Annotated in this window: 51 protein-coding genes and 1 riboswitch (1 of these 52 only partly in view); of the genes, 17 read left to right on the top strand and 34 right to left on the bottom strand. The window is 50.3% G+C overall.

Going from position 1 to position 57,671, the window contains the following annotated elements:
- Positions 1-822, top strand: the final stretch of a protein-coding gene (locus ACYZZ0_RS08705) for an ATP-binding protein (protein ID WP_461536224.1). 2,448 nt of this gene lie to the left of the window's left edge; 822 of the gene's 3,270 nt are visible here — the last part of the coding sequence; its start codon lies off the left edge, out of view; the stop codon is at positions 820-822.
- 75 nt (positions 823-897) lie between these two features.
- Here the strand turns inward: ACYZZ0_RS08705 and ACYZZ0_RS08710 are convergent, their stop codons facing one another.
- On the bottom strand, positions 898-1,332 hold the full coding sequence (locus ACYZZ0_RS08710; protein ID WP_461536225.1) for an acyl-CoA thioesterase: 435 nt from the start codon (positions 1,330-1,332) through the stop codon (positions 898-900).
- Between the two features lie 236 nt (positions 1,333-1,568).
- On the bottom strand, positions 1,569-2,276 hold the full coding sequence (locus tag ACYZZ0_RS08715; protein WP_461536226.1) for a hypothetical protein: 708 nt from the start codon (positions 2,274-2,276) through the stop codon (positions 1,569-1,571).
- 208 nt (positions 2,277-2,484) lie between these two features.
- Here ACYZZ0_RS08715 and ACYZZ0_RS08720 point away from each other — a divergent pair, with 208 nt between their 5' ends.
- Genes ACYZZ0_RS08720 through rssA form a run of 3 tightly spaced genes read left to right on the top strand, consistent with a single transcriptional unit; the run spans position 2,485 to position 5,592 of the window.
- Positions 2,485-3,216: a response regulator gene (locus tag ACYZZ0_RS08720; RefSeq protein ID WP_461536227.1), complete on the top strand. Its 732-nt coding sequence runs from the start codon at positions 2,485-2,487 to the stop codon at positions 3,214-3,216.
- 5 nt (positions 3,217-3,221) lie between these two features.
- On the top strand, positions 3,222-4,682 hold the full coding sequence (locus ACYZZ0_RS08725) for an ATP-binding protein (protein WP_461536228.1): 1,461 nt from the start codon (positions 3,222-3,224) through the stop codon (positions 4,680-4,682).
- 46 nt (positions 4,683-4,728) lie between these two features.
- Positions 4,729-5,592: a patatin-like phospholipase RssA gene (rssA, locus tag ACYZZ0_RS08730; protein WP_461536229.1), complete on the top strand. Its 864-nt coding sequence runs from the start codon at positions 4,729-4,731 to the stop codon at positions 5,590-5,592.
- Position 5,593: 1 nt separating this feature from the next.
- Here the strand turns inward: rssA and ACYZZ0_RS08735 are convergent, their stop codons facing one another.
- The 3 genes from ACYZZ0_RS08735 to ACYZZ0_RS08745 form a co-directional block, all read right to left on the bottom strand.
- A complete protein-coding gene (locus ACYZZ0_RS08735; RefSeq protein ID WP_461536230.1) occupies positions 5,594-6,319 on the bottom strand; it encodes an LrgB family protein in 726 nt (241 codons plus the stop codon).
- A complete protein-coding gene (locus ACYZZ0_RS08740; RefSeq protein ID WP_461536231.1) occupies positions 6,316-6,681 on the bottom strand; it encodes a CidA/LrgA family protein in 366 nt (121 codons plus the stop codon). Before ACYZZ0_RS08740 ends, ACYZZ0_RS08735 begins: the two co-directional genes overlap by 4 nt.
- 110 nt (positions 6,682-6,791) lie before the next feature.
- A complete protein-coding gene (locus ACYZZ0_RS08745) occupies positions 6,792-8,060 on the bottom strand; it encodes a multidrug effflux MFS transporter (RefSeq protein WP_461536232.1) in 1,269 nt (422 codons plus the stop codon).
- Positions 8,061-8,175: 115 nt separating this feature from the next.
- Here ACYZZ0_RS08745 and ACYZZ0_RS08750 point away from each other — a divergent pair, with 115 nt between their 5' ends.
- Positions 8,176-9,105 carry a LysR family transcriptional regulator gene (locus ACYZZ0_RS08750; RefSeq protein ID WP_461536233.1) on the top strand — a complete coding sequence of 310 codons (930 nt, stop codon included), beginning with the start codon at positions 8,176-8,178 and terminating at the stop codon, positions 9,103-9,105.
- On the opposite strand, the gene ACYZZ0_RS08755 is transcribed toward ACYZZ0_RS08750, so the two are convergent.
- From ACYZZ0_RS08755 to nrdD, 12 genes are all read right to left on the bottom strand, one after another.
- A complete protein-coding gene (locus ACYZZ0_RS08755) occupies positions 9,090-9,800 on the bottom strand; it encodes a DUF3581 family protein (RefSeq protein ID WP_461536234.1) in 711 nt (236 codons plus the stop codon). The two genes, ACYZZ0_RS08750 and ACYZZ0_RS08755, sit on opposite strands and share 16 nt — an antisense overlap.
- Positions 9,801-10,087: 287 nt before the next feature.
- Entirely contained in the window at positions 10,088-11,059 is a 972-nt protein-coding gene (locus ACYZZ0_RS08760; RefSeq protein WP_461536235.1) for a hypothetical protein, read from the bottom strand.
- A 202-nt stretch (positions 11,060-11,261) separates the two neighbouring features.
- Positions 11,262-12,479, bottom strand: a complete 1,218-nt coding sequence (locus ACYZZ0_RS08765; RefSeq protein WP_461536236.1) for a phenylacetate--CoA ligase family protein — start codon at positions 12,477-12,479, stop codon at positions 11,262-11,264.
- Between the two features lie 14 nt (positions 12,480-12,493).
- Positions 12,494-13,306, bottom strand: coding sequence for an ABC transporter ATP-binding protein (locus ACYZZ0_RS08770; RefSeq protein ID WP_461536237.1), 813 nt, complete (start codon positions 13,304-13,306; stop codon positions 12,494-12,496).
- Between the two features lie 121 nt (positions 13,307-13,427).
- Positions 13,428-14,684: an ABC transporter substrate-binding protein gene (locus ACYZZ0_RS08775; RefSeq protein ID WP_461536238.1), complete on the bottom strand. Its 1,257-nt coding sequence runs from the start codon at positions 14,682-14,684 to the stop codon at positions 13,428-13,430.
- A 105-nt stretch (positions 14,685-14,789) separates the two neighbouring features.
- Positions 14,790-15,863: a branched-chain amino acid ABC transporter permease gene (locus ACYZZ0_RS08780; protein ID WP_461536239.1), complete on the bottom strand. Its 1,074-nt coding sequence runs from the start codon at positions 15,861-15,863 to the stop codon at positions 14,790-14,792.
- 81 nt (positions 15,864-15,944) lie between these two features.
- Positions 15,945-16,838: a branched-chain amino acid ABC transporter permease gene (locus ACYZZ0_RS08785; RefSeq protein WP_461536240.1), complete on the bottom strand. Its 894-nt coding sequence runs from the start codon at positions 16,836-16,838 to the stop codon at positions 15,945-15,947.
- Complete coding sequence (locus tag ACYZZ0_RS08790) at positions 16,835-18,793, bottom strand: AMP-binding protein (RefSeq protein ID WP_461536241.1); 1,959 nt, start codon at positions 18,791-18,793, stop codon at positions 16,835-16,837. The genes ACYZZ0_RS08785 and ACYZZ0_RS08790 overlap by 4 nt, the downstream gene beginning before the upstream one ends.
- Positions 18,793-19,596, bottom strand: a complete 804-nt coding sequence (locus tag ACYZZ0_RS08795; protein WP_461536242.1) for an ABC transporter ATP-binding protein — start codon at positions 19,594-19,596, stop codon at positions 18,793-18,795. Before ACYZZ0_RS08795 ends, ACYZZ0_RS08790 begins: the two co-directional genes overlap by 1 nt.
- Before the next feature lie 488 nt (positions 19,597-20,084).
- Positions 20,085-21,356: an OmpP1/FadL family transporter gene (locus ACYZZ0_RS08800; RefSeq protein ID WP_461536243.1), complete on the bottom strand. Its 1,272-nt coding sequence runs from the start codon at positions 21,354-21,356 to the stop codon at positions 20,085-20,087.
- A 336-nt stretch (positions 21,357-21,692) separates the two neighbouring features.
- A complete protein-coding gene (nrdG, locus tag ACYZZ0_RS08805; protein WP_461536244.1) occupies positions 21,693-22,187 on the bottom strand; it encodes an anaerobic ribonucleoside-triphosphate reductase-activating protein in 495 nt (164 codons plus the stop codon).
- Between the two features lie 67 nt (positions 22,188-22,254).
- Positions 22,255-24,372 carry an anaerobic ribonucleoside-triphosphate reductase gene (gene nrdD / locus ACYZZ0_RS08810; RefSeq protein WP_461536245.1) on the bottom strand — a complete coding sequence of 706 codons (2,118 nt, stop codon included), beginning with the start codon at positions 24,370-24,372 and terminating at the stop codon, positions 22,255-22,257.
- A gap of 551 nt (positions 24,373-24,923) precedes the next feature.
- Here nrdD and ACYZZ0_RS08815 point away from each other — a divergent pair.
- From ACYZZ0_RS08815 to ACYZZ0_RS08825, 3 genes are all read left to right on the top strand, one after another.
- Positions 24,924-25,613, top strand: coding sequence for an HAD family hydrolase (locus tag ACYZZ0_RS08815; RefSeq protein ID WP_461536246.1), 690 nt, complete (start codon positions 24,924-24,926; stop codon positions 25,611-25,613).
- A gap of 108 nt (positions 25,614-25,721) precedes the next feature.
- Entirely contained in the window at positions 25,722-26,537 is an 816-nt protein-coding gene (locus ACYZZ0_RS08820) for a formylglycine-generating enzyme family protein (RefSeq protein ID WP_461536247.1), read from the top strand.
- Positions 26,538-26,558: 21 nt separating this feature from the next.
- A complete protein-coding gene (locus tag ACYZZ0_RS08825; RefSeq protein ID WP_461536248.1) occupies positions 26,559-27,377 on the top strand; it encodes a formylglycine-generating enzyme family protein in 819 nt (272 codons plus the stop codon).
- A 70-nt stretch (positions 27,378-27,447) separates the two neighbouring features.
- Here ACYZZ0_RS08825 and ACYZZ0_RS08830 read toward each other — a convergent pair whose 3' ends face one another.
- Complete coding sequence (locus ACYZZ0_RS08830; protein WP_461536249.1) at positions 27,448-28,110, bottom strand: TetR/AcrR family transcriptional regulator; 663 nt, start codon at positions 28,108-28,110, stop codon at positions 27,448-27,450.
- A 274-nt stretch (positions 28,111-28,384) separates the two neighbouring features.
- On the opposite strand from ACYZZ0_RS08830, the gene ACYZZ0_RS08835 reads away from it, so the two are divergent.
- From ACYZZ0_RS08835 to ACYZZ0_RS08845, 3 genes are all read left to right on the top strand, one after another.
- Entirely contained in the window at positions 28,385-29,356 is a 972-nt protein-coding gene (locus ACYZZ0_RS08835) for an acyl-CoA dehydrogenase family protein (RefSeq protein WP_461536250.1), read from the top strand.
- Between the two features lie 64 nt (positions 29,357-29,420).
- Positions 29,421-29,556, top strand: a riboswitch (TPP riboswitch).
- An 88-nt stretch (positions 29,557-29,644) separates the two neighbouring features.
- Complete coding sequence (locus ACYZZ0_RS08840) at positions 29,645-30,589, top strand: ABC transporter substrate-binding protein (RefSeq protein ID WP_461536251.1); 945 nt, start codon at positions 29,645-29,647, stop codon at positions 30,587-30,589.
- Between the two features lie 412 nt (positions 30,590-31,001).
- Positions 31,002-32,009 (top strand): PaaI family thioesterase, encoded by a 1,008-nt coding sequence (locus ACYZZ0_RS08845; protein WP_461536252.1) that lies wholly within the window; start codon positions 31,002-31,004, stop codon positions 32,007-32,009.
- Between the two features lie 27 nt (positions 32,010-32,036).
- Here ACYZZ0_RS08845 and ACYZZ0_RS08850 read toward each other — a convergent pair whose 3' ends face one another.
- Positions 32,037-32,690: a hypothetical protein gene (locus tag ACYZZ0_RS08850; protein ID WP_461536253.1), complete on the bottom strand. Its 654-nt coding sequence runs from the start codon at positions 32,688-32,690 to the stop codon at positions 32,037-32,039.
- Between the two features lie 1,086 nt (positions 32,691-33,776).
- Here ACYZZ0_RS08850 and ACYZZ0_RS08855 point away from each other — a divergent pair.
- The 5 genes from ACYZZ0_RS08855 to aceK all read left to right on the top strand — a co-directional run bounded on the left by ACYZZ0_RS08855 (position 33,777) and on the right by aceK (position 39,174).
- Complete coding sequence (locus ACYZZ0_RS08855; protein WP_461536254.1) at positions 33,777-34,598, top strand: amino acid ABC transporter substrate-binding protein; 822 nt, start codon at positions 33,777-33,779, stop codon at positions 34,596-34,598.
- A 104-nt stretch (positions 34,599-34,702) separates the two neighbouring features.
- The gene (locus tag ACYZZ0_RS08860; protein ID WP_461536255.1) at positions 34,703-35,386 is read left to right on the top strand and encodes an amino acid ABC transporter permease; all 684 of its coding nucleotides are present in this window, start codon (positions 34,703-34,705) and stop codon (positions 35,384-35,386) included.
- Complete coding sequence (locus tag ACYZZ0_RS08865) at positions 35,386-36,126, top strand: amino acid ABC transporter ATP-binding protein (RefSeq protein WP_461536256.1); 741 nt, start codon at positions 35,386-35,388, stop codon at positions 36,124-36,126. Before ACYZZ0_RS08860 ends, ACYZZ0_RS08865 begins: the two co-directional genes overlap by 1 nt.
- A gap of 246 nt (positions 36,127-36,372) precedes the next feature.
- Positions 36,373-37,305 carry a hypothetical protein gene (locus ACYZZ0_RS08870; RefSeq protein ID WP_461536257.1) on the top strand — a complete coding sequence of 311 codons (933 nt, stop codon included), beginning with the start codon at positions 36,373-36,375 and terminating at the stop codon, positions 37,303-37,305.
- A gap of 105 nt (positions 37,306-37,410) precedes the next feature.
- The gene (gene aceK, locus ACYZZ0_RS08875; protein ID WP_461536258.1) at positions 37,411-39,174 is read left to right on the top strand and encodes a bifunctional isocitrate dehydrogenase kinase/phosphatase; all 1,764 of its coding nucleotides are present in this window, start codon (positions 37,411-37,413) and stop codon (positions 39,172-39,174) included.
- A 61-nt stretch (positions 39,175-39,235) separates the two neighbouring features.
- On the opposite strand, the gene folD is transcribed toward aceK, so the two are convergent.
- The 14 genes from folD to ACYZZ0_RS08945 form a co-directional block, all read right to left on the bottom strand.
- Positions 39,236-40,147: a bifunctional methylenetetrahydrofolate dehydrogenase/methenyltetrahydrofolate cyclohydrolase FolD gene (gene folD / locus ACYZZ0_RS08880; RefSeq protein ID WP_461536259.1), complete on the bottom strand. Its 912-nt coding sequence runs from the start codon at positions 40,145-40,147 to the stop codon at positions 39,236-39,238.
- 210 nt (positions 40,148-40,357) lie between these two features.
- Entirely contained in the window at positions 40,358-41,077 is a 720-nt protein-coding gene (locus ACYZZ0_RS08885; RefSeq protein WP_461536260.1) for an electron transport complex subunit E, read from the bottom strand.
- Positions 41,058-41,789, bottom strand: coding sequence for an electron transport complex subunit RsxG (gene rsxG, locus ACYZZ0_RS08890; protein WP_461536261.1), 732 nt, complete (start codon positions 41,787-41,789; stop codon positions 41,058-41,060). The genes ACYZZ0_RS08885 and rsxG overlap by 20 nt, the downstream gene beginning before the upstream one ends.
- Positions 41,789-42,856, bottom strand: a complete 1,068-nt coding sequence (gene rsxD / locus ACYZZ0_RS08895) for an electron transport complex subunit RsxD (protein ID WP_461536262.1) — start codon at positions 42,854-42,856, stop codon at positions 41,789-41,791. Before rsxD ends, rsxG begins: the two co-directional genes overlap by 1 nt.
- Before the next feature lie 22 nt (positions 42,857-42,878).
- Entirely contained in the window at positions 42,879-45,599 is a 2,721-nt protein-coding gene (rsxC, locus tag ACYZZ0_RS08900) for an electron transport complex subunit RsxC (protein ID WP_461536263.1), read from the bottom strand.
- A complete protein-coding gene (gene rsxB, locus ACYZZ0_RS08905; protein WP_461536264.1) occupies positions 45,596-46,177 on the bottom strand; it encodes an electron transport complex subunit RsxB in 582 nt (193 codons plus the stop codon). The genes rsxC and rsxB overlap by 4 nt, the downstream gene beginning before the upstream one ends.
- Positions 46,178-46,193: 16 nt before the next feature.
- A complete protein-coding gene (gene rsxA / locus ACYZZ0_RS08910) occupies positions 46,194-46,778 on the bottom strand; it encodes an electron transport complex subunit RsxA (RefSeq protein ID WP_461536526.1) in 585 nt (194 codons plus the stop codon).
- Between the two features lie 427 nt (positions 46,779-47,205).
- Positions 47,206-47,553, bottom strand: a complete 348-nt coding sequence (locus tag ACYZZ0_RS08915; protein WP_461536265.1) for a zinc ribbon domain-containing protein YjdM — start codon at positions 47,551-47,553, stop codon at positions 47,206-47,208.
- Between the two features lie 176 nt (positions 47,554-47,729).
- The gene (locus ACYZZ0_RS08920) at positions 47,730-48,677 is read right to left on the bottom strand and encodes a D-alanyl-D-alanine carboxypeptidase family protein (RefSeq protein ID WP_461536266.1); all 948 of its coding nucleotides are present in this window, start codon (positions 48,675-48,677) and stop codon (positions 47,730-47,732) included.
- A 2-nt stretch (positions 48,678-48,679) separates the two neighbouring features.
- A complete protein-coding gene (locus ACYZZ0_RS08925; protein ID WP_461536267.1) occupies positions 48,680-49,669 on the bottom strand; it encodes a hypothetical protein in 990 nt (329 codons plus the stop codon).
- A 305-nt stretch (positions 49,670-49,974) separates the two neighbouring features.
- Positions 49,975-50,733 carry a uridine phosphorylase gene (gene udp / locus ACYZZ0_RS08930; RefSeq protein WP_461536268.1) on the bottom strand — a complete coding sequence of 253 codons (759 nt, stop codon included), beginning with the start codon at positions 50,731-50,733 and terminating at the stop codon, positions 49,975-49,977.
- 242 nt (positions 50,734-50,975) lie between these two features.
- On the bottom strand, positions 50,976-51,875 hold the full coding sequence (locus ACYZZ0_RS08935; RefSeq protein WP_461536269.1) for a LysO family transporter: 900 nt from the start codon (positions 51,873-51,875) through the stop codon (positions 50,976-50,978).
- A gap of 67 nt (positions 51,876-51,942) precedes the next feature.
- Positions 51,943-53,019, bottom strand: coding sequence for a patatin-like phospholipase domain-containing protein (locus tag ACYZZ0_RS08940; RefSeq protein ID WP_461536270.1), 1,077 nt, complete (start codon positions 53,017-53,019; stop codon positions 51,943-51,945).
- Between the two features lie 247 nt (positions 53,020-53,266).
- A complete protein-coding gene (locus ACYZZ0_RS08945) occupies positions 53,267-53,869 on the bottom strand; it encodes a glutathione S-transferase family protein (protein WP_461536271.1) in 603 nt (200 codons plus the stop codon).
- 141 nt (positions 53,870-54,010) lie between these two features.
- Here ACYZZ0_RS08945 and ACYZZ0_RS08950 point away from each other — a divergent pair, with 141 nt between their 5' ends.
- A complete protein-coding gene (locus tag ACYZZ0_RS08950; protein WP_461536272.1) occupies positions 54,011-55,372 on the top strand; it encodes an NAD(P)-binding domain-containing protein in 1,362 nt (453 codons plus the stop codon).
- 69 nt (positions 55,373-55,441) lie between these two features.
- Here ACYZZ0_RS08950 and metG read toward each other — a convergent pair whose 3' ends face one another.
- Positions 55,442-57,481: a methionine--tRNA ligase gene (gene metG / locus ACYZZ0_RS08955; protein ID WP_461536273.1), complete on the bottom strand. Its 2,040-nt coding sequence runs from the start codon at positions 57,479-57,481 to the stop codon at positions 55,442-55,444.
- Between the last annotated feature and the right edge of the window lie 190 nt (positions 57,482-57,671).

Here is a 57,671-nt window from a genome sequence, read left to right on the forward strand (position 1 = left end):
TGTCTGTTCAGATCTTTCAGCCAGCTAAAGTCGGGTAAACAGCAGGGAGGAAGCGGGCTTGGACTTGCCATCAGTTATCGTCTGGTGAACGCGATGGGAGGAGAGTTGCAGGTTACAAGTCAGTTGCAGCAGGGAAGTACATTCTTTTTCAGTATTCCTTACCAGCCCGTTACTGGTGAAATTCCTACCAGGAAGAAGCCTTTGCCTGAGAGCCATAAAACCACACCGATCTTGCCACCAAAAAACGTATCTTTACTGGTTGTTGATGATTGCTTCAATAACCGTAACTTTCTGATTGATGCCCTGAGTCAGGAGAACTTCAACGTTGACTCGGCGGAGAGTGGAAGAGAGGCGATAGCGCGTTGCCAGCAGAAAGTATATGACCTGGTATTAATGGATATTCGTATGCCTGATATTGATGGTATCGAGGCAACAAAAGCTATTCACCAGATTCCCTCCTGCCAGACTGTCAAAGTCATTGCAATATCTGCCAGCGTATCTGATCAGACTCAGCAGAATATTCAGGAAGCCGGCTTCAGTGAGTTTGTATCCAAGCCTGTTCATCTGGAAAGTCTGCTTGCCTTGATCAGGTCACATCTGAGCAAGTCTAACAACAGGGAGATTGAGCAGCGGTGTAGGGAAATGATAGCGCGGCTAAAAGCCTTGCTTGATATTGGTGATATTCAGGCGCTGCTGGAGCTGGCCCAAAAGTGGCAGGCAACTGGCATTCATGCGACTTATGCGGAAGATGTTATTCGTTGTTGTGAAACGCTGGATATACAGTCTATCGAGGCTATTGTGAAAGAACTGGAGCAGTTGTGATATAGCGTTCCAGTCTTGAACAATTGTCCGGCAAATATCCGGACAATTGTTGTATTGCATAACTTTGTCCCGGATTTAGGTGTTTTGCTCCTGAGCTTTAAGTTGCTGGAACAAATCTTCAGGCATTCGATCTATTTTGCGACCGTTACCATAGTCAAAGCAAACAATACGACCTTCTCCTTCCGCCGCAATACAGTTCAAATTCTCACTGACTACAGCGTACACATGAGTAAAGTGATTCGGGCCCACTTCTTTGACCTTTACTCCAATATGAACGGTATCGGGATAAGTCAGCGGTGCTTTGAAGCGGCAGCGGGTTTCCGCCAGTATCGGGCCTACATTGGCCAGCTGCTTGTACTTCATAAACTCAAGCTGTTCGAAGTGTTTGATACGGATATTTTCGAAATAGCGGAAATAGACGGTGTTGTTCACATGATTAAACGCATCCATTTCTCCCCAGGTTACCTGCTGGGTATGAACACAAACATAATCCTGTAAAAGCGGATGCATAGCTGAAGCCTGTTTTGTCATTATTATTAGTGAGTTACATGGCCTGTCACGATCAGACTGTAACGGGCTAGCCTGCAGTATACTTGAATCTATAGTGATGTGTTAGCTGAACACTTTTATCTCAGGTGAATCAGTAAAAGACGACGGAGGGTCAAAGAAATAAGCATTCAGAGAGGGGGATAAAAGGAAAAAGACAGAAGCCTGAAGAGCATTCTGTCTTTTTGGGGGTGCTTTATTTATCCCGCATGATGTTGGCCGCTGTGACCGTGATGGCGCTGACCTCTCATCTTCTCGAAGTGCTCGGGTAAACCTTTCTTGCTGATAACTCGTTCAGTAACCGGTGCTCCATCCTGCGTTACTACCGCAATGCTATAGCCTTTTTCACCCAGTTCCTTGACCGAACCTACTTTCAGATTGGGGTTATTTATCATCAGCAGTTTGGCCTCTGCCAGAATACGCGCCTGCTCGGCAGAAATATCACTACGCTCACCCGGTTTTGCTGCCAGTATGCGAAGTCCTGCTTTTTCCGGTACACCGTCTCCATCAGTATCAACAGGCAGGCTGTTCTTGCCAACAATATGACTGGCTACCAGAGAACCATCCTGAGCAACGATTTCTACCTGATAGTTTCCATCACTGTTGGCACTGATCTGGCCCAGGCGAAGATTGGTGTTGCCCAGCATGATCAGGCGGGCTGACATCAGTGTTTCTAGCTCACTTTTAGTGAACTCCCGGTTGGCCAGTTTCTTGTGACGACGCTCGGCAAAACGGTGGGCAAATTTACCCCCGTGATGCTTATAGCCCTGACTGTCTTCAAATTGTCCTGACATCTGTTTCTGACAGGATCCTTTGTGTCCATGGCCCGCCAGAGCAATGTTACTGATAGTTGCAACACTAAGACCAAAGGCAACAGCTGCAGCAGCAATAAAAGATAGTTTTTTCATGATATGCGATCCGGTTCAGTTGTCTGCGTGGTGTTATTATTTGAGCGTAAAAATGTCGCTGAACTGTGTCAGGAAATGATCAGGGCGAAGGAAAATTGTCGCAAATTGTCGCAGAATCGGTAGTCGTCAGATTTTGATACACATCGCTGCTGATTCTTTGATTAAGTTCAGTCTAAATTTCGTTATGTAAACAGGCTTCAACAGGGTTATGGGGCAGACAGAGCATATTCTGGTAGTTGATGACCATCTGGAAATCCGTGATTTGCTGGGACGCTATCTCAGCAAGTATGGCTATCGTGTCAGTTTGGCTGAAAACGGTGAGGCGATGCGGCGGGTGCTCGGTAAGGAAACCATCGATCTGGTGGTACTGGATCTGATGATGCCCGGTGAGGATGGTCTGACTTTGTGCAGGGAGCTGCAAGGAAGCGAAACTCCGCCGCCGATTATTATGCTGACTGCCATGGGTGAGGAAACCGACCGCATTGTCGGACTGGAGATGGGGGCTGATGACTATGTTACCAAACCGTTCAGTCCGCGTGAGTTGATGGCCCGGATAAAAGCCGTACTGCGCAGGAGCAGACATGCGGTCGCAGCGCCTGAAGCAAGCAGTGGTCGTATTATGTTTGACCGTTGGGTATTCAATCGGGATCAGCATCAGCTGGAGGATGAATCCGGTGTGGTGATTCCTCTGAGTACCGCAGAGTTCAGATTGCTTGATGTGCTGGTGGAACATCCCCGAAGGGTGCTTACAAGGGATCAGTTGATTGACCTGACCAAAGGCAAGGATGCACTGCCGTTTGACCGCAGTATTGATAATCAGGTCAGTCGGCTGCGAAAAAAAGTTGAGCAGGATCCAAAACAACCGACGCTGATAAAAACGATCTGGGGAGGTGGCTATATGTTTGCTGCAGATATCAAGACTGAAGGCCACCGGAGTTAATTGCAGTGAAGTTGTTTTCCGGCCTTAAACGGCTGTGGCCATCGAGCCTTGCCGGGCAGTTAACCCTGGCTATATTACTCTGCCTGATTGTGGCCCAGTTGATCAGCCTGCTGGCACTGGGCGGTGTTTACCGGCGTCAGATTTATAATGCTTCCGAAGGGCAGATGCTGCGGCGAATGATTGTTCTGACCCAGATTCTGGAGGAAACCCCGCTGCAGGATCGCAAGCGTATTTTACGGGTAGCGGGCTCTGGCTTCAGCCGCTTCTGGCTTGATGATGAACCGGGTATTCACCGGCCAGATGGCAGGGGAACCTATGGTAATAAAATCGGCCTGCGACTGATAAATGCCCTGGGTTATGAATACCGTGGTCGAATTCAGGTGCATATAGAAAAGAATCCCGGCCCAAAGCGCTATGACCAATCGTCGTACAAACATGGCAGATCACATGGCATGCCTGGCCGCTCGCCCCGACACGAACAATATGCCTCATCCGAGTGGTGGCATTTTGAATTCTGGCGCCCGGACCCCCCGCCCCAGGTTGAGCTGGGTGTAGCAATACAATTGAATGATGGTAGCTGGTTGAACCTCAAGAGCAGGGTGCCCGCCATACCGTCACTGTTTTTACGTCAGGCGGTTATTTCGATAGCGATTACCGGACTACTGGTTTGTCTGACCCTGTTGCTGCTGGTCAGACGGATTACCCGCCCGATGCGTCGTCTGACTAAAGCAGTGGAATTACTTGGACGCGGTGGCACTGTTGATCCCTTACCGGAAGAAGGACCGGCAGATATCCGCTCCACAGTGCGGGCATTTAATGAAATGAATGGCAGGTTGCAGCGCTTTGTTGCCGATCGCACCGAAATGCTGGCGGCCCTGTCTCATGATCTGCGAACCCCGATTACAACCCTGCGACTGAGAATCGAGCTGATGGATCCCTCTCCGGATCGTGACCGGTTGTTGGCAACGCTGGAAGAAATGCACCAGATGGCAGAAGCATCCCTGACATTTGCCAGAGAGTCGGCGGCCCGTGAAGATACGGTAAAAGTTAATCTGGATGCTTTGATTGACAGTATCTGCGAGGATCTTATCGATATTGGTATGCCGGTGACTTATAAGTCAGCATCGCCGATAATCCTGAACTGTCGTCAGAATAGCTTGAAGCGAGCCATACGAAACCTGATTGAAAATGCAGTCAAGTATGGTGAGAAAGCAACAGTAAAGCTGCGACAGGATGAGAACAAAATAAAAATTATCGTCATGGATCAGGGGCCGGGTATTCCCGAAGAGGATATAAAGCAGGTATTTGAACCGTTTGTCCGGTTGGAGAAATCACGCAGCCGGGCTACCGGAGGAATTGGTCTGGGGCTGTCTATTGCTCGAACGATCATTCATTCTCACGGGGGAGAGATCAAAATGCGTAATATTCATCCGGGGTTACAGGTAACCATAGTATTACCCTGCTGATATATATTGGTCTACATAGCAGACGGGTGCGGGAGAACAATAAAAGATGACGTCGAACCGAAAGCTGGGTATTGCCCTTGGCTCCGGATCAGCCCGGGGCTGGGCTCATATTGGCGTGCTCAAGGCGCTGGAAGAACTGGAGATTCGTCCTGATGTCGTCGCAGGTTGCTCGGCAGGATCTCTGGTCGGGGTGGCTTGGGCCTGTGACCTGCTGGAGCCTTTTGAAAAATGGGTGCGGGACTTGAGCTGGCGTGAAGTGGTCGGACTGATGGATGTGACGCTCTCGGGTGGTCTGGTTCGCGGCGAGAAGCTGATGAAGTTTTTCCGGGATAATCTCGGAGATCAACAGATTGAAGATCTTCCCGTGCAGTTCGCTACTGTCGCCACCGATATGCACAGTGGCAATGAAATCTGGATCCGAGAGGGCTCCATGCTGGAAGCGGTCAGGGCTTCCTGCACCTATCCAGGGCTGTTCTCTCCGGTACAACGAGAAGGTCGCTGGTTGCTCGATGGGGGCATTGTCAATCCGGTGCCAGTATCCGTTTGCAGAGCAATGGGGGCGGATATTGTTATTGCTGTAGACCTGAATGCGCATCTTGTGGGTCGGCATTCATCGGGCAAAACAGACAGGAAACATGCCGACAGCTGGGTCAATAAAATCGGCAATATGTTTGGTGGTGATGAGCCGGATGATGCTCCAGGTATTATGGATGTGATGAGTAGCGGAGTGAATATCATGCAGGATCGTATCACCCGAAGCCGGATGGCCGGCGATCCACCCAATCTGTTACTGGCACCTTATCTGCACGACTTTAGCATGTTTGATTTTGACCGTTCAGAAGAAGCTATTGCTGAAGGCAGAAGCGTCGTTATGGGTGCCAGAGACCGGCTACATAAACTGCTGAAGTAGCTTATTTGTCCAGAATCAGGGTGACAATCCAGGGCAATACAGCAGAGCTGAAAACAGCGTTCAGACACATTGCCAGACTGGCAAACGAGCCCATTCTGATATCAAGCTCAAATGCCCGGGCAACACCACCGGCATGACTGTTGATACCAAGTGCAAAGCCGGTTGCGCGGGGCTCGGTAATACCCAGAAATCGTAACATGGGCGGCCCGGCAAGGCCGCCATAAATACCGCAGATAACAACCATGGCTACAGCCAGCGGTATATTGGAGCCAATGCCTTCTGCAATACCGAGGGTCACAGGTGTTGTGACGCCCTTGGTTGCCGTTGAAAGCAGGGTTACCAGATTCCCTCCGGCAGCGGCTGCTATTGCCACGCCCATACCCGCAACCGCAACACCGCCAATCACCAGACTGACCAGAATGGGAACCGCCAGCTGACGAATATTCTCAAACTGTCGCTCGAGCGGCACCGCAAGCGCAACGGTGGCGGGGCCCAGTAACATATACAGTGGTGCTGTACCTTCCCTGAATTCTTCATAACTCCAGGGGCCGGATTTAAGCGCCACCGCCACAAGCCCTGTTGCCCATATTAGCGGGTGAAACAGTGTCTTTCGGCCACTTTTACCATAGACCCAGAGTCCAAGCTGATAACCGGCCAGCGTCAGGAAGATAAAGAATAGTGGGCTTGATGTCTGTTGTGCCAGGGCCTCATACCAGTTCGCCATCATGACTCCTGTCCTTTACCAGACTGTTTTTCACGCTTTATAAGCCACTGCATGACCCAGGCGGTAATCGCGATGGAGAGCAGGGTGCCGACAAACATGGCTAGCCCCACAGCAAGCCACTGTCCCTGCATAACATCGCCCAGAAAAAACAGGCCGACACCGGGAGGAATCAGCAGGGCAGGCAAGAAACCAATCAGTTTTTCAGAAGCCAGTGACAGCGACTCTGATGCGCCGCCTTTCAGTCGCAGATAAACCAGTAAGGCAAGCAGGCCGACAACCGAGCCCGGCAGGCTCAGTTCCAGAGCTGTTGAGATGGTATTACCAATAAGGGTAAAAGCGAACAGTATGATCAGTCCGGATAACATAAGCCCGGTATTATCCTGCCAGGGTGAAAACTGGGCTTATGCTATCGCTTTTGCCTGAAAATACCTATTCCTGCGGATGAATTAACTGCGAAGGAATAGCGAATTTTTATTTATCCCTGCTTCCACAGATCACCATCGGATGGCAACTCGGATGAAGAAATCGAATACTCACGTTTGGCTGCCGGAGGCGCAAACCCATGCCGTTTGATTTCAAGTAGAACCAGAACCAGTGCAATCAGCAGCAAGCCATAAGACAGCGCTACGGTATCAAAGACATCAAACCCGGCCAGTTTGACTGCGGAAGCAATAATGCCTCCACCGGTCATGCGAGCACAGCCGTCAATTGCTGCTGCCAGACCTGAGCAGTGTTTGAAAGGCTCAAGTGTCAGTCCTGAAGCAGTACCAAAGATCAGGTTAAAGCCAATGCAACCCGCTGCAGCGGGCAGGAAGAACCATAGTGGATCAGATATCTGCACCGCCAGCAGACCCCAGCCGCCAACCAGTGCCAGCATAATGCCGATCATAATAGTTGAGCGACGGCCAACTGCCGAAACCAGTTCCGGAGCCAGAAAGCTGGCTACCAGCTGCAGTAATCCGAGTGCGCCAAAAGCAAGTGCAAAACCGAATTCATCCAGACCGCCCAGTCGCATGGCGACAAACGGCGCATTGGTGGCATAGGCCAGGATTGCGCCCATAGTCAGCATGCCGGTCAGACTGTAAGTCAGAAACTGCTGGTGGCTGAGAATCTGCTTTAACTGACTGGATACTGACTCGCGTTCCTGATCTGTACCGGAGGTGCCTTTTTTCTTTAACGCCGGTGGACGACTGTTATCCATTAACAGCAGGGCACTTAGAAAAATAATACCGCCAAACAGGGCCATAAAGGTAAAGTTTGCAGACCAGCCCCATTGGGTTGCCAGCAGACCGCCAAGCAGTGGTGCCAGCATTGGAATGGTGCCGATCATTCCGCCCATATAACTGATCCAGCGGCCGGATTCGATGGCACTGAAATGATCACGTACCCAGGCAAAGGCACTGACGGCACAGCTTGCCGCACCCAGACCCTGAAGGGCACGGGCCGTGTAAAGTTCTTCAAGGTTATCCGAGGTAATACCTGCAGCACTGCCAGCCACATACAACCCGGTTCCCAGCAGGGCCGTAAAGCGGCGGCCGAACTGGTCAGACAGTGGGCCGGCAAGCAGTTGTCCCACACCCATGCAGACCATGAACAGGGAAATTGTCAGCTGCAGTGCGGCATCATCTGTGTTAAAAACACTGGCCATCTCGGGCAGGGATGGCAGGTAAATATCAATCGCCAGGGGGCTTAACAGTACCAGGGCAAATATCACAGGCAGAGCAGACTGCCGGGAGGTAGGCATAAACCGAAAACTCTTTCATTACTCATGAATTGTTATGCTATTGTCGCTTTTGGCTCTTATGAGTGGAAGTGATATCTTTTCATTGTCCATTTTCCTCTGTGGAATATCTCTCCCCATGTCCCTGCTAGAGCTTTCCCGAATCAATCTGAACCTGCTGGTCTGTCTGCAGGCTTTGCTTGAAGAGCAAAGTGTGTCCCGGGCTGCAGAACGACTGTGCCTGAGTCAGTCTGCAGTCAGTAAAAATCTGGCGAGACTGCGCCAGATTACCGGTGATCCGTTGTTTACCCGCTCGGCTCACGGCCTGATTCCAACCCCCCGGGCAAAAGCACTGCATACAGAACTCAGTCTTTCACTGGAAAATCTGTGGAAGCTGGTACAGCCTGCTGATTTCGATCCTGCCAGTTGTGAACGACATTTCCGGATTTCATTACCGGAGACCGCTAATCAGTTAATTTTTCAGCGCTCACTGGCCAGCATTATCCGTCAGGCTCCGGGCGTTAAAATCAAGATTCAGAACCTGAGACTGAATGATGTCAGCCTGCTGGCTTCAGGAGAGCTGGATATGGCCATGCTGCCGGATGATCTCGATTGCGGCCAGCATCGTATTCCGGGGCTTTACAGCAAAAGACTGCATCAGGATAAGCTGACCTGCCTGGTACGCACGGATCATCCCTGTCTTTCCCAGTCATGGTCCCGTGACGCATGGCTGCAAATGGGGCAAATCAGTATCGGAACGGTTACCAATAATCTGTCGATTATTGATCAGACTCTGGCGCAACAGGGTTTAAGCAGAAATATTGTTATTGCTGTTGATGACTTTCACAGTGCCACCGGCATCTGTGAAAGCTCGGATCTTGTTTTTGTTTCATCCGCAGGCTGGGCAGAATATGCGAAGCCACGCTATAACGTGACTTCATTGCCTCTGCCGCTTGAGGTCGAGCCGATTACCTATGAAGCCTACTGGCATCAACGGCACCATCAGGACCCGGCTCATTGCTGGCTGCGTTCGTTTCTGACAGATACAAGCTCTCAGGCGGCAAACTGAGCCTTGCGCTGGTTGTACTCGGCAACCATGGTGTCGATAGAGTCCTGCTGATATTCCCGCAGGCTGGACAGAACAACGGTCTTTTTGCCCTTGCCGACAACCTTGCCATTGTCTTTGAAGATGAAAGACAGGGTTACGTTACCACGCTTGCCATCAACAGCCAGTTCAGCTTCAGTGGCTTCAAGTACCGGGTCAGTCAGATCAACAGTATCCAGATGTACGGACATGCTCTCATAAATAACCAGCGGACGAGCTGGGTTAATCATGGCGTTTTTGTCTTTCATCAGTGGTACGAGTACGTGCGGGAAGTTTTCGCCGGAAAACGCCACATAGCTGCGAACCAGCTTTTCGATCAGTGTCGGGTCAAGATTTTGCTCGCCCTCACTGTCAATGCTGAGGTATTCCTTGCCGCGACCGTCGGCAATGACCTTGCGACCATTTTCCTGAGCCTGAATTTCCAGCTCTACACCATCACTTACCATGCCGCTGAAGTTAACCTGCATATCGTTATGCAGACCTTCAGACATCAGGATCTTGGCAAATAGCAGATCGCCGGGGACGCAGAAGCGCTTGCTGTCCACATCGTGAATCGGATTGAAATCGTTGGCGATTTGCTTGGCAAAAGTACTGGATTGCTGGCGGGAAAAAGAAAAATGACCAGCTTCAAGTTCGGTGCAATATTGATTTAAAAACATGGTTCGCACAGGGAGTTAATTTGTCCTGTTTCTGATGAAACTATCAGGGTGTTTCGGAAATATTCGGGTTTTTGGCCTTCCGGAAGCAGGTCAGTCCTGCTCTTCCCTGACTGATCCAGTAACCTTGATTTAATCGTACTGCCAGTTGTTTAAAGAAAATATGGCAGATTCGTATCTGTTTGGTTACTGATTGCGATAATCGTAAGCTGTGGTTGCTGTCAGGCAAGACGGGCTCTGTCCCTGAGCCATTCTCATTGCAACTGACTTTTGTTACATGAGTTCAGCAGCTAATGATTAACTCTTTGCTGTTTTTTCTTTTTTTCACTGTTTTGTATTACTTCCATTAGCACTCTTCCTTCACGCATACTCGACTCTGAGTGAAGAGATTGTACATGTCTAGTGCCCGGATGAGTGTGATAATACTCTGCCTCTGTATGCATCTCCTGATCCCAGTTCGTTTCATCTGGCAACGCCGCACCTCTGGTTTTTTTCGAATCAGAACTGGAGGGCTTCGCTTGCTTCTGTTTCAGCCAGTTTTCGAAGGCGGGCACAGAATTCCCAAAATCCAGAACAGATAAGCTGCACTGGCAAGGTTTTGTTTCATTTAACGGGTTATCAGCGAGCCCAAACAAAACATCTATGTCCCATATGGTGGCAGTTTTTTTCTGTTTGAATAACGACGCTTGGCCATCTGAAATATGGAAGCTAGGAGAGGCGCTTTCAGGTGTAGAGGTTAATAAAAAAGTGGAGTGCTCTACCTGAGAGTATTCAAATGCAAGAGTTGCAAGCTTTGAAAGTTGTTTAAGTAGCAGTAACAGGTTTTTTAGTCTAACTCGCTCATCTTCGGTTGAAAGGTGAGTAGCGAGCGCGGTGTCTATGTCACTTTCAGGCTTTTCACTAAAGGCGACATACTGGCCAAAATGTACCTCTGTGCCATATCGACCCGGGTGGCCAAGAGCTCTTTTGAAGGAAACTGAAAAGGACAAACCTTTTTCGGCAGAGCAAAGCCCAAGAATTGTTAATACTTGTCTCGCATTAGTTGAGAAATCCAGGGTATACAAATCACTTGGACAAGATTCGCAGGATAGAAACCATACGTGCTGATCTTTTTGATGCTCTTCAATGGAGATGAACTTGTAACCCCCCGGAACTGTTGATAATGCAATTAGTTGGCTATATGAATGGGTTGGGTTTAAAAAAAATAAAATCAGGAATATAGTTTTGAGTCGGGATCTTATTAATATGCGTTCGACTTCCATTTGAGTACCGTTCTCGTTAGATATGATTTGGGTCAAAGTATAGAAGAGCGATTCGCAGACGAGAGGGATGATTTAACAGATATTTTTGGCAGCGTATTGTAGTTATATCCTGGTGGACGTATGCAGGATCAAAATATTAAACAGTCTAGAAAATTAAACAGCCCTTAATAAAAGGAATTAAATTTTATCAAGGGCTGGTTATTTAATTTCGTCTGTCCTCTATGACAATGCCATCATTGTTCAGTTCTCCCATAGCTACCTTTTGGGCGCCGCCTTTCATTTTGAAAATAATTTTCAGACTTGCTTCAATCGCCTCAAGATTGATCTCCTCGTCAGTTTCACAAAGAAGAGTCATATGATCCAGACTATCAATCGAATCAACAACCAAGCGTGCTTTGCTGACCTGTGGATGCCGCTTCACAACCTCGGCAACCTGGTTGGGGTGTACAAACAACCCTTTGACTTTGGTGGACTGGTCAGCCCGTCCCATCCAGCCCTTGATTCGCATATTGGTTCGACCGCAGGGGCTTGAGCCGGGCAAAATGGCTGTCAGATCTCCGGTGGCAAAGCGCAGTAAGGGATATTCAGGGTTAAATACGGTAACCAGAATCTCGCCGACTTCACCGGGTGCGACCGGATCACCGGTACCGGGGCGAACGACTTCAAGAATAATATCCTCGGCCACAATCAACCCTTCCCGTGCCGGGCTTTCATATGCGATAAGACCAGCATCGGCTGTAGCATAAGCTTCAAGGCACTGGATACCTCGTTGATCATACTCTTCCCTGAGAGCGGGCAATAATGCCCCACCAGTTACCAGAGCACGCTGAATACAGCTGAGATCAATATCCTGCTCATCAGCCTTGTCCAGCAAGGTTTTCAGGAATGCAGGGGTTCCAGCGTAGCCGGTAGGTCGCAGGGACTGAATGACTCTCAGCTGTTGCTCTGTCTGGCCAACTCCGGCCGGGATTACTGCACAGCCACAGGCTCTGGCTCCTGAGTCGAGAATAAAACCACCGGGGCTCAGATGATAAGACAGGGTGTTGTGCACAATATCACCCGGTCGGAAACCGGCTGCATGAAAGGCCCTGCCCATCCGCCACCAGTCTTCGGTTTTGCCTTCAGGTTCATGGATCGGGCCGGGTGACTGGAACAGTCGACCCATTGCCGTCATATCCAGCCCGTTGATGCCACCAAAGGGCGGGGTGTTTTGCTGTAGTTCTATTAATTCGGATTTACGGGTGACCGGCAGTTTTGCCAGTGCTTCCAGTGAATCAATCTGAGTCAGATCGACGCCTGCCAGTTGTTCTTTATAGAAACTGGAATGCTCGACCGCATGAGCCAGACTTTGCTGTAAGCGATCCAGCAGATAGCGCTCACGCTCCAAAGGACAACGATGTTCCTTACCGTCAAAAAACATGGCGCGCTCCTCCGTTACAACCAGCGCTTGCGACGCTTATAGGACTTTAGCTCCTTGAAGCTTTTACGCTCGTCACTGCCGCCCAGATAGAATTCTTTTACGTCCTGGTTATTCAGGAGTTTTTCCCGGGAGCCATCCAGTACGATCTTGCCGGACTCCATGATGTAACCATAATCAGCACACTTGAGCGCGAAGTTGGCATTCTGCTCAACCAGCAGCATGGTAATACCCTGCTCTTTGTTGATCTGCTCAATAATGCTGAATACTTCCTTAACCAGCAGTGGCGACAAACCCATCGACGGTTCGTCCAGCAGAATCATTTTCGGACGTGCCATGAGTGCTCGACCAATGGCTAGCATCTGCTGCTCACCACCGGACAGGTAACCGGCCAGACCGGTACGTTCTTTAAGGCGGGGGAAGTAGTTGAAGACCATATCGATGTCTTCCTTGATATTGCCTTCCCGCCGGGTATAGGCGCCCAGTCGCAGGTTTTCGACACAGGTCATATCTTCGACAATACGACGACCCTCCATTACCTGAAAGATGCCGGAGCGAACGATGTCTTCTGCATTTTTCTTATCAATTCTTTCGCCCATAAAGCTGATTTCGCCACGACTGACTTCACCGTCTTCGGTTTTCAGCAGCCCGGAAATAGCTTTCAGGGTAGTGGATTTGCCAGCGCCGTTAGGGCCCAGCAGGGTTGCAATCTGACCCTGCTGAACATCAAGGCTGACACCCCGCAGTACCAGAATAACTTCGTCATAAACGACTTCGATATTGTTAATACTGAGTAACGGCTCGGCGGGCTCTATCTTTCTGGCTTCCATCGTCTTTCTCCAAATCTTTCCTTCACCGATTACTGTTTGCTGCAAACAATGATCAAGGTATAAGTACCCGGACACTTAGAGCGGAACCAGCGAAAACCGCCGGTTCCGTCATGCCAGAAACTTAGTAACCGAGCCAGTCATCACGACGAGGCAGGGTCACCTGGGAAATACGGCTTACGTCAACTTCGCCTTCATTCCACTTGGTCTGATAAACGTTCACGGTGTTGATTCCGCGGTGATCTTCAGCAGTCCAGCTGGCCGGCAGGCAAACACCGTCCATGTTGGCCGGTACCCAGTCCTTCTTGGCGTACATGCCTTTCTTGATGTTTTCACCGGTGATACCACCGTTGGCCTTGGCCCACTTCATGGCATCAGCCATATACAGGGCAGAGCAGACACCGCGTACATAGTGATGAGTCTGGAAGCCATCACGCTTGGCGCCCTGGGCAATATCACGAACAGTCTGCATCGCCGGTACATCATCAGACCAGAACGGGGTCATGGCCGGGAATACAAAGTTGTTGATACCTTTACCAACCGCCTCAAAGGTCGGCTTGTCGCCACCCCAGATATTGGACATCAGCTGGATTTCAGTACCGACGGTATCGCAGGACTTGATCAGGGAAACAACAGAGCCACCGAGGTTGGCCACATATCCATAGTCAGCATCACTGGTCTTGATTGACAGACACTGGGCCTTGAAGTCACCGGGCTTCATGGACACCACAACCGGTGCTTTTACATCAAAGCCAAGCTCGGCGGCATATTCAGCACAGGCCGCTTTTGGTGCATTGGGGTAGGGGTGGTTGTCACCGATATGAATAAAGCCGGGCTTGCCACTTTTACCTTTGGCCTCCCAGTCTTCCTTTGCCCACTTCACCAGTGCACGACAGGTGTCAGAGTAGGAGGCACCGTAAAAGAAGTTGTACGGAGCCGGTTTCTTGGTTTTAGGGTTCTTGCCGGTTGGATCTGTCAGGTGACCGGAGTAGGACGCAGAGAATACCGGAATCTTGTCTTTTGCGACGAAAGAGATCAGTGCTTCGGTATCCGCGGTTCCCCAGCCCTGCATGGCAACCATGCCTTTACGGGACTTCCACTTCTTATAGTTACTGATAGCCTGAGGCACCTTGTAGGCATAGTCGACGGTTTCGGATTCAATCCGGGTGCCGTCGATACCGCCATTGGCATTGATCCAGGCCAGGGTGTCCTTAACACCGTCAGAATAAGGCTTACTTACGTAGGCGGTGGGACCGGAATAATCGGCCAGGTGACCCACGAAAACCTTGTCTGCCTTGGCGCTGGCGGTGAGGGGTGTTAACGCTCCAACAACTCCGGCAACAACAGTAGCGAGCAGAGTCTTCTTCATGTTGGAATGCATAGCGTCTCTCCTTGTTGTTTTTATTGTATTGACACTAATGTCTTGGGTTGTGTGATGACATGCCAGAGACAGGTGTCTCATTATGCCCGCCTCTGGCCGAGGGGATTAATAAGCGAACGGATAGTATTTCCAGTACGCTTTGATTTGCTTCCAGCGATGAGCCAGACCATCCGGCTCAAAGATCAGGAACAGGATGATGACCAGACCGATAGCCATTTCCTTGAAGTAGCTCAGGCTCTCCATCAGGCTGCCTTGCTCTACCAGACCACTGCCGGCAATCATGCCCACCAGGCCTTCCAGTACTTCAGGCAGCAGCACGATAAAGATGGTGCCCAGCAGTGCGCCCTGAACCGAGCCCAGACCACCGATAATGATCATGGCGAGGAACTGTACGGACATCATCAGGGTGAATCCTTCCGCAGATACAAACCCGAGATAATGGCCGTACAGAGCACCGCCGATACCGGCATAGAAAGAAGACACACCGAATGACAGCAGACGGTACCAGGTCAGGTTGATACCCATGATCTCGGCAGAGAGGTAGTGATCCCGTACCGCAACAAAGGCGCGGCCGTCACGGGAGCGCATCAGGTTGGAACCCCAGATATACATGAAGACCAGTGAGAACAGGGCAACATAGAAGAAGGATTCATCGCTGTCGAAGGTATGACCAAACAGGCTGACAGACTCAGCTGCGGCACCGTAGGCACCACCGGAGAACCATTCGGCCCGGGCAAAGAAGTCTTCGATAATGAACTGGGCTGCGAGTGTCGCAATGGCCAGGTACAGACCCTTGATCCGCGCTGCAGGCAAGCCGAACAGCATACCCACCGCCATGGTAAAGCAACCGGCCAGCGGAATGGAGATCCACACCGGTACCGCAAAGGTATTGGTGAACCAGGCTGAGGCAAAGGCGCCAAAGCCGAAGAAGGCACCGTGACCAAGCGAGATCTGACCGGTGAAACCTACCAGAATATTCAGACCCAGCGCGGCAATGGCCAGATAGGAAATCTGGATAAACAGAGTCAGGTAATAAGCATCCAGGACCAGTGGTGCAAAGCACAGGGCAATGATCGAGGCGATGGTGACACCGCGGATCGTGCTGGTCTCGAATATTTGGGTATCCGCTTTGTAGGTGGTGCGGAAATCACCACAGGGGCGCATCGAAAGTGCAATCATTATTATTGTTCTCCTGCCACGGAAATACTGCCGGTTGGCATCTGACAGTATTTCCTGCTTCTGGCTATATCCCTGTGTCGTTTAAATCCGTTCGATATCCTTGGTACCAAACAGGCCGTAGGGCTTGATGGTGAGGATGATCAGCAGCACGTAGAACGGAGCAATGGTGTAGAGGTTGCCGACATGCAGGTACTGGCTGTCGACGAACTCGGCCAGGTTTTCCAGCACACCAATGATGACACCACCAACAACACCTCCGATTACCGAGTCCAGACCGCCCAGAATGACTGCCGGGAATACCTTGATGCCGATGAAAGACAGTGAGTCGGATACCCCGTTAACCATGCCGATAACGATACCGGCTGTGGCGGAAACCATGGCTGAGATCGCCCAGCTGGCAGCAAATACTTTCGGTACCGAAATACCCAGACTGCTGGCAACCTGCTGGTCAAAAGCGGTCGCCCGCATCGCCAGTCCCATCTTGGAGTAACGGAAGAACCAGTAGAAGCCACCCATCATAATGAAGGAGAAGATCAGGCTGAGAATATAGGCCATCTCGATATTCATGCCGAGAACAGACACTGTCTGGGTTTCAAACACCTGCGGGTAAGAGGCAGGTGCTGTACCAAATATCCACTTCATCAGAGCCTGGAAGAACATGGACAGACCGATGGTCACCATGATTACCGAGATAATCGGTTCACCGATCATCGGCCTGAGGAAGATGGCCTGAATCAGAATCCCGAACAGAGTCATAAAGCCCAGTGTCAGCAGGAAGCCGACAAAAAACGGCAGTTTCAGCCACACCAGTGTCGACCAGCAGATCCAGGCCCCGATCAGCAGAAACTCGCCCTGGGCAAAGTTTACGACCTGGGTTGATTTGTAGATCAATACAAAACACATGGCGATAACGCCATAGAGGAGACCTACAATCAGGCCGTTCACGGTGAGTTGCAGTAACAGGTCTGTATTCACGATGCCTGCCTCCAGTTTTCCCGGTTATTCTTGTTATTTTTATCCATCACGGGTTGATCAAGATGCAGCTTGACCACGTCCAGCGTGGTCTGGATCCGGCTCTTGCTGCCATCCTGGAAGGTAATCGTGGTATCGATTTCTACCTGATCACTGTCGTCGTACAGAGCATTGATAATGTCACCGTACTTCTCGGCAATCACACCACGACGTACCTTGCGGGTACGGGTCAGTTCACCATCGTCCGCATCCAGTTCCTTGTAGAGCAGCATGAAGCGTTGTACCCGCTGGCTCTCAGGTAACGACTCGTTCACTTCATCCACCGCCTGACGTACCAGCTCGCGTACTTCCGGTTGGGAAGACAGGTTGGTGTAGTTGGTGAAGGAAATACCATTGCTTTCAGCCCACTTGGACACAATGCTGAAACGGATACAGACAATGGCGGTCAGGTTGGGGCGGTCTTTTCCGAGAATAACTGCTTCTGCCACATAGGGAGAGAATTTGAGTTTATTCTCGATGTACTGTGGTGAGAACCGGACACCGGTAGAAGTTTCGGCCAGATCCTTGATCCGGTCGATTACAACCAGATGGCCATTGTCTTTTTTGATGTAACCGGCATCACCGGTATACATCCAGCCGTCACGTACATCTTCATCAAACGCTTTCTGGTTCTTGTGGTAACCGGTAAACATACCAGTAGTGCGGGCAACGATTTCACCAACACCGTTTTCATCCGGGTTTTCAATCCGCAGCTCACTGTTATCGAAAGCAACACCAACGGATTCGTAATCAATATCGTTATCCTGGTGGATGGTGTAGGCACCGGCCATTTCGGTCTGACCGTACAGCTGCTTCAGCGGTACACCCATCAGGTTAAACAGCTTGAAGGTATCCGGGCCCATGGCGGCACCACCGGTAGCGGCTGAACTCAGGTTGGAGAAACCCAGCCGGTCACGCAGAGCCTTCATCAAAATCAGTTCGGCCAGGGTAGACTTCTTGCCATTGGCGCGGGCTTTCTCGGCCAGATCCATACCCAGTTTGAACAGCTTCTGCTTCAGCGGCTGGGCGTCCATCATGCGGGAGTGAATTTCCGCTGCCAGGCTTTCCCAAACCCGCGGAGCGAGCAGTACAAAGTTGGGGCCGATTTCCCGCAGGTCAGCCATCATGGTTTCCTGGGTTTCGACAAAGTTGATGATCTGGCGCTGCAGCAGGGCCTGACCAACGGCGTAAACCTGCTCCATAATCCACGGCAATGGCAATACGGAAACATAGTTGTCACCAGGCTTTTTCGGGTCAGCACGCAGATAAGCGGCACAGTGATCGAGGAACGGACCGGAATGGTGTTTTGCCAGTTTCGGCTTGGAGGTTGTTCCTGAAGTGGTACACAGAATTGAGAGATCATCACCGCTGGTTTTGCTGATCATTTCTGCGTAAGCCCGGGCATTACGCTTTTCAACCGTTTTACCCAGCTCGTAAACCTTGCGGATATCAAACAGACGGTTGTCGTTGTATTTCCGCATACCGCGAGGATCGCAGTAGATAATCAGGCGAACAGTAGGAATGGTATCTTCCAGCTCCAGCAGCTTGTCGCACTGTTCTTCATCTTCTGCAATAACAACAGAGGTTTCTGAAAAGTTCAGCAGGTATTCGGTCTCTTCATGGAGAGAGTCCTGGTAAATACCCATGGAGTAACAGCCCAGCGCATGCGCTGCAATTTCTCCCCAGATCCACTCCGGACGGTTATCACCCAACAGGCCGATGACTTCCTGTGGTTTGACACCCAGCTCCTGTAATCCCAGGGCCAGCCATTTAACCTTGTTGTTGTAGTCCTGCCAGGTAAATTCCTGCCAGATCCCGAATTCTTTTTCCCGCATGGCGACATCTTCGGGGAAGTTCTCGGCGTTATAGGCCAGAAGCTTGGGGAAGGTGTCGTACTTTTTGATATCAGGCAATTGCATCAGGCCGTCTCCTCCATCAGCAGTTCGTCTTCTTCACCGAGATAGGCCTTTTTAACGTGTTCATTGGCCATGATTTCATCCGGCAGGCCTTCCGCAATCTTGCGGCCGAAGTCCAGTACCATTACCCGGTTGGAGATACCCATGACGACGCCCATATCGTGCTCGATCATGATCACGGTCATGCCCCATTCTTCATTCAGATCGAGGATGTAACGGGCCATGTCCTCTTTTTCTTCCTGGTTCATGCCGGCCATGGGTTCGTCCAGCAGAATCAGGTCAGGCTTAAGGGCGACGGCCCGGGCCAGTTCAACCCGCTTGCGCAGACCATAAGACAGGGTACCGGCCTGACTCTTGCGAATATGGGAAATTTCCAGAAAGTCGATAATGTCTTCCACCGCCCGGCGGTGTTCGAGTTCTTCTTTCTGGGCACCGGAGAACCAGTACAGGGGACCGGTTGCAAAGTTATTCTTCAGCAGGTGGTGACGGCCAACCATGATGTTATCGAGTACCGACATATGGCCGAATAACGCAAGGTTCTGGAACGTCCGGCCAAGACCGAGATCGGACCGCTCGTTGGGCTTCATTCCCAGCATTTCCTTACCCTTGAAGGTAATGGAACCCTGGTTAGGCTGATAGCGGCCGGAAATACAGTTCAGCATGGAAGTTTTGCCGGCACCATTAGGGCCGATAATCGAGAAGATTTCTCCCTTGTTGACGTGGAAATTGACGTCAGTCAGCGCTTTTACGCCACCAAAAGCGAGCGACACCTTACTGATCGAAAGGAGCTTTTCGGGGGAACTCATCCTTACGCCTTTGTTGCTTGTTATTATTCTTTTTTAGGGTCTGGATACGTTTTTTATCGTGAGTTGATCAAATACGTATCACATACGCTCACGGCTTTTTTGGCCTCAGACAGAGCTGGCATCAGGAAGGTTGCTTGCATGCTGCGTGGATATTGCAAACGACTTCCACATGTAGCTTTTTTGTTGAGCTTTCTTAATTGAATTTGTGTTTTATTTTTATTGTGTGAAGCAGACTAGCATAGGGCTTACGTTTACGTAAACATTAATTTGCAGGTTTATATACGGCATTTCGAGAAGAAAAAATGAAAAGTGCAATGATTGCGAATTAATGTCCTGTTTTTAAAAGTTTTTTAAGGTTTTTGTTTTGCCTTGGAGTGTGGTGAAGCGAAGAGGGAACGGTTGACTGGATAGCTCATGGAGCAGGTTTGTAGTAAATGTGCTCTGTCTGAAGGGTTTTAGACAGAGCACTCAAGCTGACAAATAACCAGTTAGAAACTGTAGTTATATTGCAGGCTGACAATATGGGCATTTCCACTGGTGATCTTGCCATCAAATGCGGCAACTTCATTTCCACCCAGTTCAAACTTGTCGTGGATTTTGGCCTTGTCTGCTTTCAGGAAAGCATAACCCATGTCGATGCTCTGGTCGTTATCAATCTGATAATTCGCACCGAAAGTAAACCACTGACGATCAGTATCCGGAATACGGAAGCTGCGATCAGCATTTCCTACCGGACTGTTGTCGTAAGCATAACCGGCTCTCAGCGCCCAGTCCTTGTTGTATTGCCAGGTAGCACCCACAGCCCAGCGTGAGCTGTCTTCATAGTTCTGGGCATCACGAACCTGGTAGCCGTTTTTCATGGCGACTACGATTTCGTCAAAGCTTTCCCAGCCAACCTGAACATAGCTTGCATGCACAGCAACATCGTCTGTTAGCTGGTGCCAGATGGAAACTTCAGCAATAGAAGGCAGGTTCAGGTCAACAGAACCCCTGCCGCGCAGACCGCTGACAAAATCGGACTTGGATTTGCCTTCCAGTGTGGTTTTAACTTCTGAACGGTAGCTGGCGCCAACCCGGGTACCGGCAACCGGTTCCCAGAAAATACCGGCATTCCAGCCATAACCCCAGTCATCACCAGCAACATCCATGATGGTGCCAGCCGGAGCGGTACCTGGAATGTTAAAGCCAAGCTTATTGGTCAGGCGGGCATCAACATAAGTTGCATTGGCACCGAAGCCGACGCTCAGGTTGTCAGCCAGTTTGTAAGACAGGCTGGCATTCAGGTTGTAGGAGGTGACTTCAGAATAAGCCGCTACCGGAGAAACACCGGTGCTGCCGGAATACTTGGTCGTAAAGCCATAGTTGGTGAAACCACCCACACCGTAGCTCCACTTGTCGTTGATCGGAGCCACATAGTAGAAGACAGGAACGACTGCTTCGTTGGCAACACCCTTGTCTTTACCACTGGGAGACAGAGGCGCCAGCGGGCCGGAAACGGTGTTCTCAATTTCCACTTCAGGCTTGATATAGCTGACTGCGCCGGTAAACATCGGGCTGTCAATAAAAGACATGGCTGCTACGTTACGGGCAACGACAGAGGCATCTTCGGCAATGGCTGCCTCACCGGCAAAGGCCCGGCCAAGACCGGCGGCACTGTGCTCGTTAACCTGGAAACCGGCTGCATTGGCATTCAGTGCGGGCAGCATGGCTGCACAAAGTGCTGTCAGGGAAAACAGCTTCAGTGAACCGTTACGCTTCATAAAACCTCAATGGTTACAACTTGTGACGGGTTATGACCCGGGTGCATCTGCCAACAACGGAGAATGCCAGCAACTGGAGTAAGTGGGACAGGACAAAACCGGGCCATATCAGAGGACATGACCCTGACTGTCAATGACACTCAGGCAGTAGTACCGGCGGGTGGAGATGCATTTGCGGATACATTCATGGATACTTTACGGTTAGACAACCGTCCATGTGACGCAAAGTTACCCGCATTAACAAAAAGTTACCAATGAGGAATTTGGCTATCTGATATGAATCTGATGCATATCTTGTGGGTGGAATTTAGTCGGATGCTTCAGAATAAGGTCTGATTAAAGATCATAATTCTCTTCGTCCCTAAGCTCAGTCAGATTGATCAGTCGCTGATTGCTGCTGCCTCGCCAGGCCAGCGTCAGGTCACGTTTATCCGCCTCGTACTTGCCATCGATCAGGGTATCAACAAATTCAACAACCTGCTGTTGCTTGTCTGATAATCCTTCCAGGGTATACCCGGTCCAGAGCCAGATATCCTTGTCCGGATAGGTAGTCTTGACCCGTTTAACCAGCTTGAGAACCGAATCAAGGTTGTTCGGAAAAAGCGGATCTCCCCCGGAAAGGGAGAGCCCGTCACGCACCACCCGGGTATCACCCAGATCCCTGATAATCTGTTCTTCAGTTTCTTCTGTATAGGGATGCCCCTTTGAAGGATCCCAGGTCGAAGAGTTATGACAGCCGGCACAAAAATGCTCGCAACCACTGACAAACAAGGTGCATCGGGTGCCTACACCATTAACGACATCGATAGGATAATATTGCTGGTAATTCATAGTCAGTCTGCAGTGGCTCCTGTGAATACAGGAGCCGGAAAGTAAATAATCGTGGGCGACTTCGGGATTAAAGGTGCTTTACCCGCCGTACGACTTCTTCCTGTTTGCCCTGAATAAATGGCCGACTGTTGGGCTGACCTAGATAACCACAGACCCGTCGGGTTACCGACATCCGTGAAGAGTCGCGATTCTTGCACTGAGGACATTCAAAGCCCCTATTGGTGGCATGAAACTCGCCTTCGTAACCGCATTCGTAGCAGGAGTCATTGGGAGTATTGGTGCCGTAGTAGGGAACCTTGTCGTAGGTATAGTCCCAGACGTTTTCCAGCGCCTTCAGGTTATGAGCCATATTCGGGTATTCGCCGTAGCAGATAAACCCGCCGCTGGCATGCAGGGGGTAATCCATTTCAAAGTCGATCTTGTCGTACGGTGTGACCTTCTTCTGTACATCAAGATGGAATGAGTTGGTGTAATAGTTCTTGTCGGTGACATTGGGAACAATGCCGAACTCCTTGATATCCAGCCGGCAGAAACGGTCGCAGAGGCTTTCGCTGGGCGTAGAGTAAAGGCTGAAGCCGTATCCGGTCTCTTGTTTCCACCGTTCTACAACCGTGCGCAAATACTCAACAATGGCAATACCTTTCTGCCGCAGTGCCTCATTGTCATAAATATGAGCATTGCCGTACAGCGCATTGATGGTTTCATGAATGCCGATATAGCCCAGCGAGATCGATGCACGACCATCTTTGAAGATCTTGCTGATCTTGTCCTCAGGTTTCAACCGGACTCCACAGGCACCTTCAATATAAAGAATCGGTGCCACACTGGCTCTGACGTTATCCAGCCGCTGAATACGGTTCATCAACGCATCTCTGGCAACCTCCAGACGCTGATCCAGTCTGCGGAAGAAATCTGTTTCGTCACTGCTTTCAATCGCAATACGGGGCAAGTTAAGTGAGACCACGCCCAGGTTATTGCGGCCATCATGAACCAGCTGACCACCTTCCTCATAGACCCCCAGAAATGAACGACACCCCATTGGTGTTTTAAAGCTGCCGGTGATCTCAACCAGCTTGTCATAGTTCAGAATATCCGGATACATCCGCTTGCTGGCACACTGCAGCGCCAGCTGCTTGATATCATAGTTCGGGTCTTCCAGTGCAAAGTTAACGCCCTTGCGAATAGCAAACACCAGTTTTGGAAATACCGGGGTTTTATGATTTTTGCCCAGCCCCTGAATCCGGTTGGAGAGAATCGACTTCTGGATCAGGCGTTCTTCCCAGCTTGTACCAAGACCAAACCCGAAGGTGACAAACGGTGTCTGGCCGTTAGCGGTATGCAGGGTATTAACCTCATATTCCAGCGCCTGATAGGCATCAAAGCAGTCGCGTTCGGTCATTTCCATGGCGTAATCACGTGCTTTCTCATCATCCTCGATCCAGCGCATACCCTGCTTGTAATGCTTGTCGAAAGTCTTGCGCACATACGGAGCATGAATCCGGTCGATCTCGTTGATGCTGGTGCCACCATAAATATGGCTGGAAACCTGGGCGATAATCTGGGCCGTAATCGCTGCCGCGGTGGTAATGGAGCGCGGTGTCTCGATCTCGGCATTTCCCATCCGGAAGCCATTGGTGAGCATCCCCTCGACATCAATCAACATACAGTTGAACATGGGGAAAAATGGCGCATAATCCAGATCGTGGTAATGAATTTCACCGCGTTTGTGCGCCTCGGCCACATGCCGGGGCAACAGATGCTGCAGGGCGTAGTGCCTGGCCACCACGCCGGCCAGCAGATCACGCTGGGTGGGTATAATCTTGCTGTCCTTGTTGGCATTCTCGTTAAGCAATTCATCATTGTCCTGATTAATGATGCTGAGAATGTCGCGGCTCAGGGTATTGCGTGACTCGCGCTGAATATCCCGGGTCTGGCGAAACTCGATATACTTGCGCGCAGCGTCCTTGTACTTGCTTCGCATCATCAGGTCTTCCACCTGATTCTGAATGCTGTAGATATCCACCTGGGGCTTGCCCTGAACCGACAGTTCCACTTCTTCGGCAACATGTCTGGCAAAATCATCATCCCTGACATGAGCATCATTCAGGGCACGGGTAACCGCCTTGATGATGCTGGTTGCGTCAAAAGGCTGGCGTGAACCGTCACGCTTGATGATGTCGGTCATTGGTCTCTCCGGGCTGTATCTCTGGCTGCATCTGGCTATGAAGCTAGGGGCTGTTGTCAATTAGACATACGACCAGCCGCTCATGGTTTACGCCAGGTTAGGCGCGAACTGTGCGGTGTGGTTATTCCACATAAACAGTGAGGAACGCGGCATGGCGTAAACCATGAACGGCCCTTCGGGTTCATCACACAAGCCCTCATGCCGCGTTGAACGACTTGAACATGGAACCACCATGCCCCTCATCGCTCGCCTCGCCTGAGGGCTTGTGTGATGAACTGGTCGAATGTCTAATTGTCAACAGCCCCTAGGCAAGTACTGACTGACGGCGGAAGTCTCATGAATCGCACAGTTTGTGGTTTGCTGGCGATGCAGGCACAAGATGTTGTGTTTGGGCGGCGCTATACTGGCGCAAATCTACAGCGGGTTCAATCTTGACAAGCCAGAATCAGGCACGAATCCCGGCAGTGTTTTTCCTTACCTGAAACATGCCTAGTTGATGCAACAACCACGAATAGAACAGTCCCTAATAACGTTATACAGCAGGAACGAACATGATTATTGCCTTTGATGCAGACGACACTCTGTGGGTGAATGAACCCTACTTCAGAGAAGCGGAAGCTGCGCTGCTGGAAATGCTGTCCCGTTATTATCCGGGAGAAGACCTGCTGGACCGGTTGTACCAGCAGGAAATCAAGAATCTGAATATCTTTGGCTATGGCGCCAAGGCGTTCACCCTGTCGATGATCGAAAGTGCCATCGAACTGTCCCATGGCAAAGTGTCCGGCAGTGAAATCCAGCGCATTATTGATCTGGGCAGAGGCATTATGTCGCAGCCGGTGAAACTGCTGAAAGGCGTTGAGGAAACCATCAAACAAATGTCTTCAGAGCATCAGCTGATGCTGATCACCAAGGGCGACCTGTTTGACCAGGAAAGTAAAATTGCCCGCTCAGGGTTGGCGGATTACTTCCGTATTATCGAGGTGGTGAGTGAAAAAGACGAAGCGACTTACAACCAGTTGCTGATTAAACACAATATCCAGCCGGATCAGTTCTGGATGGTGGGTAACTCTCTGCGTTCCGATGTTCTGCCGATTGTAGAACTGGGTGGTCAGGCTGTGCATATTCCCTGCGATGTTGGTTGGGTACATGAACATGTCGATGTAGATGAGTCGACCCGTCAAACCTATCACGAACTGACCTGTATTGATCAGCTGCCGGAACTGATCAGTAAAACTGCTTGAGAACTACTCGTAACTCCAGAGGCGCTAACTTGAATTTTTTTTCAAGTTTGCCGCTATAGAATCACCGCACTAATGCCCTGTCATCAGTGCGTGTGAGGAGTTGCGGGTTTGAAGCAAAAATTAAAAGGTGTCTTGAGTCTTCCGGCAATATGCGTCGGCGGGCTGGTTGCCGGATTGGCCAGCACAATGGCTCATGCGGCGATCATTGATGATGAAATGGTCAGTGTGCCAGCTGGCTCGTTCCAGATGGGATGTAATCTGGATTATGACCCCATTTGTTATTACGCACCCGATGAAAAACAGCACAAGGTCAATCTTGATGCGTTTGAGATTGATAAATACGAGGTCACTTTCCGCCGTTATCAGAAGTGTGTTGATGCCGGCAAATGTACGCCTCCTGCCGTCGGCGGAGCACTGAATTATGGCTGGCCCGGCGTTGAGTTATATCCTGTCAATGGTGTGACATGGTACCAGGCCAAAGCCTTCTGTGAGTATGAAAAGAAGCGGCTGCCAACAGAAGCTGAATGGGAAAAGGCCGCCCGAGGCACAGATCAGCGCACCTATCCCTGGGGTTGGGAAGAACCGGACTGCAAGCGGGCCGTTGTCGACAGTCCAAATGCCGGAGCGCTGGGATGCAAAACCGGTAATACCATGAATGTCGGCTCCAAGCCGGAAGGGCAGTCTCCTTACGGCGCCATGGATATGGCGGGCAATCTGTGGGAATGGACCGCGGACTGGCACAGCGATACCTATTACAACCAGAGTCCTGAACGAAACCCCCAAGGGCCGGAACAGGGGCATTACAAAACCGCCCGGGGCGGAGATTTCTTCAGCCGGCAGGGTTATGAAGTCCGGACAACCAGCCGTTTCCCCTACTACCCCTCCAACTACAGCATTGCCATTGGCTTTCGCTGCGCCCGCTAGCCTGACAAGGAGTACTTTTAGATGGAACGTGGCTTTTCACTCTTGCCCCTGCTGTTTTCGAGCCTGACCCTTATTGCTTCATCTATTGCGGTGGGCAGTATCAATGATACCGAAATGGTTCAGATTCCGGCCGGTGAGTTCACCATGGGTTGCAGCGAGCAGGACACGAAGAATAACCGGATATGTGTTGATTCAAAGCCAGCCCACAAGGTTTATCTTGATGGCTATAAAATTGACAAGTACATGGTCACCTATCGCCGCTATAACAAGTGTCAGGAGGAGGGTGCCTGTACCGAACTATTCTATGGCTCGGCCTGTAATGCCGGTATGTCATGGAACAGTGATCACCCGGTGAACTGTGTCGACTGGCACCAGGCCAAAGCCTTGTGTGAATTTGAAGGCAAGCGGCTGCCAACCGAAGCCGAATGGGAGAAGGCGGCAAGAGGCACCGATGGCCGGATGTTCCCGTGGGGAAATCAATCAGCTTCCTGTGATCTGGCCGTTATGAACCAGAAAACTGGCAGCAATACCATGGGTCCCGGTTGCGGTGCCGGTACCACCCAGCCGATCGGTTCCAAACCGGCCGGTGCATCACCCTACGGTGTTATGGATATGGCGGGTAATTTGTTTGAATGGACTGCGGACTGGTTCAGTACAAGTTATTTTGCGAACAGTCCAAAGAACAACCCGAAAGGCCCTGACTCCGGTGAATTCAAGGTACTTAGAGGCAGTAGCTGGCTGATGCGTACGGATGACGGGCTGGCTTCCAATGTCCGTTCGGGTTACGCACCGCTTGGTCAGGGCTATGTTGTCGGCTTTCGCTGTGCGAAAAATCTGTAATAACGCAGATAATTCTTGAATAAAAATACTGAACCTTCTGATCTGCCGCTGGCTAATCCCCGGCGGCAGATTAACTTCCAGGCTGTTGAAGTATCAGGCGACGAAGTACTTTTTTTAACATGGCTTCAGCATGAAGCACGGAAGCCTCGGAGTAATTGGCAAGCAACACTCTTTCGGCAATAAACCACAGCAAAGCCATTAACTGCACCGCATCGGTTTCGGGATCGGATGTCTGCAGCTGCTCCAGGAACTCTCTCATAGCCCCCAGATCCTTTTCATCCTGTGCCATCAGGGCTTTTTTCAGGCGGGCATTCTGCAGGGTTTCGTTTCGAAAAATACGATCCAGCAGAATAAAGTCTCTGGCATCAGGATCACCAGAGCAAAGCATCGACCGAATGGCCCCCGCATATTCCTCAACAACACGAATCCTGACTTCAGCCTGTAGCAATTCACTGCTGTTGTAGGGGCTGACAATGAATAAACCGACATTTCGAACCGCCGACATCTCCTTCTGATAAGCATCCAGATAGTAGTCGAAGGTCTCGCGAATCAGGTTATCAATATCCTTAAAGTAATAAGCCGCTGCGCTGGGCGTAACGCCTGCCACTTCCGCGATGGTTTTGTACTTTACCTGTCGCATGCCTGCCTTGAGCATGATCTGCAGTGTCGCATCCAGGATGGCCTGTTTACTGGCTTTACCATCAGCACGGGTGACGGTTCGGGAAGAAGGCATAGTCGCTTATGGAAGAATAATCGGAGCATGAATATAAAATGCGAGGCCGAACTTGGAAAGCGTGGCGGTAGCAACAGCCTTTCCGCCCCATAAAATGTTGGCTTTTTCTCTTATATATGGCTTTTCAGCGGTCTTATCTCTGATTATGCTAGGAGTTATTGGTAGAAAGAACTGCCATAAGCCGAAATAAGAAGAACAGTCATGCCTTCTACCGGGCTGCAGCAGTAAACCAGTCGTTTGTTTTTCTGCTCGGTCAGAATGGAACTCTCTACGCATGAGGAAGTGCCGTTTGAACAGTGATGTGCTGGCTGGAGTGCTGGCGGGCCGTTACAAGCCGCATCCGCTGGAATGTGCCAATGGCTGGAAAAAATACTGGCGTAGTCGTCGACTGCCAGGGCAGGGAATTGAACGAGCGCTGGTGGCCGGAGCTGAATCATGCAGCCCGGCATGGGCGCTGGCATCCGGTTATCAACTGGCGGTGCAGGCGTTGTTGCCGGATCTGGTACCGGATCAGGCACTGGCTGCATTATGTGTTAATGAAACCGGTGGTTCATGTCCCAAGGCAATCGAAGCCAATGTGGTCTGGAAAGGCAAAAAAGGTCTGCTTAATGGTTTCAAAACATTTGTTACCGGAGGCGAACTGGCGGAACAGTTATTTGTTGCCGTCAATACCGGAGACTCTCACAAGGGCAAGCCCTGCATTGCATTGTTAAAAACATCGCTGGCCCGACGCGGGGTCAGTCTGCAGACCATGTTCCCTCTGCCGTTTGCACCCGAACTGCCCCATGCATCTATCGTGCTTGAGGATGTACCGGTAACAGTGGCGGATATTCTGCCCGGTGAAGCCTGGCAGACCTATATCGACTCATTCCGGACGGTGGAAGACCTGTACATTATGGCGGCCATGCTGGGTCATATGGTCAGCCATCTGGTAAAGCAGGAGCATCTGCCAACGGCAGAGCGGGGCATTACCCTGTTTATGGCTATGAGCGGGATTGAGTGTCAGGGCTACGGATCACCGCTGGCGCATATCGGTATCGGTGGCTGTATGAAACTGCTGGAAGAGTTTGCGGCTGATGCTATGGCTGCAGTAGACCCCCGAATGGCGGCAATCTGGCAACGGGATTTATCAGTGATTGAAGTCGCATCCCGCTCCCGGGATCAGCGCCGGCGTAAAGCCTGGTATGAAGTGCAAACGCCAAGACTGTGGAATGACAGTGAAGTTCAGGGAGCGTTATTTAATTAAGCCGTATCGCTGTTAGCTGTAATTGTTACCAACAACCACTTCAGAATCTTATCTATACTGTATTGCCAGTGACGCAGGGTGCCGAAATCCAGTCAGGTTTGACTTGATCAAAACTGACTGCAGGGGCTGAGATCCGTTATGGAAACCTGATGAACCTGATCCGGTTAGTACCGGCGGAGGGATTGTCATCTGCTATCCATTGCTATCAATATCTTTACTTCTATTGCATCCGGCATGCCTTCGTCATTTTGCCTGTAATTCAGCCGTGACAATTTTTCTGGAGGCAAAATGCAAACTGCTATCAGCCGGACTCCGATGATTTTGAACTGGCATCTGGTGCCTTATCACGCCCCGATTGTGCTCGGGCGTGCTTTGGGACTGTTTGCTGAGGAATCGCTGCAGATCGCCATGCTTGAACCCACAGACCCCAGTGATGTGACCGAACTGGTAGGGCGTGGTGTAGCCGATATCGGCCTCAAGGCCATGACCCATATCTATGCAGCTCGGCAGAGGGGCTATCCGGTTAAATCCATTGGCACCCTGTTACATGAGCCACCTACCGGGCTGGTTTTCAAAAAGTCATCCGGAATTGAAAAGCTGGAAGATATTCGCGGTAAACGGCTTGGCTATGTGGGTGAGCTGGGCAAGGTGATTATTGACGATCTGTGTCGTTCGGCAGGGATTGCAGAGGAAGAGTATGAGTGTGTCCGGGTCGGCATGAATGTGGTGGATGCGATTATCGATGGCCGGGTGGATACCGGCGTCGGTATTGGCTGTGTCCAGTGTGTCGAGCTGGAACAGTTAACCGGTGAACCGGCCGGCATTCTGCGAATTGATGATATGGCGGGGCTGGGTTGCTGCTGCTTCTGTTCAATCTTCTATATCGCTACTGAAACCATTCTGGAACAGCAGCCGGAAAAGGTTGAGGGCTTCATGCGCGCCATTCAGCGGGCTTCAGCCTGGATGCTGGATCATCCGGAGCAGGCCTATGACATGATGTGCCAGCAAGTGCCGAAAATGCGTAGCAAGCTGAACCAGAAGATATTCATGCACTGTCTGCCATTTTTCTCCCGCACCCAGGAGAATGTGGAACGTGACTGGACCAAGGTGGGTGACTATGTCAGCCGGTTGGGGCTGGTGGAAGAGCCGGTAAATTATGAGGCCCACTATACCAATGAGTTTCTAAGCAAGCCTCCGTTTGCGGCGCCGCAGGTATTTATGCAAACGGCGTAAACAGAGAGATCAAAAGGATGGCTTTGTTGCTTGCCTGAGCAGCAAAGCCGCTTTATCAAGTAATGCCAGACCTTTGTCGCTTTTGATGCCGCTAGTCGGGAAATATGCGAGTTACCCGCCCTGAAGTCTACGCTTTTATCTTTTAAAACTTTTGTGTTCAGGATGCTATCCCGTGCGCTGTTTTAAACGATTTACAATCATTGTGCTTCTGGCTTCGATTTCAGTGCCTTCAGATGCAGGGGTTAATAACCTGCTGCGGCAAGCCATCAAATCTCGATGGAGCACTGCTACAGCCAGACACCTTCGGCCACATGTGCCTCCAGCGCCTATCGCAAGATCAACCAGAAGTCCGAACTCTCCCTTTGGTTCACCCTTTATCAAACCAGAGCTGGCTGTTAGTGCTCAATCACGCTTGTTAAGTAATCCGGTGCTGTATGGGGCCGTACCATTTTATTTCCAGCAACATGCAGGCTTTCACACGTTCCCTTTTCTGTTCACACAATGGCATGACAATCAACGGTGCAGAAAAGACGATACGCAGGTATTTCTGGACAGTGAATATGCCGGTGCGAATATCGTTATTGAGCGCGCAGGTATGCACAATGCGGATATTCGTATTCCTGTGACCGACAAAGATATCCGGCCGGGAGGAGGCGTCGCAGGGCCATTTATGATGGCGGTTACCGATGCGACTTTCTATGCGGCGCTGTTTGCTCGTTTAGGCACTGTTGACCTTGCCAATACCCTGAGTATGAATATCGACTTTCTAAGGAAAGCGTCTGAGGAGAAAAGGGTACTGGCATCCTGTGAATTGCTGGAAGTAGATAAAATTCTTGCGCTGGGTGGTGTCACTTTATTTTCAGAGGGTGAATCAGAGCCTGTGGCTCATGCGACCTGCAGGTATTTGATTCCTCCAGCAGAAATGGGGCAGTTAGAGGGCTCATATGAAGAACTGACAGGCTCTCAGCCACCTGTTTTCTCACGCAGAAAGCTGCCGGTAAACAACAATCCGGAGATGAGAGAACATGTGCAGTCGTTTTACACCCAAGTGTTAGGGCCAGGACGTCTTACGGTTGAGTGTATAGCAAGCAAAAGGGCAGATATTCGTGTACCTTTTGCCAGCAACCGGGATCTTAGATCCGGAGGCGTTGTATCTACCCCGTTTCTGGTGTCGATTGCGGATATCGCACTATTCACTGCGATATTTGGTGAAACCGGCGATTACCCGATTGCTTATACCGTCAGTTTAAATATCAACTCTACAAGGAAGCCATTACCAGGCGCAGATGTATTGGCGTCGTGTCACTTGTTGAGAGTGGGTAAGTCGCTTGTTACCGGTGAGATAATTTTATATTCAGACGGTGATGACAGGCCGATTGCTCATGTTAAGAGTACTTATTCAGTGGTGACATTAAAATAGTCATTAGTTGAAAATTTTCTGAAAAATTTAAAATACTCTTTTTTTCTTGTCTTTTATTTTTGGCTGAACTACAGCGTAACTTTTAAGCTGTGGATATTTTTTGTACATGAAATCAAGGTCTCGTTTCTCATTTTTTCTTATAGATATGCTTGAGTTTTCAAGTACGCCATTCTCTGTAATGAATTCACCCAGGTAGTTAATTTTTCCCGGCTGAACTGAAAATTCGTATGCTATGCCAGTCTCGTTATTACCATCATCTAGCATTAGAAAGACTCCACCTGCTGCAAGCATCACCGACCTACCTCTAGAGTGATTACCCAGCATTATGTACCTTCCTCCGGGTAACTCTCTCATATGTATAAAGCCATAGTGTTCCTTGCCAATTTGAGAAAAAAGACCAGCCTCAGCGGGTATAAATGCAACTTCTTTATATTTTCCTTTTTCATACTCATGCATCAAGTGGTAGCTTACAAATGGAAGAATCCCTGCCCAATTAGCATTACACTCTTTACATGGGTCTATAACTCTACCAGCTGACATAACAAGTACACCTTCCTGAGAAGCCAGAATGCCTGTTTTCTTCAGTGTGTAAAGAGTATTTTCAGATACAGGGCCACTAGGCTGAATTGTGGAACATGCAGTTGTTAAACTAATAATTACGAGTATAAGTAGTGCTCTCATTTTTTATTTCTTCTTTCTTATTGTTTTTTAAGTGAAGTGATGCTGAAACAAAGGTGGAAGGTATGAATGAAATATATTTCTAGGAGTAATTGTTATCATATTCTCTTTATTTTTTATCTGACCATTCAATTCACCCACAATAATTTATCTTTATAGTCATTAGGCAGTTGGCCATCAGTGCTTAGTCCCAGATATAAGTAAAACTGTACTGACTTGTCATCTAAACCAGTTGAACCAATTAAGTACCAATGATCTGAGTATGATACGAGGCCAAAGTGTGAACGATGTGATGCTTCAGATATGTTGATCAACTGCCCTTTTTTTAGAAATACGACGTCTCTACCATTCTGGCAGGATTTAAAACCATGATTTTCGTGTATTTTGTTTTTTGGGTAAATATCTTTCAAACCAAGCTTTATCATTGATTTCACAAATGAGTGCATCTTTTATCAGGGTCTTCTCTCCGATCAATGTCTTGAAAGCAGTTACATCAGATATGTTTTTGATTGTCGTACAGCCCGATAGAAGCATAGCTAAACACGCTATCAATATAGTTTTCATGTTGGGTTCTCATCGCGGCTACTTTATACAAACTATTATTTGGATCATGCTCTATCAGATGCAAAGAGGAAGGCTGATCGTCCATGATGATTCTCAAGTGCTAGCTATAACTTATTAGGCACGCTACCGCCCTCCGGTATGAGGATCCAGAAAGGTTTTCTGCAGCAAGGATGCTGAAGTAATTTGATGCTATCGTACCTACTCATCTCGGCTCAGTAAAAGGCATTCCACAGCAGTCGTTTGCCTAATCTCAAGGCTCTTCCAGAGACTGGCATTACGGCAAAACCAATATAACCAAATGGAATTACAACTAAATATAATATGATTTAGGATTCTTATGCTCATCTGATATCTTTGCCTCCACCAAACGTTCAGGCACTGTCCCATTTTCCACTGATTACCTCTTTCCTGTTGCAACGCTTGTCAGCTTGCAGGCGGGGTGTGGGACGTTGTTGTCTGTGTCGTTTGCCAAGGTTCTTGTAGTACCTGTTTAGATAAACTGAATATAAATTAAGGATTGGAACTGTGTTTAAACTTCGTCGTGTATTTGCATCTGGTGTAGCTGTTGCACTGACATCTCTGCTGGTTGCCTGTGGCCCGGCGGAAGAAAAGACCGAAGACCAGAATGCTCAGCCGGTGGCAGAAGCCAAGGCGGTTAAAGTGGGTATGTCCGGTGGTTACTACCCGTTCACCTTCAAGGAAGGTGGCGAGCTGAAGGGTTTTGAAATCGATGTCTGGAATGAAATTTCCAACCGTATCGAACGCCCGGTCGAGTTTGTAACTGCACCGTTCTCCGGTCTGTTTGGTATGCTGGAAAGCTCCCGCATCGACACCATTTCCAACCAGATCACTATCACCGAAGAGCGTGAGAAGAAGTACAGCTTCAGTACCCCTTACGTGTTCGACGGTGCCCAGATCACTGTTAACAGCGAAACCAACGATATCAATAGCCTGGAAGACCTGAAAGGTCGCAAGGTTGCGGTAAACCTGGGTTCCAACTTTGAACAGCTGCTGCGTGAATTCGATCCGGCCGGTGATATCAATGTCATCACCTACGAAACCGGTATTGCACACGATGTATCCATTGGCCGTGCCGATGCCTTCATCATGGACCGTCTGTCTGCGGTTGAGCTGATCAAGAAATCCGGTCTGCCGCTGAAAGTTGCCGGTCAGCCGTTCACTCACATCTACAATGCGATGCCTTTCCGCAAGGATGCTGACTCCGACGCACTGCGCAAGCTGGTTGATGAAACCATCGAAAACATGCGCGCAGACGGCACTCTGGCCAAGATTTCTGAAAAGTGGTTCGGCATTGATGTGACTGCCAAGGTTGCTGACAAGTCCTGACAGTTTGCTGGCAAGTCCTGATTAACCTGCTGGCCTGCTACTGAATAATTGATACCGCTTCTGTCGTCTGGCAAAAGCGGTATTTGTCCCTGAAGTGATATGATATGAGCCTGTTTGACCCTGGTATGATCAATACTGAATATGCGGCTGACCTGCTGTCGCTTATTTTGCAGGCATTGCCTGTTACCCTGAGCATGGCCGGTGGCGCCATGGTTTTGTCGTTATCACTGGCCCTGTTGCTGGCACTGTTCCGGGTTTTCGAAATTCCGGTTGCACGGCAGCTGTCTGAATTCTATATCTCCTTTTTCCGTGGTACACCGCTGCTGGTGCAGCTGTTTATGCTTTACTACGGTCTGCCCCAGCTGATTCCCGAGCTGAAGCAGATGACCGCATTTCACGCTGCAACACTGGGTCTGGGTCTGCACTTTGCGGCCTACAAGTCGGAAATTATCCGTGCCGCGATTACCGGTATTGATAAAGCCCAGATGGAAGCAGCCCTGAGTGTGGGTATGACCCGACTGCAGGCGATGCGCCGGATCGTACTGCCACAGGCGGCCCGGATTGCGGTGCCGAGCCTGATGAACAGCTTTATCGATCTGCTGAAGAGTACCTCGCTGGCCTTTACCCTGGGTGTGGCAGAGATCATGGCGACTGCTCAGCTGGAAGCCGCATCCAGCTTCCGCTTTATGGAAAGCTATCTGGTTCTGGCGTTGGTGTACTGGTTGCTGGTTATTGTCTTCACTGAACTTCAGAAAATTGCCGAGAAGCGTTTGGGAGAGGCGTACTGATGTCACTGTTAAGTGTTCGCGATCTGCATAAGCGCTTTGGCGATAAAGAGATTCTCAAGGGCATCGATCTGGAAGTAGAGAAGGGTGAGATTATTGTTATTCTCGGCCCTTCCGGCAGTGGCAAGTCAACTCTACTGCGCTGCCTGAACTTTCTGGAACAGCCGGATCTGGGCCTGATCAAGCTGGCTGATGTGAATGTTCATGTAGAAAACATCAGTAAAGCTGAAGAGCTGGCACTGCGTCGCAAAACTGCATTTGTATTCCAGAACTATGCCCTGTTCCGTAACAAAACTGCGCTGGAAAATATTACCGAAGCACTGGTAACGGTGAAGGGAATGTCCAAGCGGGACGCTACCGAGAAAGCGCTGCCAATTCTGGAGAAGGTTGGCCTGCTGGATTGGAAGGATGCCTGGCCGTCTTCCCTGTCCGGTGGTCAGCAACAGCGGGTTGGCATTGGCCGGGCGATGGCGCTTGAAGCCGAGCTGATGCTGTTTGATGAGCCGACTTCAGCACTGGACCCGGAAAAAGTGGGTGAAGTGCTGGATTTGATGAAACAGCTGGCACTGGAAAAGACCACCATGCTGGTCGTCACTCATGAGATCCCGTTTGCCCGGGAAGTGGCGGACCGGATTATCTTTATGGATGAAGGCCGGATTGTGGAAAGTGGTACTCCTGCACAGGTGCTGGATAATCCTCAGGATCCTTTAACGCAGTCTTTCCTGTCACGGGTTATGCACTGATGGCTGAGGCTTCGGGCATAGTTTGCCCGGGGCCGAATTTTTACCCGTCGTTATTTATTCTCAATTCATCTCACTCTCTACTTTCCTCACTATCTATTCTCTAAAACAGATTATTTTTTTGGCGAAAATCACCTGTTTGTGCTTTTTTCTTGTATACGCAAACAATAAACACTCTCCCTGACTGCACAATTTAAGAATGCGCGCTTTTGACCTTAAAAGGCTTTAAAGGATCAGAAGGGATTAGGTATGCATAAAAAATATTGCACAGCTGTATTTCTTTGTTTCATTGCAGTGTTAATAGCAAGCAGTAAAGTTTTTTCTGAAGAGGAAGGAAAAGCATGGGTCTGTGGTTTTGCCCAGGCTCAGGGAGGCTATCGTAACTGGAGCGGGACATACGATAATTTGTCTGGTGTTGAAGTTAGAGTGCTGGAAACTGGGGACCCTGCCCCTGTTGCCATAACAGGACCTGATGGCACTTTTAGTTTCCAGTACTCGGTAAAAAAAGAGCTTACTCTGCTGTTCAAAGCTGGCCGCTGGTATCAGCCTTCCCAGTCTGAAACTATTACAGTTCAGCCCACATCGCTTGGAAATAGCCGGCCTGCCTTTAATCCTGAGGAGCAGACGAGGGCGGGTTATAAAAGTTCAGAATATCCGAACTTTATAACTTATCAGGCAATTGCAAGACACAAATTTCATTTCATTGCCTGGGCGCGAACATGGGATATTTATGGATGGACGAGGGGACCATCAAGCTTTCAAAAGGGCCACTTTCAAATGATAGTTACCGCCGCAGAAGAAGAAAGAACGCTTTATCATACAAAGCAAGGAGTTGATTCAGCCACGATCAAATTATTTGATGAAAGTGAAGGTAGTGAATTGGAAGAAGGCACTATAAAGGATTTACATTTTTGCTATTACGGCGCAGGGTTATGCTGTTCTCATACCAATCCGTTTTGTCAGCCGGAGAAAGAAACCACTGTTGACGGTGGGGTGCTGATTGCCAATATTCCTCCCACGGAAAGTGGCAGAATTCGGATTAGTGTGAAGCACCATTACCTCAAGTTTAATAGCTGTGTTATTCGTCCGAACCCAAGTTGGTGGGAAGAGCATGCTAAAGGCGAAACCATGTTTATCAATATTTCCCCGCCAGCACTCAGAGTACAGCCCACTGGTCTATAGGAAAATAATAAGTAAATAGGTAATTATCTCACCATTACCTTCTGTTACATGATATAAAGCACCCAACCGACAGAACAACAAATCATCATAAATCGGGGGTGTGCCTTGGGTGCAGCAACAGGACACCAGATCGCCAGAGTTATTCTGGACGGTTTCAGTGACTACCGGACTGACTTTACAGCCCTGACGTTGGGGGCCAAACAACGCTTTCTACAGGCCGACTGGCCTTCCGTACAGCAGGCGGCGACCGACCGGATTAATCTCTATGATGTGGCTGTGCGTCGGGTTATGCATAACCTTACGACCACGCTGGGTGATGCCCACAGGAACAGTGCTCACTGGCGCATTGCCCGTGAAGCCTATGTCGACCTGATTTGCTATCGCACTGATCCTGAGTTGGCGGAAACTTTCTATAACACCATTTACCGTCACTCCCTCACTGCTGAACAAGCCAGTATTGATGACTATTTTCCCCAGTCTGAATTTGACGGTTTCAGGGTACAGAGCCCGCGTGGTATTTACCGGACCTATAGAGCTGATAAGGGATTGGTAGATCTGGTCGGTAGTGTACTGGATGATTTTACTCTGGAACTGCCCTGGGAATATCGCCGGCGGGATGTACGCAATATTATTCGTGCCCTGCAGCATGAGATTCCGGAACAGCTGGATTCGAGTGATTTCAAGGTTGATGTACTCAAGTGGCTGTTTTACCGCAACAAGGCGGCTTATATTATTGGCCGGGTGGTTGTTGACGATGGAACGGCCGAGGGCAAACTGTATCCGTTTGTGCTACCGATTCTTAATAATGAACGTGGCGGCTTATTTGTCGACAGCCTGCTGTGTACCCAGGATGATGTCAGTATCCTGTTCAGTTTTACCCGCTCCTACTTTATGGTGGATGCCCGTAATCCATCCGAATGTATCGAGTTTCTGCATACCCTGTTCCCTAATAAAAGCCGCTGGGAAATCTACAGCTCCATTGGCTTCTACAAGCACGGGAAGAGTGTCTTCTACCGTAACTTCCTGACCCACCTTGATCAGCACTCCGACCAGTTTGTTATTGCGCCGGGTATCAAGGGGATGGTCATGTCGGTATTTACCCTGCCATCACTGAATATCGTATTCAAAATTATCAAGGACTACTTTGCGCCACCCAAGGAAGTGGACAAGGCGACGGTAAAAGACCGCTACTATCTGGTAAAAACCCATGACCGTGTAGGCCGTATGGCGGATACCCAGGAGTTCTCCAATCTCTGGCTGCCGAAAGATCGTTTCTGCGATGAGTTGCTGGAAGAGTTGCTTAATGTGGCTTCCTCAATTGTAGAGCTGCATGGTGACCGGGTACTAATTCGTCATGTCTACATTGAACGACGCATGACACCACTCAATATCTATGTGGACGAGGCCGAGCCGGAAAGCATGCGGGCGGCACTGGATGAATACGGCAATGCAATCAAACAGCTGGCAGCGGCTAATATTTTCCCCGGCGATATGCTGCTGAAAAACTTTGGTGTGACCCGTCACGGCCGGGTAGTGTTCTACGATTATGATGAAATCAGCTATCTGACCGACTGTAATTTCAGAAAGATTCCGGAACCGCTTTATCCCGAACAGGAGCTTTCAGCAGAACCCTGGTATTCAGTCGGCCCTAACGATATTTTCCCTGAAGAGTTCCCGGTATTCCTGTTCCCTGATCCCCGAATCCGGCGCATGTTCACCGAGATTCATGGTGATCTGTTTACAGCGGATTACTGGCGCGGCATTCAGGATGAAATTCGTAACGGCCGAATGATGGATATTCTGCCTTATCGCCAGAATCTGAGGTTTGGCCGAAAGCTGGTAAAAAAAAAGGAGCCTGAACTGGCTTGAAGAAATGAAGAGTGAAAATATCAGGCAGCAGATCACTGCCTGATATTTTTTATAATAAGAATCAGGCAGCGTCGTTCTGCTTGTTCTCCAGATGGAACCAGGCTGACTTCACGGTATTTTTCATCAGCATGGTAATCGTCATCGGACCTACACCACCCGGTACCGGGGTGATTTTGCCGGCTACCTTGCTGGCAGCTTCAAAGTCCACATCACCACTCAGAATCGCGCGACCGGTCTTTTCGCTGACGCCGACCCGGTTAACACCGACATCAATGACAGTTGCGCCCGGCTTGATCCATTCCGGCTTGACCAGTCCCGGTACACCAGCGGCCACGATCAGAATATCTGCGCGACGACAGTGTTCATCCAGATCTTTGGTGCGGGTATGAACCATGGTCACAGTGCTATTGGCCCCTGGCCCTTTCTGACCCATCATTACCGCAATCGGCTTGCCTACGATATTGGAGCGGCCGACAACAACCACTTCAGCACCGGCAGTTTCAGTGCCGGAACGGGTAATCATTTCCTGAATACCGGCCGGGGTACAGGGCAGGTAACGGATCTCATCACCGCCAATCACCATCCGTCCGAGATTGACCGGGTGGAAACCGTCAACATCTTTGTCAGGGGAGATTGCGTTCAGAACTTTCTTTTCGTCGATATGGTCGGGGAGGGGGAGTTGAACCAGAATGCCGTGGATATCGTCGTCCTGGTTGTACTTTTCGATAAGTTCCAGCAGGGCTTGTTCGGAAATACTTTCCGGCTGGTTATCCTGTATCTCGTGGAAACCAAGGCCCAACGCCGTTTTTACCTTCAGGGTGACATAACTGACAGAAGCGGGGTTTTCGCCGACAAGGATGGTAACCAGACCGGGTGTCTTACCATGCTTTTCCTGCATGGCCGCAACTTCTTGCTTGAGTTCGTCAAGAATTTCCGCCCGCATAGCTGTGCCGCTGATGATCTCAGCACTCATATAGTATCACTCCAGAGTCTTGTATTTATGGCGAACAGTTTTTTATGCCGGTTCTGACAGAAATGTTCGCTTGAGGCCGTCTATGAAAGTGAGTGTGGAATGATACGCGGGTTTGAAAAAGATAGGGATAGGCATCTTTCGTCCTGGATCAATAATCATGCAGATAGTGAGGTTTATTTCTGCACAATTATTGATCAGGAGTGTGGTAAATCAGGAGACGGTGCCGGTTACCCGAACCCGCTTGCTGCCGGTAGAGGGCTTGTCCTGAGTGGCTTTTTTAGCCTCGCTGATACGGTTATCGACGATATTCTTCACTGCGATCAACAGACCCATAAAGAAAAATGCGCCGGGCGGCAAAATGGCAAACAGGAACTGTTTGTAATCCTGAACCAGAACCACTGACCAACTTTTGGCTACCGGTCCGAACAGCAGATGCATATTGGCAAACAGCGTGCCCTGACCAATGGATTCGCGCAGGGCGCCCAGTACAACCAGTACCAGTGCAAAGCCGGCACCCATCATTAAACCATCCAGTACAGCTGCGCCGGGCGGATGCTTGGAAGCAAAGGCATCGGCACGGCCGAGAATGGAGCAGTTGGTTACGATCAGCGGAATAAAGATACCGAGAATCTGGTACAGCTCGTAAGTGAAGGCCTGCATCAGAAGCTCAACACAAGTGGTCAGTGCCGCAATCACCATTACAAACACCGGCAGACGAATCGCATCGTTTACCTGATGGCGGATCAGTGATACCACCAGGTTGGAGCCGGCCAGTACCAGAATGGTTGCCAGTCCCAGACCCAGCGCATTGACCACACTGTTGGAAACACCCAGCAGCGGACACAGGCCCAGTAGCTGAACCAGTGCAGGGTTATTGTTCCAAAGGCCATTCAGGGTAATTTCACGGGCTTCAGGCGTCGGGCTGGCCATGAGCATCTCCCCTGGTTTGTTTCAGTTGCTTGAGACCCTGCTGGAACAGCTGGTCCCGGTTCTGTTCAAAGTACTGCAGGCTGTTGTGCACCGCCAGTACAACTGCTCTCGGGGTAATGGTGGCGCCGGTAAACTGGTCAAACTCACCGCCATCCTTGCGTACGCCCCAGCCTTTTTGCTGCGGGTTGTCCAGAGACTTGCCACTGAATACGGTAATCCAGTTCGACTTGATGATCTCGATCGCATCACCCAGCCCCGGGGTTTCCTTGTGATTGGTTACCCGGACACCGGACAGGGTGCCATCGGCCTTGATACCAACCAGCATATGAATCGCACCGCTGTATCCTTTCGGTGCTACTACAGGAAGAATAACCGCGACAGGCGTATCACCTTTAAATGCAGCGTAACCTTCAGCGGTTGTGCGTGATCCCAGCTGTTTGTTAACCGGAATGCTGATTCGGGTCTTCAGCAGGTCGTTGTCGTACAGTGCCGAGCCATCAATATCAGCGCGTGGCAGAATTTCTTCCAGTGCACGGATCTCTGCCTGACGAATCTGGTCATCAATCCGGGCCTTGGTAAAGACCCAGGTCAGGGTGATCAGGCCCACTGTCAGGGCTGCAAACAGCCCCAGTGTCAGGCTACTGGCACTGGCTGCCCGCAGCATCAACCCTTTGGCTGATGTGTTTGTTTCGGTTTCAGGACGCGGTTCCATCAACGGTCCTCCGGTTTGGCCAGACCCTTGCGTGGCTTTTTGTGGCCATAAGTTCGTGGCTGGGTGTAGTAATCAATCGTAGGCGCTGCCATGTTCATCAGCAGCACGGCAAAGGCGACAGCATCAGGATATCCGCCCCAGGCGCGAATCACATAAACCAGAATACCGACACCGGCACCGAAGATCAGGCGTCCACGGTTACTGGTAGCACCGGAAACCGGATCAGTGACAATAAAGAACGCACCCAGCATGGTGGCGCCACTCAGCAGATGAAACAGTACGGTGCCATGGGTATCGGAACCACTGCCGTTCTTGAACACCAGTGACATCACAATCAGAGCGCCGAGCATGCCGACAGGTGCGTGCCAGGTAAATACCTTGCGATACAGCAGGAACAGACCGCCGGCGAGATAGGCAATATTGACCCACTCCCAACCTTTACCGGCAAAGGTGCCGCCCAGTGCGGCATTAGTCGCCTGCAGTTCAGACCAGGTCAGGCTGCTGTTTTCCCGAACAACATCCAGCGCGGTTGCCATGGTGATGGCATCATAATCCAGATTACCACCGAGGAACGGGAAGATAGCTTGCAGTGACTGACCGAAGCTCAGGGTTTCATAACCCGGTGTGCCTGCGGCAGGTAACCAGTTGACCATATCGGCCGGGAAGGAAATCAACAGCAGGACATAGCCGACCATGGCCGGGTTAAACGGGTTCTGCCCCAGTCCGCCATACAGGTGCTTGGCCACAATAATGGCAAAGGCGGTACCGATCAGCGTCAGCCACCAGGGTGCCAGTGGCGGCAATGCCAGTGCCAGCAACACCGCTGTGACCAGCGCACTGTAATCCCGCAGATAGAAGGCAACCGGCCGCTTTCTTAGACGGGCAACCAGTGCTTCACTGCCGACGGCAATCAGTGAAATCCAGATCAGATTGATGAAGGTGCCCCAGCCGAACATGGCAGTGGTCACCAGCAGCCCGGGCAGGGCGGCCAGCATAACCAGCTGCATTACGCGGGAGGTCGTTTCTGCACCACGGGTATGGGGTGATGTTTGTCGTATCAGTGCCATAAATCTATTACCTTGAACCGCCTCAGGCTGATGCCTTGTCCAGTGCTTCGGCGGCTGCGTCTGCAGCGGCCTGGGCCTGCTGCAGAGTCTGCTTCAGCTCGTCAATATTGGCTGCATCTTCACCGGCGTCATCCAGTGCCCGCTGGGCTTTTTTAACCGCAGCACGGGCCATGGCCGCCTCGATCTTGAGCTTCTTCTGTTCGTCACTCAGTACCGGTTTGGCTTTGCGGGCCGGCTTTTCTGCTGCCGGTGCAGGTGTAGGCTCAGGTTCCGGTGCCGGGGCTTCTGCTGCGGCCTGCATGGCTGCTTCAAGTTCTGCAGCTTTGGCCTGGGCCTGTTGCAGCGCTTGTTTCAACTCTGGATCATCTCCAGCTTCATCCAGCGCACGCTGTGCTTTCTTCACTGCGGCACGCGCCATCGCTGCTTCGATCTTGAGCTTTTTCTGGGCGTCGCTCAGAACCGGTTTGGCTTTACGGGCCGGCTTTTCTTCCGCCGGTGCTGGTTCTGGCGCTTCTGCTGCAGCTTGCATTGCAGCTTCAACTTCAGCGGCTTTCTCCTGGGCCTGTTGCAGCGCTTGTTTCAGCTCCGGAGTATCACCGGCTTCATCCAGCGCACGCTGAGCTTTCTTCACGGCGGCACGAGCCATAGCCGCTTCAATCTTGAGTTTCTTCTGCGCATCACTCAGTGCCGGCTTGGGTTTCTTCACCGGTTTATCTGCTGCCGGTTCAGGTGCTGGCGCATCAGCGGCGGCCTTCATTGCAGCTTCCAGCTCATCAGCTTTGGTCTGAGCCTGCTGCAGAGTCTGTTTCAACTCATCGATATTGGCTGCGCTTTTGCCCGCTTCATCCAGTGCTCGCTGGGCTTTCTTAACAGCAGCGCGGGCCATGGCGGATTCGATCTTGAGCTTTTTCTGTTGCTCATTCAGAACCGGTTTGGCTTTTTTAGCTGGCTGTTCAGGTGCTGCTGCAACCGGAGCCTGAGCGGCCTGCTCAAACTCTTTCTCCAGCGTTGCAACCTGTGCCTTCAGCTTGTCGATATTCGTCTGAAGTTGTGCATTGGTTTCTTCACTGCCCTTGGCATCAGCCAGTGCGCGCTCGGATTTTTTCAGTTGGGCTTTTACCATCGACAGCTGAATCTTGAGCTCTTTCTGCTTGGCAGAAAGCTGTGGCCGGCCAGCTTTGCCCTCGGTTGCTTTGCGGGCAGTCGCTCTTGCCAGTGCGGCTTTGACTTCATCTGCCTTGGCTGAATCTTCCGGTTTGGCGGCGGCCGGATTGGCAGCCGCAGCAGCCTTTTCCTTTTTCAGTTGGGCTGCACGTTCGGCATTGGCTTTACGCTTGGCTTCACGGGCTGCTTTTTCAGCTTCCAGTCGGGCCTGACGATCTTCAAATCGTTTCTTGGAGTATTCCGCTTTCTGCTGTTTGGCCTGTAGCTGTCGTATTTCACCTTTGGAGGCGCGGTAGTATTGCACCAGTGGAATTGCACTGGGGCAGACATAAGCGCAGGCGCCACATTCGATACAGTCGAACAGGTTGTGATGATTCAGCTGATCATGGTTTTCAGCCTTGGAGTGCCAGTACAGCTGCTGTGGCAACAGGGATACCGGGCAGGCTTCGGAGCAGAGACCGCAGCGAATACATTCCTGTGGTGTCGGTGCCGGAGGAAATTCTTCCCAGGTGGCAGCAATCAGACAGTTGGTGGTTTTCAGTACCGGCATATCGGTACGTTCAAGGGTATGACCCATCATCGGGCCACCCAGTACCAGACTGTGCAGTTTACGTTTCTTCAGACCGGAAAATTCAAGCAGGTGATCTGCCGGAGTACCGATCAGTGCCTCGACATTCTGTGGCTGTTTCAGGGCTTCACCGGTCAGGGTGGTAATCCGAGAAATCAGCGGCTTGCCTTCGACAATAGCATCATGCACTGCCGCCAGGGTGCCGACGTTGTAACACAGAATACCGATATCCACCGAGCGGGCATCGTTCGGTACTTCCTTGCCGGTCAGCAGATAGATCAGTCGTTGAGCGTCACCGGACGGGTATCTTGTGGGTACCACCGCGACTTCAATATTTTTTCCCTTGCAGGCCGCGCGCATGGCATCAACCGCTTCCGGCTTGTTGTCCTCAATCCCGATAATGATTTCCTTGGGATTGAGCAAGTGACGCAGAATCAATATACCGCCGACAATTTTATCGGCACGTTCCCGCATCAACCGGTCGTCAGCGGTAATATAGGGCTCACACTCGGCACCGTTAACGACAACGGTATGAATCTTGTCTTCGGTGCGTGAAGCCATTTTAACGGCAGCAGGGAACCCTGCACCGCCAAGACCAACGACACCGGCATCATGAATTTTCTGCAGCAGCAGATCTTTGGCGGCAGCGGTGTAGTCAGTAACCGGTTCCAGTTCAGCCCAGCGGTCTTCACCGTCGGACTGCAGAATAATACACGGCTCTTCTAGTCCGGACGGATGCGGTACCGGACAGACTTCAATAGCAGTTATGGTGCCAGAAGTCGGGGCATGAACCGGGGCGCTGACAAAACCATTGGCTTTGGCCAGCAGCTGACCTTTCAATACCTTGTCACCGACACTGACGACCGGTTTGGCCGGAGCACCACTGTGCTGGTTCAGCGGCAGGGTCAGCTCCGCCGGCAGTGGCGGCAGCGCTATCGGATTATGACTGGACTGGTCCTTGTTTTCGGGCGGATGCACACCACCGGGGAAGGCATGGATCTGGCGGCTCATGCAGTCTGCCCTCCGCGGTCAGTAGCGATAATCATATCGGGTGCCAACGGCTTGTCCCATTTCCAGTTTCGGGTTGTTACTTCCAGCGGCACCATATCGATACAGTCAACGGGGCAGGGTTCTACGCACAGGTCACAGCCGGTGCATTCGGAAACAATAACGGTATGCATCTGCTTGGCAGCACCGAGAATGGCATCCACCGGACAGGCCTGGATACACTTGGTGCAACCGATGCATTCATCTTCGCGGATATAGGCCACCATCGGTGGCTTCTCTTCGCCGTGCTCGTCATCCAGCGGCACTGCTTCGACATCCAGCAGGTCGGCCAGGGCATTGATGGTTGCCTGTCCACCCGGTGGGCAGCGGTTAATGGCTTCGCCATTGGCGATGGATTCGGCATAGGGGCGACAGCCTGGATGGCCACACTGACCACACTGGGTCTGGGGCAGCAGGGCGTTGATCTGATCCACAATGGGATCACCTTCAACCTTGAAGCGTTCACTGGCGAAGCCGAGAATGGCTCCGCACACCAGCGCCAGCAGCAGTAGCGCACCAACAGCGTAAAGGACGATTTCCATTCTTGGTCCTGGCCTCCTACAACTTGATCAGGCCGGTAAAGCCCATAAAGGCCAGTGACATCAGCGCCGCTGTCACCATGGCAATGGCTCCGCCACGGAAGGGGAGCGGGACATCGGCAGCGGCAATACGCTCGCGCATGGCAGCGAACAGTACCAGTACCAGCGAGAAACCCACAGCAGCACCGAAACCGTACAGGGCGGAATCCAGCAGGGTGCTGTCCATCCGGTTACTGTTGAGCAGGGCTACACCCAGCACCGCACAGTTACTGGTAATCAGCGGCAGGAAGACACCCAGTACCTTATAGAGAATGGGGCTGGTCTTGTGCACCACCATCTCGGTGAACTGCACCACCACGGCGATAACCAGAATAAAGGTCAGGGTCTTGAGAAATTCCAGCCCCAGCGGCTGCAGAATATATTCAAAGGTGATGTAGCTGCAGACTGATGCCAGCGTCAGTACAAACGTTGTGGCCAGCGACATGCCCATCGCCGTTTCCAGTTTTCCCGAGACCCCCATAAAGGGACAAAGACCAAGAAACTGAACCAGTACGAAATTGTTGACCAGAATGGTACTGACAAGAATCAGCACCAGCTGGGTGATTGGGTCTGCCATGGCTACCGTGTGTATCGAGAAAACATGTTAAAGAGGGTCATTTGCCCCGCTCAAATTCACAAATCAGGGCGCTGGAATTTGAGACGGGTATTATTCAGCAGCTATATATTCCTGACAACCGCACTAGATAGTATTCGTAAGTATATTTGGTTATATACTTAGGTGTGCGGTGCTCCAAGTCTGAATAAGCCCCTGTCGTGGGGAACGTTATTATATCGCCTGCTGCAGGCTTGTGAAATTGTGGCATGCCCTGTTTTGATGAGCCGGGTCCGGCATACGCCCAATAATTTATTTTTTGCTCAGCTTTTGATCAAGACAGCCGGTGATGGGACCTCAGTTGCTGCTGTAGTCTGGCTTTAAAGGACGGGGAGTACTGACAGAGCATCACTCGGAAGCTCTGTCAGTTGTATTGGTATCAGGCTTTTTTAACGACTGAGCACTTCAGATAAACCTGGCCATGACCGTCAATTTTGCATGAAATATCGTGGCCGTTGACCGGGTCATCCAGCAGACGAATTTTCTTTACCTTGGTGCCGGATTTGATCGTGCTGCCACCGGCTTTCAGATCCTTGATTACAGTAACCGCGTCACCGTCTTTGAGTTCATTGCCATTAACATCAAAAAAGCCGTTAGCAGCTTCTTCCTCGGCGATTTCTTCCAGTGTCCATTCATGGAAACACTCAGGGCAGGTCCAGGTCTGGCCGTCGGTATAACCATAGGGAGATTCGCACTTCGGGCACGGCTGCTGGATTGCATCAGACATGACGATTCCTCGTAATAAACAGCTTAACGTCTCAAAAAATCGAAAGAGTTTTGAACACAATAGAAAAACAGAGAGGTTAAGCGTTGGGGAAAATGAAAAAATGGTGAGTCAACAGGAGTGAGAGTTTAAAGTAGCTTCAGAAAGAAGCTACCTTTTTTCCTTACGGAAATACCGAATCAGTGCTCATGATCGTCTGGTTTTTCAGCAGACGCAGTTACAGTATCAGCCACTGTTACAGGGATGCTCTTGCTGCTCTGATACCCCCATCTTAACAACTTGCGACTCTCATTGATCCGATCCGCCGCACTTTCTGTGCCCAGAACAATGGCGATCAGTCTTCTACCGTCCTTTATTGCCGAGGATGCCAGACTGTAGCCAGCACCATTGGTATAGCCGGTTTTTATACCATCCACCTTGAGTTCCTTATCCCATAGCAAACTGTTGCGGGTTAACTGGGATATATTGTTCCAGCTGAAATGCCTTTGACTGTGATGCTTGTACTGGTCAGGTAAATCGTGAATCAATTTACTGCAGAGCAGTGCCAGATCCCGTGCTGTTGTGTATTGGGCAGGATCATCCAGTCCGTGAGGGTTGACATAGTGAGTGTCAGTCATGCCCAGTTGTACGGCATACCCATTCATCAGTTTGACAAAGTCAGCACAGCTGCCGGATATATGTTCTGCGATGGCAGTTGCAGCATCGTTTCCAGAGACGGTAATCATGCCCTGATTGACCTGTTCCAGAGAGACTTTCTGCTCCGGTTCAAGAAACATTTTGGCACTGCCCGGCCACTTTTTGGCCCAGGCTCTCTGGCTGACCTTCACTGGATGTTTCGGGTGAACTTCACCGAGACGTATTTTGTCGCCCACAATATAGCTGGTCATTATTTTGGTTAGGCTGGCAGGTGGTAATCTAAGGTTCGGATTAAAGCTGGCCAGGGTTCTGCCAGTGGAATCATCGACAATAATCCAGGCTTTTGATTTCAGCTGCGGAACAGGCAGGTTAAGAATTTGTGCATTGACTTCGGAGAAAAAAAATAGAAAAACGGTAAAACAAAGCAGACGAAATGAGACCACAGTAATTCTGAACATATTGATATGCAGATAAATCAGATTTGTAAACATGCTTAACCGTCAAGCTTTTCTGTAACCTTCTTTATTACTTTGCTTTCATCTGTTGGTACCAAAATTCCGAGACTTCTTTCGAAATTTTCACTGCGTAAAGCATGTGTGGGTATGCCTTCTGCATTTATGGTAATCAGGTAGTGGTATTTTCTAAACGATATGTCCATTAAAGGTTCTAGAGCAGGTTCAGAGTAAAAACTGATCAGCGCGGGGCCCCTCGTACAGGGCTGAGCTCCAGTATAATGAATGGTGCTCTCGTCCGTATTATAAGTAGATACACAAAACAGTTCCTTCTCGTTTTCAAATGCAACGCCTTCCAAAAAGCATCCCCGAGCATCTACAGTGGCTGTCATGGAGAGTGTTGGTTGATATGCCCCCTGGCTGCTTTCACTGCTTTGTATTTCCGACATTTCCAGCGATAGTCTATAAACACCTTTTTTGACGGCAATCATTTTTCCCAGTTTGAAAAAAGGTGGAATGTGCATCTCTCGATCATTTACGCAGACCTTACACACGGGAAAAGAAGGAAGCCAGATATAATAGGGTTTTTCCAATTCCTGCAGGGACATCAAATCTGATATTCTGCATGAAGCCGGGTAAGATGATATTTTGCTCAGGCTGGTCTGAATATACGTTTCAATATTAATGATATTTACTAAATGTTGATCAATGCTCATTACAGCGAATGTATCAACATGAGTTGATAGATACTGACCAAGCACTTTATAACAGTGAGTTCGACCAGTTGAATCGAATATGCGATGTTCAAATAGGGCCAGATTCTCCTTAACACAATTAGGAAAATGACCTGTTGAAGGGAAATGAGAGAGGGTATCTTCATTAGGTGGTTTTGTTATGCACGGTTCATCAACCATTAAAACGAAAATTTCATGGTTTGAAGCCAAAAGATATTTTTTTTGTGCTGCCGCATGTAATGAAAATAAAACACTAATCGAAAATAAAATACACAAACGGCACCGAGTAGTTTTCATTTGAAATTGATACAAAACATGTCTGTCCACAATAAAGATAATTTATTGTTTGATGGGTAACTATGATTATAGTCAGCATATTTATTTTGTTATTGGCTCTTTTATTTAGTGATGACTATTTATTAAAACTAGCATCCAGAAGGAGTGAACTATCTTTTTTCGTCCCTCTTGAAATGAATTAAAAAGCAACATCTGATCAGGCTCTGCCAAAAATTTTGGGGCGGTGATCTTTACTGGTGGCAAGGTGCTGGATGTTTATAGTATGTGCAGTCCCGGCTCAGATAATGACCGGGACTGCACATCTATCAGGACAACAAGATTTTGGCAGCATCCACCACAATATTAATGGCGTGGGATTCAGTGTTGGCCATCAGCTCTTCGTTGGGGATTTCCTGCTGGGTGCGGTTGACGATAACGCCGGCAACACAGCCAGATTTGAGACCCAGTGCCGCACACATGGTCAGCAGGGTGGCGGATTCCATCTCGTAGTTCAGCACGCCCAGTTGCTGCCACTCTTCCATGGATCCCTGGTACTTGCGAATGACGTGACCACGCAGGGTGTCATAACGTTCCTGACCCGGGTAGAAGGTATCGGAAGAAGCGGTGATACCGGTGCGGTATTCAACACCACGCTGCTGTACTGCAGAAACCAGTGCCTGGGTGCAGTTGAAGTCAGCTACAGCCGGGTATTCCAGCGGCGCGAAGTGCTGGCTGGCACCGTCCAGACGCACGGAACCGGTGGTAACGATGACACTGCCAACGTTGATGTCGTTCTGGATGGCACCGGTGGTACCGACACGCAGGAAGGTACGAATACCCAGCTGGGCCAGTTCTTCAACGGCGATAGAAGTGGACGGACCACCGATACCGGTAGAGCAGACGATAACCGCCTTGTCACCGATGTAGGCGCGCCAGATCGTGTACTCACGCTGGCTGCACAGGAATTCTGCACGATCCATCAGCTTGGCAATACGCTCAACGCGTTCCGGTGCGCCCGGTACGATTGCCAGTTCTGCTCCCTGAAGATCAGCTTTTACCAGTCCAAGGTGAAAAACATCAGACATGGAGTGCTCCTTAAGTCTTTGCTGACGCATGAAAAGCAATTAATACTAAGGTATAAACTGCGCCCTGCGGAAAGAACTTTTGTGACCCGCGACAATGAAAACCGCTTTTCGAGGCCGCTCTGCTACCGGGTTTCCACATAAATGTATGCATCAGTAACAGGGTCCGGAGGCAGACCACTATTACTGTGACTGAAAAGACTTTAGCAGTTTCTGGACATCTGTAGCGTTCTCTCTGCCTCCTTTTACAGAGAAAGAAAGAACAACATCAGCACTGGCACCAGAAAACTGAGTATAAAACCACTGACAATGGCCAGCGGTACACAGTGAATACCACCACTGTTCTGTATCACTGGAAGGGTAAAGTCCAGTGCGGTCGCACCACCATATCCCACGGCGGTGCAGGGGTAACGTCGTATAATAAGCGGAATCAGAATAACCGCCGCCAGTTCCCGCAGCATATCATTCAGAAACGCAGTACCACCAAATACCGGCCCCAGCGCATCGCCCATCAAAATGCCTGCCAGCGAATACCAGCCAAAACCGGAAGCCATGGCCAGCCCCTGGTTAATCGGTAAATCCAGAATCCAGGCCGCTATCATGCCGCCCGGCAGTGAACTGATAACGATCAGGCCGGCAATACACATGCCCTGTTTATTCAGCAGAATCTGTTTCAGTTGCATACCGCTGTTACGTAACTGAATACCGATCAATAGCAGTAAAACCAGCAGCATAAACTCGGAGATCTTATCGACCAGCTTGGCCGGAGTGCCCAGCAGGTAACCCACAATAAAGCCGGCAACAACGGCACCTACCAGTTTGAGTGATTCCAGCATCATCTCGAATACCGGGATCTTTTTATGATCGGTGTGGGTGGTGATCGGCATCAGCTTGTCCAGAATCGGTACGGTGGCCAGATTCAGCAGGGTGATACAGCCAAAAAAGGTCAGGGTGTAGAGCATAATCTGTGACAGGTTTTCCCCCAGATTATCCAGCCCGGCCAGACTCATTCCCATCAATGCCAGAATAATAAACACCAGTTTGCCCAGTGCGGCATTAATGCGATGAATCAATGATGTGTTCTTGAGAACAATAAGGTAACCAATGATCAGAGGCAGAAAGATCAACAGCATGCCGGAGTACATCAGTTTGTCCTGTTACAGCTTTGAAAGGGAAGAATCAGACACCAGCTTAGAACCGGCGTTATTAATTTCAGCGAATGGGTCTTACCATGGTTTTTATCCTGCCGCTGGTGCAGGCTTCAAGAAACGCATCACCCAGCTGGTGGCCATTCTGAATGACCTTGTTCCAGTTGCGCATTCGGGTAGCATCATCGCCCTGGAAACGGTCGAAGTCTTTCCGGTCCGGAATCCGCCTTTCCGGCATTCGGTTAACAAAGGCCGGTGAAGGTGATACCAGTAACACATTATCCAGCTGCTTCGGGGTGGCCTTGCGGGATTTGAAAAACTTGTCGAACCAGCCCGGTACCAGGTGAGAGTAAAAGTGCGGATATAGAATAATCTTGCTGTCATCCTGACGCCAGAAATTACCCGGAATCGGGTGATAATCCAGCACGCCGCCATCCCGGTAAGTACCGCGAGGTGCTGATTTGATATTTCTGACCCCGGGCAGAACGTAGGGAATCGAGCCGGAAGCGGTCAACGCTTGGGATAGATTTTCCATCCCGAGCGGAACCTGTCGGGTGCGGTAACCATCCTGCACATCCAGCGGGCAACGACTGCGGGGATCGTGAAAGATAACCCGATCCATTACATTATGCAGTGCCTGACGGCCACCGATATTTTTTACCGCGGCTTTGGCCATTGCCAGCATCAGCGTGGGTGACAAATCCAGCGACAACAGTCCTTTACTGCGTACGGTGCCGCAGTGAAAACGAAGTGATGGATTGGCCAGAATTTCCTGCCGCCGGTGCTGGGGCAGAAAAGCTTCCAGAATCCGGGTGCACTGTCTGGCGACATCATGCCGGGTGGATTTGGGGCCGTAAGTCTGTTCGATATAAGCCTGTGCCAGCTGATCCATGGCTTCGCCGGGATTATTGGTAGCCGCTGCAGCCAGTTTCCAGGCGCCGATCGAGGTGCCAAACAAATGCACCGGCTGTTCCAGGTCGGTCAACCAGTGTTGAAAGATGGCTTTATCCAGACCATGAATAGCCAGCCACTTGGCCGCTCCGGAAGCCCCGAATACGGCACTGATATCTGTCGGCGACAGCCCCTCCTGCTTGATTCGACGGTAGGCGGAAGGGCCTGCCAGAAATAACAACTCAGACATATAGCTCTTTGAATATCCTTTTTCTGCGGGACAGCTTTTTCAGAGATAAACTGCTTTGGATAGCTATCCGCTTAGAGTCTGTTCATGATCTTTCGTGGATAGCGAAAATATTGAGAAAAAACTCAGGTGCTTCGATTTTTCGAGGCGCATAGTGGTGCTATGTAACAAGGAAAAGCGGAGCACCTGAGTTTTTTATCGGAATTTGCAGCCCACGACAAGATTGTGAACAGGCTCTTAAATCAGCAAACTAGCCGATTGTAATATGTCCGGGCCGTTCGGCGATACGGTTTAGCCACGCGCAAACCAGTGGGTAACCGCTCAGGTCAAACCCGCCTTCATGGGCTACATGGGTATAGGCGTACAAAGCAATATCGGCGATGGTCATGGTATTGCCGGAAATAAACGAGGTTTTTTCCAACTGCTGTTCCATTACCTGCAGCGCTTTGTAACCACCCTGCTGTTTACTAACGTACTCTTCCCGTCGTTCATCCGGCAGGCCAAGATACTTCTCAATAAAGCGGGCCACGGCAATACAGGGCTCATGGCTGTATTGTTCGAAGAACATCCACTGTAATACGGTTGCGCGCTGCAGCCGATCTTCCGGCAACCAGGGTGAGCCTTCGGCCAGGTAGTACAGAATTGCATTGGATTCAGACAGGTAAGTACCGTCAGGAAGTTCCAGCAGGGGGATTTTGCCGGCAGGGTTCATCTGTAGAAATTCAGCTGTTTGAGTATCACCTGCCAGAATATCAACTGGCATCCACTCATAATCCAGCCCTAGGTGCTCCAGCAGCAATTTCACTTTATAACAATTGCCAGACTGGAGATCGCCATATACACGATACGTCATGGTTCCAACTTTATTGTTATTGGTTTGGGCGCAATGTAACACAAAGGAGCGGATCCGGCACTTGGCTTGATCTCTGGATGCCTGCTTAACTTACAGATTGCCAGTCATTTGAACTGCAAATCATCCGGGCAGGTTGGATAAATGATGCAAGCTTTCATGGCAGGATTGGTTATGGCGGTTATTTCTGTTGTGGCTGGCGCAAAAAGTTATGATGTTGTCGTAGTGGGTGGTGGACCGATAGGTTTGCTGACAGCCCGACTGCTGGATGGTCTCGAGTTTATTCACAACCAAACTGAATGTGACAATTCCCTGCATCATCATCTCGGACATCAATCTCCAATCATAAAGTTGCCTTTATCCGACGGGGTTGAAGCGCGGGGTGAAACCAAAGCTGCCAAGTACTTCGCCTCTTTCCTTTTTACGCTGACCGGTGATCCGGTTAACTGCCTTGACTGGAATGAAACAAAATCTGATATTGACTGGATGCTGGTTAGTAGCAGTCAACCGGGTGGAAGCTGGAATAAATACAGTGCAGAACAGTGTACTGTCAGCCCTTTTCAATGGATGGGATTACCGGACTTTCCGATAGCAGATCATGTAAGCGCAGAGTGCCTTGGTGATGGTCCACTCGGCCGTAAAAAAATAACTGCAGCAGACTTGTGTAAATACTATGAACATTACAGTAAAAGTCGGTTGCCCCAACAACGACTACGTTTCGGACACACTATAACCAAAGCCTGTTATTTAAAGAATATGTGGCACCTCGAGATTAAAGAGGATGATGGTACTACCTATTCAATCAGAACCCGTTTCCTTGTACTTGCTTGCGGTAATCAATTTGAGAAGCGGCTCAATATACCGGGGGAAAATCATACCTGTGTATCGCACTCCGCTACTTCAGCCCGAAAAGCTTTAAGCAAGCTGCCTCCCTTTTCAAGAGTTCTGGTTACCGGGCGAGGAATGTCTGCGGCAGAAATTATCGCTGAAGCATGGAAGCAGAAATTGCATGTCACCCATGTAATTTCTGAAAAGCATAACGGGGCAACTGCATCATCATCTGAGATTCTGAAAACTATAACCAAATCAGAGCACGAGTATCCGAAGCAGGCGAAAGTATCCCACGCAGTTTTCGGTGAAGCGACCAGCACATACAATTATGTGCGACATAAAGGCTGGAAGCTGACAGAAATAAAAGAACAGGTTGCCACTATTCAGGCTGAATCAGGTTCCGCTACGTTAACTCAGCATTTTGATCATATTGCCATCCTGATTGGCAGTGAACCCGATATGTCATGGCTCACGCTTAATGGGCACCCACTGACTGATTTGAAGTCTTTTTGCCCCGAAACAATGGAGTTATTTGTTGTCGATTCGCAAGAAGAGAGGAATCTTTTTATTGCGGGCTCATTAACCGGAGAGCGTTTGCAATATAGTTGCTATGGTCATGCGGCCTGTGCAGTCCATCAGATCAAGGCACGGCTTGCAGCAACAGGAGAGAAATAGTTTTGGGGTTTTGAAGCAGCATAAAAAATACAGCCCGGATAATACCGGGCTGTATTTTCAGGATGTGAATTACATCACCCGCATACCCGGCTCAGCGCCGTCATGAGGTTCCAGAATCCACAGGTCTTCACCGCCCGGTCCGGCAGCCAGTACCATGCCTTCGCTCATGCCGAATTTCATCTTGCGCGGCTTGAGGTTGGCGACCATGACCGTATGTTTACCGATCAGGGCTTCCGGTGCATAGGCAGACTTGATGCCAGCAAAGACATTGCGGGTCTGGCCGCCACCGATATCCAGCGTCAGGCGCAGCAGCTTGGCAGCACCTTCAACGTGTTCGGCATTGGCGATTTTGGCAATCCGCAGATCGACCTTGGCGAAGTCATCAAAGGTGATTTCGTCGGCAATCGGCTCTTTGGTCAGCCAGCTTTCTTCGGCGGGTTGTTGCTGTTTCATGGCTTCCAGTACCTGTTTGCTGGCTTCGATCATGGCAGCAACCTTGTCGGCTTCAACCCGGGTCATCAGCGGCTTGAACTTGTTGACTTCGTGGTTGGTCAGCAGGGACTGGTTGTCGGCCCAGGTCAGCGGTTCAACCTTGAGGAAGGCTTCAGCTTTTTCTGCCATCGCCGGCAGTACCGGCTTGAGGTAAACCATCAGCAGACGGAACAGGTTGATACCGGCGCTGCAGATATCGTGCAGTTCCTGGTCCTTGCCTTCTTCCTTGGCAACAACCCATGGCTTCACTTCATCAATCCAGGCATTGGCCTTGTCAGCCAGCGCCATGATCTCACGCATAGCCTTGCCGAACTCACGGTTTTCGTAGTATTCGGCAATGGTGTCACCGGCGGCCTGGAAGGTGGCCGTCAGTTCCGGAATCATGTTGTTGGACGACAGCTTGCTGTCAAACCGTTTCTTGATAAAGCCGGCGCAACGACTGCCAATGTTAACAACCTTGCCGACCAGATCGGAGTTAACCCGCTGGATAAAGTCTTCGGTGTTCAGGTCCAGGTCATCAACCCGGCTGGACAGCTTGGCAGCGTAGTAATAACGCAGGTATTCCGGATCCAGATGATCCAGGTAGGTACGGGCAGTAATAAAGGTGCCACGGGACTTGGACATCTTCTCGCCGTTAACGGTCAGGTAACCGTGAACGCTGACGCTGGTCGGGGTGCGGTAGTTGGCGCCGGTCAGCATGGCCGGCCAGAACAGGCAGTGGAAGTTCACGATATCTTTACCGATAAAGTGGTGCACTTCACAGTCGCTGTCAGCTTTCCAGTACTCGTCGAAGTTCAGGTCGTCACGACGGTCACACAGGTTCTTGAACGCAGCCATGTAGCCAATTGGGGCGTCCAGCCAAACGTAGAAGTACTTGCCCGGTGCATCCGGAATTTCGAAACCGAAGTAAGGTGCGTCGCGGGAGATATCCCAGTCCTGCAGACCGGTATCCAGCCATTCGGCCAGTTTGTTGGCGGTTTCTTCACGAATGGTGCCGCTGCGGGTCCAGTCACGCAGAAACTCTTCAAAGTCGGTCAGCTTGAAGAAGTAGTGCTCGGACTCTTTCTCAACCGGAGTCGCGCCGGAGATAGCAGAGCGCGGGTTTTTCAGATCGGTCGGGGAGTAGGTGGCACTGCACACTTCGCAATTATCACCGTACTGGTCTTCAGCGCCACACTTGGGGCAGGTGCCCTTGATGTAACGGTCGGCCAGGAACATCTGCTTTTCCGGGTCAAAGGCCTGGGTGATGCTGCGGGTGGCAATATGGCCCTTGTCGCGCAGTGCCTTGTAGATGGCCTGGGACAGCTCCCGGTTCTCTTCGGAGTGGGTGGAGTGGTAGTTATCAAAAGTGATATGGAAGTCACCGAAGTCACGAATCCGCTCCTTGTTAATCAGGGCAACGGATTCTTCCGGCGTCATGCCCTGCTTCTCGGCATGCAGGCTGATGGCGGTGCCGTGGGCATCATCTGCACACACGTAGGTACAGGTGTGGCCGCGCAGCTTCTGGAAGCGGGACCAGATATCGGTCTGGATGTATTCCACCAGGTGGCCCATATGCAGAGGCCCGTTGGCATAGGGCAGGGCGCTGGTGACAAGAATCTTGCGTTGATCAACCATTTATAAGGAAATCCGTCGAAAGGTTACGGCCGGTGATGCGGTCAAACCGGAAATTATATCGATTATAGAAGGCTTGACCACTATGGAATCCCCATAGTTTGCGGTCAGCGATCAGGTTTGGCAGAAATAAGTGCCGAAAGTGTCATTATTTTGACGGTAATGGCGACTCGTCATTAGGTTCTGTTGACAT

It is taken from the genome of Spongorhabdus nitratireducens (assembly GCA_947387575.1).
GTDB lineage: Bacteria > Pseudomonadota > Gammaproteobacteria > Pseudomonadales > Endozoicomonadaceae > CANDOC01.

Coding starts and splice junctions, on each gene's coding strand:
- ACYZZ0_RS08745 (WP_461536232.1), bottom strand. CDS start 8,060: ATGCCTACCTCCCGGCAGTCTGCTCTGCCTGTGATATTTGCCCTGGTA.
- rsxG (WP_461536261.1), bottom strand. CDS start 41,789: ATGGAACCGCGTCCTGAAACCGAAACAAACACATCAGCCAAAGGGTTG.
- ACYZZ0_RS08710 (WP_461536225.1), bottom strand. CDS start 1,332: ATGCATCCGCTTTTACAGGATTATGTTTGTGTTCATACCCAGCAGGTA.
- ACYZZ0_RS08800 (WP_461536243.1), bottom strand. CDS start 21,356: ATGAAGCGTAACGGTTCACTGAAGCTGTTTTCCCTGACAGCACTTTGT.
- rsxB (WP_461536264.1), bottom strand. CDS start 46,177: ATGGAAATCGTCCTTTACGCTGTTGGTGCGCTACTGCTGCTGGCGCTG.
- ACYZZ0_RS08815 (WP_461536246.1), top strand. CDS start 24,924: ATGATTATTGCCTTTGATGCAGACGACACTCTGTGGGTGAATGAACCC.
- ACYZZ0_RS08870 (WP_461536257.1), top strand. CDS start 36,373: ATGCATAAAAAATATTGCACAGCTGTATTTCTTTGTTTCATTGCAGTG.
- ACYZZ0_RS08840 (WP_461536251.1), top strand. CDS start 29,645: ATGCAAACTGCTATCAGCCGGACTCCGATGATTTTGAACTGGCATCTG.
- ACYZZ0_RS08775 (WP_461536238.1), bottom strand. CDS start 14,684: ATGCATTCCAACATGAAGAAGACTCTGCTCGCTACTGTTGTTGCCGGA.
- nrdG (WP_461536244.1), bottom strand. CDS start 22,187: ATGAATTACCAGCAATATTATCCTATCGATGTCGTTAATGGTGTAGGC.
- rsxD (WP_461536262.1), bottom strand. CDS start 42,856: ATGGCACTGATACGACAAACATCACCCCATACCCGTGGTGCAGAAACG.
- ACYZZ0_RS08780 (WP_461536239.1), bottom strand. CDS start 15,863: ATGATTGCACTTTCGATGCGCCCCTGTGGTGATTTCCGCACCACCTAC.
- folD (WP_461536259.1), bottom strand. CDS start 40,147: ATGAGTGCTGAGATCATCAGCGGCACAGCTATGCGGGCGGAAATTCTT.
- ACYZZ0_RS08945 (WP_461536271.1), bottom strand. CDS start 53,869: ATGACGTATCGTGTATATGGCGATCTCCAGTCTGGCAATTGTTATAAA.
- ACYZZ0_RS08765 (WP_461536236.1), bottom strand. CDS start 12,479: ATGTTTTTTGACGGTAAGGAACATCGTTGTCCTTTGGAGCGTGAGCGC.
- ACYZZ0_RS08920 (WP_461536266.1), bottom strand. CDS start 48,677: ATGTTTACAAATCTGATTTATCTGCATATCAATATGTTCAGAATTACT.
- nrdD (WP_461536245.1), bottom strand. CDS start 24,372: ATGACCGACATCATCAAGCGTGACGGTTCACGCCAGCCTTTTGACGCA.
- ACYZZ0_RS08755 (WP_461536234.1), bottom strand. CDS start 9,800: ATGTTTTTAAATCAATATTGCACCGAACTTGAAGCTGGTCATTTTTCT.
- ACYZZ0_RS08860 (WP_461536255.1), top strand. CDS start 34,703: ATGAGCCTGTTTGACCCTGGTATGATCAATACTGAATATGCGGCTGAC.
- ACYZZ0_RS08720 (WP_461536227.1), top strand. CDS start 2,485: ATGGGGCAGACAGAGCATATTCTGGTAGTTGATGACCATCTGGAAATC.
- ACYZZ0_RS08885 (WP_461536260.1), bottom strand. CDS start 41,077: ATGGCCAGCCCGACGCCTGAAGCCCGTGAAATTACCCTGAATGGCCTT.
- ACYZZ0_RS08735 (WP_461536230.1), bottom strand. CDS start 6,319: ATGATGGCGAACTGGTATGAGGCCCTGGCACAACAGACATCAAGCCCA.
- ACYZZ0_RS08760 (WP_461536235.1), bottom strand. CDS start 11,059: ATGGAAGTCGAACGCATATTAATAAGATCCCGACTCAAAACTATATTC.
- ACYZZ0_RS08925 (WP_461536267.1), bottom strand. CDS start 49,669: ATGAAAACTACTCGGTGCCGTTTGTGTATTTTATTTTCGATTAGTGTT.
- ACYZZ0_RS08935 (WP_461536269.1), bottom strand. CDS start 51,875: ATGTACTCCGGCATGCTGTTGATCTTTCTGCCTCTGATCATTGGTTAC.
- rssA (WP_461536229.1), top strand. CDS start 4,729: ATGACGTCGAACCGAAAGCTGGGTATTGCCCTTGGCTCCGGATCAGCC.
- ACYZZ0_RS08770 (WP_461536237.1), bottom strand. CDS start 13,306: ATGGAAGCCAGAAAGATAGAGCCCGCCGAGCCGTTACTCAGTATTAAC.
- ACYZZ0_RS08825 (WP_461536248.1), top strand. CDS start 26,559: ATGGAACGTGGCTTTTCACTCTTGCCCCTGCTGTTTTCGAGCCTGACC.
- ACYZZ0_RS08835 (WP_461536250.1), top strand. CDS start 28,385: ATGAGGAAGTGCCGTTTGAACAGTGATGTGCTGGCTGGAGTGCTGGCG.
- ACYZZ0_RS08915 (WP_461536265.1), bottom strand. CDS start 47,553: ATGTCTGATGCAATCCAGCAGCCGTGCCCGAAGTGCGAATCTCCCTAT.
- rsxC (WP_461536263.1), bottom strand. CDS start 45,599: ATGAGCCGCCAGATCCATGCCTTCCCCGGTGGTGTGCATCCGCCCGAA.
- ACYZZ0_RS08950 (WP_461536272.1), top strand. CDS start 54,011: ATGATGCAAGCTTTCATGGCAGGATTGGTTATGGCGGTTATTTCTGTT.
- ACYZZ0_RS08865 (WP_461536256.1), top strand. CDS start 35,386: ATGTCACTGTTAAGTGTTCGCGATCTGCATAAGCGCTTTGGCGATAAA.
- ACYZZ0_RS08750 (WP_461536233.1), top strand. CDS start 8,176: ATGTCCCTGCTAGAGCTTTCCCGAATCAATCTGAACCTGCTGGTCTGT.
- ACYZZ0_RS08740 (WP_461536231.1), bottom strand. CDS start 6,681: ATGTTATCCGGACTGATCATACTGTTCGCTTTTACCCTTATTGGTAAT.
- ACYZZ0_RS08795 (WP_461536242.1), bottom strand. CDS start 19,596: ATGAGTTCCCCCGAAAAGCTCCTTTCGATCAGTAAGGTGTCGCTCGCT.
- udp (WP_461536268.1), bottom strand. CDS start 50,733: ATGTCTGATGTTTTTCACCTTGGACTGGTAAAAGCTGATCTTCAGGGA.
- ACYZZ0_RS08850 (WP_461536253.1), bottom strand. CDS start 32,690: ATGAGAGCACTACTTATACTCGTAATTATTAGTTTAACAACTGCATGT.
- ACYZZ0_RS08830 (WP_461536249.1), bottom strand. CDS start 28,110: ATGCCTTCTTCCCGAACCGTCACCCGTGCTGATGGTAAAGCCAGTAAA.
- ACYZZ0_RS08940 (WP_461536270.1), bottom strand. CDS start 53,019: ATGTCTGAGTTGTTATTTCTGGCAGGCCCTTCCGCCTACCGTCGAATC.
- ACYZZ0_RS08790 (WP_461536241.1), bottom strand. CDS start 18,793: ATGCAATTGCCTGATATCAAAAAGTACGACACCTTCCCCAAGCTTCTG.
- ACYZZ0_RS08715 (WP_461536226.1), bottom strand. CDS start 2,276: ATGAAAAAACTATCTTTTATTGCTGCTGCAGCTGTTGCCTTTGGTCTT.
- metG (WP_461536273.1), bottom strand. CDS start 57,481: ATGGTTGATCAACGCAAGATTCTTGTCACCAGCGCCCTGCCCTATGCC.